Origin of the sequence: Sphingomonas sp. CFBP9019 (assembly GCF_034045155.1) — a bacterium.
GTDB classification, from domain to species: Bacteria; Pseudomonadota; Alphaproteobacteria; order Sphingomonadales; family Sphingomonadaceae; genus Sphingomonas; species Sphingomonas aerolata.
The window spans coordinates 57,672-112,229 of sequence record NZ_JAXCWK010000004.1; the positions used below are offsets into that span (position 1 = coordinate 57,672).

The 54,558-nt window shown below is 67.0% G+C and carries 64 protein-coding genes and 1 tRNA gene (2 of these 65 running past the window's edge); 39 read left to right on the top strand and 26 right to left on the bottom strand.

What is annotated here, in order from left to right; translation table 11 throughout:
• Both SOM18_RS11825 and SOM18_RS11830 read right to left on the bottom strand, forming a co-directional pair.
• A protein-coding gene (locus SOM18_RS11825; protein ID WP_031441542.1) for an undecaprenyl-diphosphate phosphatase crosses the window boundary here: on the bottom strand, positions 1 to 387 show its 5' portion. Its footprint begins 423 nt before the window's first position; only the first 387 of its 810 coding nucleotides appear in the window; the start codon lies at positions 385 to 387; its stop codon lies beyond the left edge, outside the window.
• A 72-nt stretch (positions 388 to 459) separates the two neighbouring features.
• Positions 460 to 1,437, bottom strand: coding sequence for a complex I NDUFA9 subunit family protein (locus tag SOM18_RS11830; RefSeq protein WP_042467568.1), 978 nt, complete (start codon positions 1,435 to 1,437; stop codon positions 460 to 462).
• Between the two features lie 102 nt (positions 1,438 to 1,539).
• On the opposite strand from SOM18_RS11830, the gene SOM18_RS11835 reads away from it, so the two are divergent.
• Positions 1,540 to 1,626, top strand: a tRNA-Leu gene (locus SOM18_RS11835).
• A gap of 585 nt (positions 1,627 to 2,211) precedes the next feature.
• The gene (locus tag SOM18_RS11840) at positions 2,212 to 2,703 is read left to right on the top strand and encodes a MucR family transcriptional regulator (protein ID WP_031394198.1); all 492 of its coding nucleotides are present in this window, start codon (positions 2,212 to 2,214) and stop codon (positions 2,701 to 2,703) included.
• A gap of 137 nt (positions 2,704 to 2,840) precedes the next feature.
• On the opposite strand, the gene SOM18_RS11845 is transcribed toward SOM18_RS11840, so the two are convergent.
• From SOM18_RS11845 to SOM18_RS11905, 13 genes are all read right to left on the bottom strand, one after another.
• Positions 2,841 to 3,743: a flagellar motor protein MotB gene (locus SOM18_RS11845; protein WP_031441540.1), complete on the bottom strand. Its 903-nt coding sequence runs from the start codon at positions 3,741 to 3,743 to the stop codon at positions 2,841 to 2,843.
• Between the two features lies 1 nt (position 3,744).
• A complete protein-coding gene (gene motA / locus SOM18_RS11850; RefSeq protein ID WP_031441539.1) occupies positions 3,745 to 4,608 on the bottom strand; it encodes a flagellar motor stator protein MotA in 864 nt (287 codons plus the stop codon).
• Positions 4,609 to 4,719: 111 nt separating this feature from the next.
• Positions 4,720 to 5,613 (bottom strand): flagellin, encoded by an 894-nt coding sequence (locus tag SOM18_RS11855; RefSeq protein WP_031441538.1) that lies wholly within the window; start codon positions 5,611 to 5,613, stop codon positions 4,720 to 4,722.
• 5 nt (positions 5,614 to 5,618) lie between these two features.
• The gene (gene flgK / locus SOM18_RS11860) at positions 5,619 to 6,968 is read right to left on the bottom strand and encodes a flagellar hook-associated protein FlgK (RefSeq protein WP_320481754.1); all 1,350 of its coding nucleotides are present in this window, start codon (positions 6,966 to 6,968) and stop codon (positions 5,619 to 5,621) included.
• Positions 6,965 to 7,294: a rod-binding protein gene (locus tag SOM18_RS11865; RefSeq protein WP_031440261.1), complete on the bottom strand. Its 330-nt coding sequence runs from the start codon at positions 7,292 to 7,294 to the stop codon at positions 6,965 to 6,967. Before SOM18_RS11865 ends, flgK begins: the two co-directional genes overlap by 4 nt.
• Positions 7,291 to 8,382 (bottom strand): flagellar basal body P-ring protein FlgI, encoded by a 1,092-nt coding sequence (locus SOM18_RS11870; protein WP_031440260.1) that lies wholly within the window; start codon positions 8,380 to 8,382, stop codon positions 7,291 to 7,293. The genes SOM18_RS11865 and SOM18_RS11870 overlap by 4 nt, the downstream gene beginning before the upstream one ends.
• Positions 8,383 to 8,392: 10 nt before the next feature.
• Positions 8,393 to 9,088: a flagellar basal body L-ring protein FlgH gene (locus tag SOM18_RS11875; protein WP_320481755.1), complete on the bottom strand. Its 696-nt coding sequence runs from the start codon at positions 9,086 to 9,088 to the stop codon at positions 8,393 to 8,395.
• A 14-nt stretch (positions 9,089 to 9,102) separates the two neighbouring features.
• Positions 9,103 to 9,891 (bottom strand): flagellar basal-body rod protein FlgG, encoded by a 789-nt coding sequence (gene flgG, locus SOM18_RS11880; RefSeq protein ID WP_031440258.1) that lies wholly within the window; start codon positions 9,889 to 9,891, stop codon positions 9,103 to 9,105.
• Positions 9,892 to 9,905: 14 nt separating this feature from the next.
• On the bottom strand, positions 9,906 to 10,658 hold the full coding sequence (locus SOM18_RS11885; protein WP_031394683.1) for a flagellar basal body rod protein FlgF: 753 nt from the start codon (positions 10,656 to 10,658) through the stop codon (positions 9,906 to 9,908).
• A 26-nt stretch (positions 10,659 to 10,684) separates the two neighbouring features.
• Entirely contained in the window at positions 10,685 to 11,956 is a 1,272-nt protein-coding gene (locus tag SOM18_RS11890; RefSeq protein ID WP_031440257.1) for a flagellar hook protein FlgE, read from the bottom strand.
• 36 nt (positions 11,957 to 11,992) lie between these two features.
• Entirely contained in the window at positions 11,993 to 12,673 is a 681-nt protein-coding gene (locus tag SOM18_RS11895) for a flagellar hook assembly protein FlgD (RefSeq protein WP_031394681.1), read from the bottom strand.
• A gap of 2 nt (positions 12,674 to 12,675) precedes the next feature.
• Entirely contained in the window at positions 12,676 to 13,086 is a 411-nt protein-coding gene (gene flgC, locus SOM18_RS11900; protein WP_031394680.1) for a flagellar basal body rod protein FlgC, read from the bottom strand.
• Between the two features lie 3 nt (positions 13,087 to 13,089).
• Positions 13,090 to 13,434, bottom strand: coding sequence for a flagellar basal body rod protein FlgB (locus SOM18_RS11905; RefSeq protein WP_031440256.1), 345 nt, complete (start codon positions 13,432 to 13,434; stop codon positions 13,090 to 13,092).
• 272 nt (positions 13,435 to 13,706) lie between these two features.
• Here SOM18_RS11905 and SOM18_RS11910 point away from each other — a divergent pair, with 272 nt between their 5' ends.
• From SOM18_RS11910 to SOM18_RS11945, 8 genes are all read left to right on the top strand, one after another.
• Positions 13,707 to 14,357, top strand: a complete 651-nt coding sequence (locus SOM18_RS11910; RefSeq protein WP_031440255.1) for a motility protein A — start codon at positions 13,707 to 13,709, stop codon at positions 14,355 to 14,357.
• On the top strand, positions 14,354 to 14,950 hold the full coding sequence (locus tag SOM18_RS11915) for a flagellar motor protein MotB (RefSeq protein ID WP_192007773.1): 597 nt from the start codon (positions 14,354 to 14,356) through the stop codon (positions 14,948 to 14,950). The genes SOM18_RS11910 and SOM18_RS11915 overlap by 4 nt, the downstream gene beginning before the upstream one ends.
• Positions 14,947 to 15,468 (top strand): flagella basal body P-ring formation protein FlgA, encoded by a 522-nt coding sequence (locus tag SOM18_RS11920; protein ID WP_320481756.1) that lies wholly within the window; start codon positions 14,947 to 14,949, stop codon positions 15,466 to 15,468. The genes SOM18_RS11915 and SOM18_RS11920 overlap by 4 nt, the downstream gene beginning before the upstream one ends.
• Before the next feature lie 66 nt (positions 15,469 to 15,534).
• Positions 15,535 to 15,849: a flagellar biosynthesis anti-sigma factor FlgM gene (flgM, locus tag SOM18_RS11925; RefSeq protein WP_031439844.1), complete on the top strand. Its 315-nt coding sequence runs from the start codon at positions 15,535 to 15,537 to the stop codon at positions 15,847 to 15,849.
• The gene (locus SOM18_RS11930) at positions 15,836 to 16,153 is read left to right on the top strand and encodes a hypothetical protein (protein ID WP_031394268.1); all 318 of its coding nucleotides are present in this window, start codon (positions 15,836 to 15,838) and stop codon (positions 16,151 to 16,153) included. Before flgM ends, SOM18_RS11930 begins: the two co-directional genes overlap by 14 nt.
• 72 nt (positions 16,154 to 16,225) lie before the next feature.
• A complete protein-coding gene (locus SOM18_RS11935; protein ID WP_031439845.1) occupies positions 16,226 to 17,092 on the top strand; it encodes a hypothetical protein in 867 nt (288 codons plus the stop codon).
• 4 nt (positions 17,093 to 17,096) lie between these two features.
• A complete protein-coding gene (gene flhA / locus SOM18_RS11940) occupies positions 17,097 to 19,157 on the top strand; it encodes a flagellar biosynthesis protein FlhA (protein WP_031439846.1) in 2,061 nt (686 codons plus the stop codon).
• Positions 19,154 to 19,933 carry a FliA/WhiG family RNA polymerase sigma factor gene (locus tag SOM18_RS11945; protein WP_031439847.1) on the top strand — a complete coding sequence of 260 codons (780 nt, stop codon included), beginning with the start codon at positions 19,154 to 19,156 and terminating at the stop codon, positions 19,931 to 19,933. The genes flhA and SOM18_RS11945 overlap by 4 nt, the downstream gene beginning before the upstream one ends.
• A gap of 388 nt (positions 19,934 to 20,321) precedes the next feature.
• On the opposite strand, the gene SOM18_RS11950 is transcribed toward SOM18_RS11945, so the two are convergent.
• Positions 20,322 to 21,131 carry a flagellin gene (locus tag SOM18_RS11950; protein ID WP_037530810.1) on the bottom strand — a complete coding sequence of 270 codons (810 nt, stop codon included), beginning with the start codon at positions 21,129 to 21,131 and terminating at the stop codon, positions 20,322 to 20,324.
• Positions 21,132 to 21,374: 243 nt separating this feature from the next.
• On the opposite strand from SOM18_RS11950, the gene SOM18_RS11955 reads away from it, so the two are divergent.
• From SOM18_RS11955 to SOM18_RS12040, 18 genes are all read left to right on the top strand, one after another.
• Positions 21,375 to 22,691 carry a sigma-54 interaction domain-containing protein gene (locus SOM18_RS11955; protein WP_037530808.1) on the top strand — a complete coding sequence of 439 codons (1,317 nt, stop codon included), beginning with the start codon at positions 21,375 to 21,377 and terminating at the stop codon, positions 22,689 to 22,691.
• Entirely contained in the window at positions 22,688 to 23,050 is a 363-nt protein-coding gene (fliE, locus tag SOM18_RS11960) for a flagellar hook-basal body complex protein FliE (protein ID WP_031440345.1), read from the top strand. Before SOM18_RS11955 ends, fliE begins: the two co-directional genes overlap by 4 nt.
• Before the next feature lie 4 nt (positions 23,051 to 23,054).
• Positions 23,055 to 24,746 carry a flagellar basal-body MS-ring/collar protein FliF gene (fliF, locus tag SOM18_RS11965; protein WP_031440344.1) on the top strand — a complete coding sequence of 564 codons (1,692 nt, stop codon included), beginning with the start codon at positions 23,055 to 23,057 and terminating at the stop codon, positions 24,744 to 24,746.
• Positions 24,746 to 25,750: a flagellar motor switch protein FliG gene (gene fliG, locus SOM18_RS11970; RefSeq protein WP_192141005.1), complete on the top strand. Its 1,005-nt coding sequence runs from the start codon at positions 24,746 to 24,748 to the stop codon at positions 25,748 to 25,750. Before fliF ends, fliG begins: the two co-directional genes overlap by 1 nt.
• Positions 25,743 to 26,531, top strand: a complete 789-nt coding sequence (locus SOM18_RS11975; protein WP_320481757.1) for a FliH/SctL family protein — start codon at positions 25,743 to 25,745, stop codon at positions 26,529 to 26,531. Before fliG ends, SOM18_RS11975 begins: the two co-directional genes overlap by 8 nt.
• Entirely contained in the window at positions 26,532 to 27,857 is a 1,326-nt protein-coding gene (locus tag SOM18_RS11980) for a FliI/YscN family ATPase (RefSeq protein ID WP_056409652.1), read from the top strand.
• On the top strand, positions 27,850 to 28,275 hold the full coding sequence (locus SOM18_RS11985) for a hypothetical protein (RefSeq protein WP_031440712.1): 426 nt from the start codon (positions 27,850 to 27,852) through the stop codon (positions 28,273 to 28,275). Before SOM18_RS11980 ends, SOM18_RS11985 begins: the two co-directional genes overlap by 8 nt.
• 34 nt (positions 28,276 to 28,309) lie before the next feature.
• A complete protein-coding gene (locus SOM18_RS11990; RefSeq protein ID WP_320481758.1) occupies positions 28,310 to 30,070 on the top strand; it encodes a flagellar hook-length control protein FliK in 1,761 nt (586 codons plus the stop codon).
• Positions 30,071 to 30,087: 17 nt separating this feature from the next.
• Positions 30,088 to 30,714 (top strand): flagellar basal body-associated FliL family protein, encoded by a 627-nt coding sequence (locus SOM18_RS11995; RefSeq protein WP_031441298.1) that lies wholly within the window; start codon positions 30,088 to 30,090, stop codon positions 30,712 to 30,714.
• 3 nt (positions 30,715 to 30,717) lie between these two features.
• Complete coding sequence (locus SOM18_RS12000) at positions 30,718 to 31,668, top strand: flagellar motor switch protein FliM (RefSeq protein WP_031441299.1); 951 nt, start codon at positions 30,718 to 30,720, stop codon at positions 31,666 to 31,668.
• Positions 31,665 to 31,967, top strand: a complete 303-nt coding sequence (gene fliN / locus SOM18_RS12005; protein ID WP_031394024.1) for a flagellar motor switch protein FliN — start codon at positions 31,665 to 31,667, stop codon at positions 31,965 to 31,967. Before SOM18_RS12000 ends, fliN begins: the two co-directional genes overlap by 4 nt.
• Positions 31,968 to 31,971: 4 nt before the next feature.
• Positions 31,972 to 32,226, top strand: a complete 255-nt coding sequence (locus SOM18_RS12010) for a flagellar biosynthetic protein FliO (RefSeq protein ID WP_031394023.1) — start codon at positions 31,972 to 31,974, stop codon at positions 32,224 to 32,226.
• On the top strand, positions 32,223 to 33,098 hold the full coding sequence (gene fliP / locus SOM18_RS12015) for a flagellar type III secretion system pore protein FliP (protein WP_320481759.1): 876 nt from the start codon (positions 32,223 to 32,225) through the stop codon (positions 33,096 to 33,098). The genes SOM18_RS12010 and fliP overlap by 4 nt, the downstream gene beginning before the upstream one ends.
• A gap of 136 nt (positions 33,099 to 33,234) precedes the next feature.
• The gene (fliQ, locus tag SOM18_RS12020; protein WP_031395965.1) at positions 33,235 to 33,504 is read left to right on the top strand and encodes a flagellar biosynthesis protein FliQ; all 270 of its coding nucleotides are present in this window, start codon (positions 33,235 to 33,237) and stop codon (positions 33,502 to 33,504) included.
• Between the two features lie 4 nt (positions 33,505 to 33,508).
• Positions 33,509 to 34,282: a flagellar biosynthetic protein FliR gene (gene fliR, locus SOM18_RS12025; protein WP_031441300.1), complete on the top strand. Its 774-nt coding sequence runs from the start codon at positions 33,509 to 33,511 to the stop codon at positions 34,280 to 34,282.
• On the top strand, positions 34,282 to 35,421 hold the full coding sequence (locus SOM18_RS12030; protein WP_320481760.1) for a flagellar type III secretion system protein FlhB: 1,140 nt from the start codon (positions 34,282 to 34,284) through the stop codon (positions 35,419 to 35,421). Before fliR ends, SOM18_RS12030 begins: the two co-directional genes overlap by 1 nt.
• A 51-nt stretch (positions 35,422 to 35,472) precedes the next feature.
• Entirely contained in the window at positions 35,473 to 36,987 is a 1,515-nt protein-coding gene (gene fliD, locus SOM18_RS12035; protein ID WP_031441303.1) for a flagellar filament capping protein FliD, read from the top strand.
• Positions 36,987 to 37,379: a flagellar protein FliS gene (locus SOM18_RS12040; RefSeq protein ID WP_037528697.1), complete on the top strand. Its 393-nt coding sequence runs from the start codon at positions 36,987 to 36,989 to the stop codon at positions 37,377 to 37,379. The genes fliD and SOM18_RS12040 overlap by 1 nt, the downstream gene beginning before the upstream one ends.
• A 4-nt stretch (positions 37,380 to 37,383) precedes the next feature.
• Here the strand turns inward: SOM18_RS12040 and SOM18_RS12045 are convergent, their stop codons facing one another.
• The 5 genes from SOM18_RS12045 to argH are packed head-to-tail and all read right to left on the bottom strand — an operon-like array spanning position 37,384 to position 41,991.
• A complete protein-coding gene (locus tag SOM18_RS12045) occupies positions 37,384 to 38,337 on the bottom strand; it encodes a zinc transporter ZntB (RefSeq protein WP_107931217.1) in 954 nt (317 codons plus the stop codon).
• Entirely contained in the window at positions 38,334 to 39,104 is a 771-nt protein-coding gene (locus tag SOM18_RS12050; RefSeq protein ID WP_192007781.1) for an NAD(P)-dependent oxidoreductase, read from the bottom strand. The genes SOM18_RS12045 and SOM18_RS12050 overlap by 4 nt, the downstream gene beginning before the upstream one ends.
• Positions 39,101 to 40,363, bottom strand: a complete 1,263-nt coding sequence (gene lysA / locus SOM18_RS12055; protein ID WP_031439737.1) for a diaminopimelate decarboxylase — start codon at positions 40,361 to 40,363, stop codon at positions 39,101 to 39,103. The genes SOM18_RS12050 and lysA overlap by 4 nt, the downstream gene beginning before the upstream one ends.
• A 12-nt stretch (positions 40,364 to 40,375) precedes the next feature.
• Positions 40,376 to 40,627: a hypothetical protein gene (locus tag SOM18_RS12060; RefSeq protein WP_031394336.1), complete on the bottom strand. Its 252-nt coding sequence runs from the start codon at positions 40,625 to 40,627 to the stop codon at positions 40,376 to 40,378.
• Positions 40,624 to 41,991, bottom strand: a complete 1,368-nt coding sequence (argH, locus tag SOM18_RS12065) for an argininosuccinate lyase (protein WP_031439736.1) — start codon at positions 41,989 to 41,991, stop codon at positions 40,624 to 40,626. The genes SOM18_RS12060 and argH overlap by 4 nt, the downstream gene beginning before the upstream one ends.
• Positions 41,992 to 42,130: 139 nt before the next feature.
• Between argH and SOM18_RS12070 the strand changes: the two genes are divergently transcribed.
• Complete coding sequence (locus SOM18_RS12070) at positions 42,131 to 42,643, top strand: TlpA disulfide reductase family protein (protein WP_320481761.1); 513 nt, start codon at positions 42,131 to 42,133, stop codon at positions 42,641 to 42,643.
• An 81-nt stretch (positions 42,644 to 42,724) separates the two neighbouring features.
• Here the strand turns inward: SOM18_RS12070 and SOM18_RS12075 are convergent, their stop codons facing one another.
• The gene (locus SOM18_RS12075) at positions 42,725 to 43,150 is read right to left on the bottom strand and encodes a hypothetical protein (protein ID WP_320481914.1); all 426 of its coding nucleotides are present in this window, start codon (positions 43,148 to 43,150) and stop codon (positions 42,725 to 42,727) included.
• Between SOM18_RS12075 and SOM18_RS12080 the strand changes: the two genes are divergently transcribed.
• Positions 43,132 to 43,299 (top strand): hypothetical protein, encoded by a 168-nt coding sequence (locus SOM18_RS12080; protein WP_235188296.1) that lies wholly within the window; start codon positions 43,132 to 43,134, stop codon positions 43,297 to 43,299. The two genes, SOM18_RS12075 and SOM18_RS12080, sit on opposite strands and share 19 nt — an antisense overlap.
• Before the next feature lie 23 nt (positions 43,300 to 43,322).
• Here the strand turns inward: SOM18_RS12080 and hisN are convergent, their stop codons facing one another.
• The 4 genes from hisN to SOM18_RS12100 all read right to left on the bottom strand — a co-directional run bounded on the left by hisN (position 43,323) and on the right by SOM18_RS12100 (position 46,687).
• Positions 43,323 to 44,099 carry a histidinol-phosphatase gene (hisN, locus tag SOM18_RS12085; RefSeq protein ID WP_320481762.1) on the bottom strand — a complete coding sequence of 259 codons (777 nt, stop codon included), beginning with the start codon at positions 44,097 to 44,099 and terminating at the stop codon, positions 43,323 to 43,325.
• Positions 44,096 to 45,238 (bottom strand): MFS transporter, encoded by a 1,143-nt coding sequence (locus tag SOM18_RS12090; RefSeq protein WP_042466620.1) that lies wholly within the window; start codon positions 45,236 to 45,238, stop codon positions 44,096 to 44,098. Before SOM18_RS12090 ends, hisN begins: the two co-directional genes overlap by 4 nt.
• 16 nt (positions 45,239 to 45,254) lie before the next feature.
• Positions 45,255 to 46,046 (bottom strand): DeoR/GlpR family DNA-binding transcription regulator, encoded by a 792-nt coding sequence (locus tag SOM18_RS12095; protein WP_320481763.1) that lies wholly within the window; start codon positions 46,044 to 46,046, stop codon positions 45,255 to 45,257.
• Positions 46,047 to 46,252: 206 nt separating this feature from the next.
• Positions 46,253 to 46,687, bottom strand: coding sequence for a VOC family protein (locus SOM18_RS12100; protein ID WP_031439730.1), 435 nt, complete (start codon positions 46,685 to 46,687; stop codon positions 46,253 to 46,255).
• Positions 46,688 to 46,928: 241 nt separating this feature from the next.
• Between SOM18_RS12100 and SOM18_RS12105 the strand changes: the two genes are divergently transcribed.
• The 9 genes from SOM18_RS12105 to SOM18_RS12140 all read left to right on the top strand — a co-directional run.
• Positions 46,929 to 47,399 carry a GFA family protein gene (locus SOM18_RS12105; RefSeq protein ID WP_081874163.1) on the top strand — a complete coding sequence of 157 codons (471 nt, stop codon included), beginning with the start codon at positions 46,929 to 46,931 and terminating at the stop codon, positions 47,397 to 47,399.
• 548 nt (positions 47,400 to 47,947) lie between these two features.
• Entirely contained in the window at positions 47,948 to 48,355 is a 408-nt protein-coding gene (locus SOM18_RS12110; protein WP_320481764.1) for a hypothetical protein, read from the top strand.
• A complete protein-coding gene (locus SOM18_RS12115) occupies positions 48,352 to 51,414 on the top strand; it encodes a phage/plasmid primase, P4 family (protein WP_320481765.1) in 3,063 nt (1,020 codons plus the stop codon). Before SOM18_RS12110 ends, SOM18_RS12115 begins: the two co-directional genes overlap by 4 nt.
• A gap of 209 nt (positions 51,415 to 51,623) precedes the next feature.
• A complete protein-coding gene (locus SOM18_RS12120; protein ID WP_320481766.1) occupies positions 51,624 to 51,974 on the top strand; it encodes a hypothetical protein in 351 nt (116 codons plus the stop codon).
• Between the two features lie 307 nt (positions 51,975 to 52,281).
• A complete protein-coding gene (locus tag SOM18_RS12125; RefSeq protein ID WP_320481767.1) occupies positions 52,282 to 52,581 on the top strand; it encodes a hypothetical protein in 300 nt (99 codons plus the stop codon).
• A gap of 68 nt (positions 52,582 to 52,649) precedes the next feature.
• The gene (locus tag SOM18_RS12130; protein WP_320481768.1) at positions 52,650 to 53,069 is read left to right on the top strand and encodes a hypothetical protein; all 420 of its coding nucleotides are present in this window, start codon (positions 52,650 to 52,652) and stop codon (positions 53,067 to 53,069) included.
• An 81-nt stretch (positions 53,070 to 53,150) separates the two neighbouring features.
• Complete coding sequence (locus tag SOM18_RS12135) at positions 53,151 to 53,843, top strand: hypothetical protein (RefSeq protein ID WP_320481769.1); 693 nt, start codon at positions 53,151 to 53,153, stop codon at positions 53,841 to 53,843.
• Positions 53,840 to 54,361, top strand: coding sequence for an HK97 family phage prohead protease (locus SOM18_RS19425; protein WP_414712116.1), 522 nt, complete (start codon positions 53,840 to 53,842; stop codon positions 54,359 to 54,361). Before SOM18_RS12135 ends, SOM18_RS19425 begins: the two co-directional genes overlap by 4 nt.
• Positions 54,358 to 54,558 carry the 5' end (the start) of a S49 family peptidase gene (locus SOM18_RS12140; RefSeq protein ID WP_320481770.1) on the top strand. 678 nt of this gene lie beyond the right edge of the window, so 201 of the gene's 879 nt are visible here — the first part of the coding sequence; it begins with the start codon at positions 54,358 to 54,360; its stop codon lies beyond the right edge, outside the window. Before SOM18_RS19425 ends, SOM18_RS12140 begins: the two co-directional genes overlap by 4 nt.

Here is a 54,558-nt window from a genome sequence, read left to right on the forward strand (position 1 = left end):
CTCGACCGCTAGAATGGCGAAGCCGCCAACGACCAGCGCGATCGCGACCACCTCGGCATTGCCGAGCAGCGCCTCGATATAATGGTGCAGCGCCAGCCCGATCACCGCGGCAGGGATGAAGGCGACCACCAGATTGCGCAGAAACAGCCAGGATTTCGGCTCGCGGCGAATGAGGCCCATGCCCACCGCCCAGAAGGTCCGCCAGTACAGGACCACGATCGCAAGGATCGCGCCGAGCTGGATGACGACGTTGAACACCTCCCAGCGCCCCGCATCATAGCCGAGCAGCCGCGTCGCGAGGATGAGATGGCCTGTCGACGAGACCGGCAGGAATTCGGTGATCCCCTCGACGATGCCGAGAAGGATGACGGTAAGAAGTTCGGACACGCAAAAGCTCCCGCAGCGCGGTGAATCAGGACTGGTCGATCAGTGTCGATGGCGGCTGGACCCGCATCGGGATCAGACCACGTGGGTCGCCGAATGCGTGTCCACCTGGGTGTCGGCCCGAGTTGCGGCACGGCGACCGAACCGCCCAGCCTTGCGGAAACGGACGAGCCAGCCCGGCGCGACCGTCGACATCGGCGTCGCCTCGATCCCCATCGCCTTCAGCCCGTCGACCCCGGTGACGATATTGTCGCTCTGCAGCATCCGCCACTGATCCTGGGTGATCGGCGCGCCTGGAAGGAACCCGGCCTTGGCGATCAGTGCCCCGGCAAAATCGGGCAATTCGACGATCGACGGTTCGCGGCCGATTGCGGCGGCGATCCAGCGGATCAGGTTGCCCATGGTGATGACGTCCGGCCCGCCAATCTCCAGCGTCTTGCCGCCGAACGTCTCGGGAGCCGAGGCCGCGGCGACGATCGCGTCCGCGACGTTGCCGACGAACACGGGCTGGAACTTGGCTCCAGCGCGCAGCACGGGCACGACCGGCGCCTTGGCGATCATTCCGGCGAAGCGGTTCACGAACTGATCCTCCTGCCCGAAGATGATCGACGGCCGCAGGATCGTCGCGTTGGGGAAGGCCGCGCGGACCGCCGCCTCGCCCTCGCCCTTCGACTTGCCATAGGCCGAGTCCGATGCGGCGTCCGCACCGATCGCCGAGACATGGACCAGCGCGCCGACCCCCGCCTTGGCGGCTGCCTCCGCCACGGTCCGCGCGCCGAGCGCCTGGACGCCGTGGAAATCACCCGCCAGCACCCCGACCAGGTTCACGACGATGTCCGCACCCTGCACCGCCTGCGCGATCGTCGCGGGCTTGGTCACGTCGGCGCCGACAAATTGCGTCTGCCCGAGCCCGCCAAGTGGCTTGAGAAAAAACGCCTGCCGCGGATCGCGCTGTGCGATCCGGACCCGCGCACCCGACGCCAGCAGCGCCTGCGCGACATAGCGGCCGACGAAACCTCCGCCCCCGATCAGCGTCACCAGTCTGTCGTTCATCGCCCGTCCGTCCAATTCTTTATGCCTGCCCGCCCTTTGCCCCAGCAAGAGGGTTGTTGACAAGCATCGCAACCCTCCACTAGAGGCGCCCTCCTACCCCGTGCCCGGATGGCGGAATTGGTAGACGCACCAGCTTCAGGTGCTGGCGATCGCAAGGTCGTGGAGGTTCGAGTCCTCTTCCGGGCACCATTCTCACCAGGTGGGTGAGACGACGGTCAGCGCCTAAGGCGATCCGTCGGGCGGCCGATCGGCAATGCCCCAAGCAATCAGATCTTAGCTCACACACTACCGACCACCTCGGCAACCGAAGCCCGGTCCGCCCCCGTCAGATCAGCGCTCCAGCGCTAGGCCTGCTGCCCGGGTTCGATGCACTGCGGCACACGCGTCCGGCTTCAGCCGGCCGACCTCAGCCACACGCCGCCCCAGACTTCGGAAGGACCGTCAAAGACAGTGACGGGTTCGGGTCGACCGTCCTTCCTCCGCAGTAGCATTCAGGTCCATGGTATCGGTCCCATATTCATTCCACGGATCAATCAGGCCTGATCTGCATCATAGTTAATGAAGATATCGGACATTATCCCCTATAGTAAGTGTCTGCCCAGACCACTTCCCGATCTTCCTCGAGACTGCATCCAAGCCGGGAAAATTGCGTCTTGATACCGTGCGGCACGGCTTTTGGAAGAAAATGCATAGCAAATGGCATAATAGGTTCAAATCGGATGTTGATTATAGGGTGCTATAGGCGTAGGCGTCGATCAAAGACTGGAGCATATCATGTCCGAAGACATTATTGAGCTGAACGCTGTTGAATTGGCGACCGAACTGACGATCGCGTGGCTGACAAACCCCAATACGCGCACGTCCGCCGAAGAGGTTCCGTCGTTCCTCGGCAAGATGCACGACACCGTGTCTGCATTGCTGGGCACGTCGACGGAGGAGCCCGTGGTCGAGCCCGTCGCCGAATACACCCCGGCAGTCTCGGTCCGGAAATCGCTGGCATCGAAAGATCACATCATCTCGATGATCGACGGCAAGCCGTACAAGACACTGCGCCGTCACCTGGCGACGCACGGCATGACGCCGATCGAATATCGCGAACGCTACGGGCTGAAGCCGGACTATCCAATGGTCGCCGAGACCTATTCGGAAAGCCGCCGTGCCATGGCCAAGAAGATCGGTCTCGGTCGCAAGCCCGGCGCCCGCAAGACCGAAGCCCCGGCTGCCGCGCCGCAGCGCAAGCGCAAGGTCGAGGCTGTCGCCGAATAATCGACGCAGGCCGACCGATCTGAGCGCCTGCAGGGGCCGGTGGTTCGCCACCGGCCCCTTTTCGCATTAGGCAGGGCGCACGCGCCGTTGCCGCCCCTCACCACCCCGGCGGACACCGGCCGGGTCGTCACGCCGGGCTAGCTGCCGAAACGACCCCGACGGTAGAGCAGGGTGATCGCGACGCGCCGGTTGCGCGGATCGCTCGGGTTCTTGACGATCAGCGGCTCGCGGTCCGCGACACCCTCGATCCGTTCGAAGCGCGCCTCGGGCGTGCCGCCGGCGAGCAGCCGCCGTCGTGTCGCCTCGGCGCGGCCCGACGAGAGCATCCAGTTGTTCATCGCGCGCGGATCGCCATAGGGCACGCTGTCGGTGTGCCCGCGGATCATGATCGGGTTGGCCGACCCGGCGATCGATCCCGCGATCATCCCGATCAGATCGCCTGCCCTGGCATCGAGCGCCGTCGTGCCCAGCGCGAACATCGAATAATCGGCATCGTCGATCAGGTCGATGCGCATCCCGTCCTGCGTCGGCACGAAGCGGATGTGGCTCGCGAGACGCGACAGGTTCTTCGACTGTTCGATCTGGCGGAGCACCTTGCGGCGCATCGCGTCGAAATTGCGGCGATCCTCCGCATTCAGCGCGTCGAGCCCCTTCTTGTTGCCCTTGGGTCCGGTGCCGGTGTCCGCGCCGCCCGCGCCCGCATTCGGAATGGCGATCTGCGGCAGGCTGGTCTGCCCCGCTTGCGGACCGATCTTGTTCTTCGACAGGATCGATTCGCCACCGAGCAGCGCACCGCCGCCGATCCCCAGCGTGTGCGTGTCGATCAGCGTCGGCGCGAAATAGTCGGCAATGCCCTTGCGCTGTTTCTCGGTCGTCGCGCCGAGGATCCACAGCAGCAGGAAGAACGCCATCATCGCGGTCACGAAATCGGCATAGGCGACCTTCCAGGCACCGCCATGATGGCCGCCATGGCCCTCGATATAGACCTTCTTGACGATGATCTTGGGCGGCTGGTTCGCCCCGTGCGGCGCGCGTGCCATCCTACTTCCCGCGCAGCCCGTCAAAGACTTCGGCGAAGCCCGGCTGGTTGCGATGCGCGATCCCCGAGCGCGCCGCCTCGATCACCAGCGGCTGCGGATGGCCGTGGAGCGAGGCGATGATGATCTGCTTCACCACGCCGTAGATCGAGGCGTCCGCGTCGAGCACCTGCTTCAGCCGGTTCGCGAGCGGCGCGACCATGCCATAGGCCAGCAGCACGCCCATGAACGTGCCGACCAGCGCCGACCCGATCATCGAGCCGAGCACCGACGGCGGCTTGTCGATCGATCCCATCGTCTTCACCACGCCGAGCACCGCCGCGACGATGCCGAGCGCGGGCAGCGCGTCGGCGAGGCTGGTCAGCGTGCCGTGCGCGCTTTCCTCCTCGTGATGATGCGTCTTGATCGACTGGTCCATCACCTCCTCGACCGCGTGCACGTCGAGCGTACCGCTCGACACCACGACGAGGCGCAGCGTGTCGGCGATCAGGTTGATCAGCGCGTGGTTCTTCAGCAGCTTGGGGTATTCGGCGAACACCGCGGAGGAATTGGGATCCTCGACATGCGGCTCGAGCGCGATCGGCCCGTCGACGCGCAACATCTTCATCAGCTTGCTGACGAGGAAGATGACGTCGAGATAATCCTGCTTCTTGTATTTCGGGCCCTTGAACACCTTCATCAGCCCGCCGCCGAGACCTTTGAGCTCCTTGCCCGAATTGCCGATGATCAGAGCGCCGGCGGCGGCACCGCCGATGATGAGCATCTCGTGCGGGATCGCCTCAAGCACGGGGCCGAGCGCCCCGCCGGTGAACGCAAAGCCGCCGAACACCATGACGAGCAAAACGACGATGCCGATAATCGGAAACATGGTGCTGGAAATTCCCCCAAAGCCCGGAACGCCGGCCCTGTCACCGGAAGATTAACCGGATTTCGTAGCCATCCGGTTACCGGACCCGCCCGATCCGTCCTATAAATGCGCTCAGCGAAGATAATCGAACAGCGACAGCGCGCTGAGCTTCGAGAAGCTCGCCTGAGTCGCCGACAGGATCGTCATCGTCTTCTGCAATTCGGTGATCGCCGTCGTGATGTCGGTGCCCTCGATCGACTGGCGGGTATCCTCGCGGTCGACCGCGACGTCCTTCAGCCGGGCGGTTTCCAGATCGACCCGCGACGCGCGCGCACCGAGCGACGCCTGGATCGACGACACCTGTTCCGACGCCGCCGACAGATCGTCGAGCGCGGTATCGAGCGAGGCGGGATCGTAGCTTTCGGCCTGGAGCGCGGTCGCGATCGCGCTCAATACCGCCAGCGTGTCCTTGCCGTCGGCGCGCAGCACGCGCGACGCCGATTCGTTCGCCTGGACGCTTGCGCCGTCGCCGACCGGGATCGGCGAGACGCTGGTCGCGGCCAGCGCATAGCTGCCATCGGCCTGCTTCACCGCCGCGGGCCCGCCGTCCGCGCCGCCGAAGATCGGCTGGCCACGCAGGTCCTTCACGTTCGCGAGACTCGCGATCGTATCGACGATCCCCGCAATTTCGACGCCGATCGCCTTGCGCGCATCGCCGCTCAGCGTGCCATTGCGCGCCTGCACCGTGAGTTCGGACACGCGCTGCAACTGCGCGGTGATCGCGCTGAGCGTGGTATCCGACTGTTTCAGCACCGATGCGGCGGTCGTCAGGTTCGCGGCATAGGCCTTGTCGTCGACGGCATCCCGCGCGAGCCCCGCCAGCCGCTGATAGGCGGCGCTGTCGGACGAGGGCGCGGTGAATTTCTTGGTGGTCGAGATCTGCGTCTGCAATGCGTCCGCCTGCTTCGACAGCGCATTCATCGCCTTGGCCGAGCGGTCGTAGAACAGGCTGGTCGCGATCTGCATAAGGCCTACCGGATCTCGAGGATGGTCTGGAGGATGTCGCGCGCGGTCTGGATGACGCGGCTCGACGCCTGATAGGCCTGCTGGAAGCGGAGCAGGTCGACCGCCTCGCTGTCGAGGTCGACACCGCTGCCCGAATCGCGTGCGGTCACCGCGCCGTCGCGGATCGCGCCCTGCGCATCGCCGACCAGCCTGCGCTGTTCGAGCGACGCCGCGTTGCTCGTGATCATGTTGGTCAGCCGCTGTTCGCCGCCCGTCGTCGGGTCGCGCGTCGCAAGCAGTGCGGTCAGGTTCGACGCATCGCGCGCGCCGCCGGTCGCGCCCGCCGCGGCAATGCCGCGCGGGTCGGTCAGCGCGACGGTGATGCTGGTCGGCGTGTCGCCGGTCTTGAACAACGGCGCGCCCGCCTTGCCGTCGAGATCGCGCCCCTGCGCCTGGATGGCGTTGACCTGCGTGGTGAAGTCGGTCGCGATGCCGTTCAGCGTGTCGCGCGCCGCGACGATCTTCTGCGCGCCCTCGGCATAGCCGGCCAGGGCGCCGCCCGACGGCGTCACCGCCGATGTCGTGCCCGTCCGCTGCACGACGAACCCGACCGCGCCCTCGTCATTCTTCAGATAGCTGACATTGCCCGCATCGGGGCCCGCCACGAATACCGGGCCGCTCGCCCCGCCCAGCCGCACCGTCGCACGGCCGAGATCGTCGAACTCCGTACTGATATCGGTGATCGTGCTCATCTGCTCGAGCAACTGGTCGCGCTGGTCGCCGAGCTGCGCGGCGTTGGTCGACCCCTTCTGGCTACGCGCGATGCCGTCATTGACCTTGGCGAGCGCGGTACCGAACGAATTGAGCGTCTGCGTCGCCTGGCGCGTCGCGGTGTCGAGGTCGGCCGCCGCGGTGTCGAGCGCCTTGCCCGTCGCGGTGAACGCCGCGGCCGCGCTGGTCGCGGATTCGAGCATCACCGACCGGGCCGGCACCGAGGTCGGGTCCGCCGACAAGGTCTGCGCGGCGGAAAAGAAGCTGGTGAGACGATCGCCGAGCTTGTTGTCGGTCAGCGACGTCTCGATCCGCCCGAGCCAGGCCGCCGCGGTCTCCGTCCTGGCAAGATCCGACCCGGCGTTGCGGACCGCGAGCGAACGGAACGTGTCGGCCGAGCGCGAGATGCCGGTGACGGTGACGCCGTTGCTGCCCGTCGCGACGCTCGCATTGATCCCGCTGCCGATCGAGGTCACCTGGCCGAGATTCGTCGTACGCCGGGTATAACCCGCGGTGCCGGTGTTCGCGATGTTCTCGGACACGGTGTTCAGCGCGGTCTGGTACGCCCGCACGCCCGACGCGCCGATCGACAGGAGGTCGCTCATGGCGACGGCTCTGCCGCGCCCGGGTTAAGATCGGATTGCGATTTGGCGAGGAAATCGGTCATCGCCTTGCCGATGCCGAGCGGCGTGTGCTCGGCCATGGTCTGCGCGACGCGGGCGTCCTGCATCTCGGTAAAGGTGTCGAGCGCCTTGGATTCGAACAGCGAATCGCTCAATTTCGCCTGGCGCATGCTCTTCAGCATCATGCCGGTGAAGACCGCCTCGAACTTCTTGCCCGCCTTGTCGAGATTGTCGTTCGACTTCAGCCGGCTCGTATCGGTCGAGATGCCGCCCGCATCGATCGGGCCGGGGGCTGCGATCGGGCTCACAGGACGATCAACTCGGCCTTGAGCGCGCCGGCTTCCTTCAGCGCCTCGAGGATTGCGACCAGATCGGCGGGCGACGCGCCGATCGCGTTCACCGCCTTGACGATGTCGGCGAGCCTGGGGCCGGGGTTCAGCAGGAACATCGGGCGACGTTCCTCCTCGACCGCGACCGCGCTGTTCGGCGTGACGACGGTCTGGCCCTGGCTGAACGGCGCGGGCTGGCTCACCTGTGGCTTCTCGTCGATCCGCACCGTCAGCTTCCCATGCGTCACTGCGGCAGGCCCCACGCGCACCGCGGAGTTTATAACGACCGTACCGGTGCGCGCATTTACGATTACTTTTGCCGAGGGCTCGGCGGAGACCACGTCGAGATTCTCGATCGTCGACATCAGGGTCGCACGAACGTCCGCACCGACCGGCGCGCGGACCGCGACCGAAACCGCGTCGATCGCCTGCGCGCTGCCGAAGCCGAGCTTCGAATTGATCGCGCCCGCGACGTTCTGCGCGGTCGTGAAATCGGCACGCGCAAGGTTGAAGGTCAGCATCGGCGCGCTGTCGAACCCGGTCGCAACCGCCCGTTCGACCGTTGCGCCCTCGGGGATGCGCCCGGTCGAGGGGATGTTGACGACGATCTTCGACCCATCCGCACCTTCCGCGCCGAGCCCGCCGACCGCGAGATTGCCCTGCGCCATCGCATAGATCTGGTTATCCGCGCCGAGCAGCGGCGTCATGATCAGGCTGCCGCCGCGCAAGCTCTTGGCCTTGCCCATCGACGCGACGGTGATGTCGAGCCGCTGGCCGGGCTTGGCGAAGGGCGGCAGTTCGGCGGTGATCATCACCACCGCGGCGTTCTTCATCCCCGGATTGGCGTTGGGCGGCAGCTGCAGCCCGAAGCGCGACGCGACGGCTTTCAGCGACTGGACGGTATATTCCAGATTGTCGTCGCCCGTGCCGGGCAGCCCGACGACGATGCCGTAGCCGGTCAGCTGGTTCGACCGAATCCCCTGGAACCCGCCCAGGTCCTTGATCCGGTCTGCAGACGCCGGTGCTGCGATCAGGAGCGAGGCGAGGAGGGTGAGCAGGAAGCGCATGGTCACGGCCTCAGAAAGGGCTGACGACGGAGAAGAAGCGGCTGAGCCACCCCTGGCGGCCGGCGCGGGCGACGTCGCCCTTGCCGGTGTAAGAGATCTGCGCATCGGCGACCCGCGTCGACAGCACGCGGTTGTCGCGGTCGACATCGGCGGTGCGCACCAGCCCCTTGATCTTGAGGAACTCGTCGCCGCGGTTGAGCGTCACGCGCTTCTGCCCCTGCACGAGCATCGTGCCGTTGGGATAGACTTCGGCGACCGTCACGCTGACCTCGCCCGACAGCGAGTTCGCCTGGTCGGCGGCGCCCGCGCCGTTGAAGTTGCGCCCGCCGCTGATCGTCGCATCGGCGCGGTTGAACAGGTTGAGCGCGCCCGTCGTCGGCGGGGTGATGCTGGCCGAGCCGCTGCTGTCGAGCTTCGAGCCCGAGGATTTCGACGCGGCGGTGCGCTCGACCAGCACGATCGTCAGCGGATCGCCGACTTTCCGCGCACGCCAGCCCTCGTACAGCGCGGCATAGCCGTCCTGCGCCTGGAAGATCGATCCGGTCGCGGGCGACGCCAACGGCACGGGCAGCGGCCGTGCGACGGTGAAGTCCTCGGGCGGCGCCTTCTTGCCGAACAGCCTGGCCTGCGCCGACAGCGGCGCGAGCGTGCCGGCGGCAATCGCGAGGAGCGCGATCGGCGCGCGCGTGGGGATCGGAAATGCCATGATGCGCCCTGCGATCAGATGTTCTGGTTGACGTATTTCAGCATGTCGTCGGTCGCCGAGATCATCTTTGAATTGACCTCATACGCACGCTGCGTCTCGATCATGTCGACCAGCTCCTCGACGACGTTGACGTTCGACGCTTCGAGCATCCCCTGCCGCACGCGACCGCGGCCATCCTGCCCGGCAACGCCCAGATTGGCGGCGCCCGACGCGGCGGTCTCGACCAGGTAATTGTCGCCCGTCGCCTGGAGCCCGGCACCATTGGCGAAGCTCGCGACCTGGATCTGGCCGATCTGCTGCGCTTCCGACTGGCCGGGGATCGTCGCCGAGACGGTACCGTCCTGGCCGATCGTGATGTTGGTCGTTCCCTCGGGCACGGTGATGCCGGGCATCACCTGATAACCCTCGCTGGTCACCATCAGCCCCTCGGGGCTGCGCGAGAAATTGCCCGCGCGCGTATAGCCGAGCGTGCCGCCGGGCATCTGCACCTGGAAATAGCCGTCGCCGTCGAGCGCGAGGTCGAGGCTGTTGCCCGTCGTCTGCATCGACCCCTGCGTATCGATCCGCGCGGTGCCCTGGATCCGGACGCCGGTGCCGAGGTTGAGCCCGGTCGCGTATTTGGTCTCCGCCGTCGACTGCGCGCCCGGCGCGGTCACGACCTGGTACGCCAGCGTCTCGAACGCGGCGCGATCCTTCTTGAACCCCGTCGTGTTGACGTTGGCGAGGTTGTTCGAAATGACCCGCATGCGCGTATCCTGGGCGTCGAGCCCGGTACGCGCGATATGCATGGCGGAACTGCTCATGGCCTAATCCTTCCTTAGCTCGGCAGGCGCATCAGTGATGCACCGCTTTCATCCATGTCCTTGGCGGACTTCAGCATGTTGGCCTGGACCTCGTAGCTGCGCTGATTCTCGATCATGTCGACCAGCGCCTGCGTCATGTTGACGTTCGATCCCTCGATCGCCCCGCCCTGCACCTTCGCATCGAGATCCTCGGGCAGCACGCCGCCACCGCGCACGCGCAGCAGATTGTCGAGCCCCTTGACCGTGTCCGACCCCTTGGTGTCGGCCAGCTTCAGCTTGTCGATCACCTGCGGCGCATTCGCATCGCCACCCTGCGGCACGATCGAAATCGTCCCGTCGCCCGCGATCGAGAGCGTGTCATAGGGCGGGATCGTGATCGGACCGCCCGATCCCATCACCGGAAAACCGTCGCCGGTCTGGAGCACGCCCGACGGAGCGATCTCCAGGTCGCCGCGCCGCGTATAGGCTTCGGAGCCGTCCGACGCCTGCACCGCGAGCCATGCGGTCGCGCCGGTGACCGCGACGTCGAGCGGCCGCCCCGTGGTCTGGATCGCCCCCGGCGCGCGGTCGGCGTCGGTCACTTCCTCCGACGTCGGCGCGCGCGCCTCGAACTGCTGGCCGCCACCCTTCAGGTCGATCCGGTCGAACACCACGCGGTCGGCACGGAATCCGGTGGTCGACGCGTTCGCCATGTTGTTGGCGATCGCCGACTGCGCCGCCATGTGCGCGCGCAGTCCCGTCGCCGCGGTGTAGACCAGCTTGTCCATTCAGGGTTCTCCGTCCGCGCCCTGGATCAGCTGCGGATGTTGAAGATGGTCTGCGAGATCTGGCTCGCGGTATCCAAGGCCTTCGAGTTCGCCTGGAAGTTGCGCTGTGCCGCGATCAGCGAGACGAGCTCTTCGGTGATGTCGACGTTCGAGCGCTCGATCGTTCCCGACATCAGCTTGCCGAAGCCGTTGACGTCGGCGATGCCGAGCTTGGCCTCGCCCGAAATGCCGGTCGCCGACCAGTAGCTGCTGCCGAGCTGGCGCAGACCCTCGGGGTTCGAGAAGTTGGCGAGCATCACCTGACCGAGCGCCTGGGTGTCGCCGTTCGAGAAGCTCGCCTTGACGATGCCGGACTCGTCGATCGTCACGCCCTGGATCTGGCCGACCGCCTTGCCGTCCTGCGCGCGCGCGGCGACGTTGAACGCCGATGCCAATTGCGTGGTGTCGAGCCCGAAGGTGAAGCCGAACTGCTGCGTCGTGCTGCTGCCTGCAGTGGTGAACGGGTCGAACGCGACCGCAGTCGTCGGCGCGGTCAGCTTGCCGGTGGTGTCGAAGTCCAGCTCGACGCTTGCCGCACCGTTGGTGGTCATCGGCTTGTCACCGACATAGCTGAACACTTCCCAGCTGCTCGTATTGCCGTTGGCGGCATCGGGCGTCGTCGTGCGCTTGAAATAATTGGTCAGCGTCTGCGCATTGCCGCTCGCATCATAGATCGTCGTCTGCGCCGACTGGTTGTAGCTGGTCGGGTCGAACCGGTCGAACGTCGTCGTCGATGGGATCGCGGCATTGGCGCTGAGGTTCAGCGACATCGACACGTTCGCGGTCGGGACGGCCTTGCCGCTGGTCGCGGGAAGCTGAAGACTGACCGCGGAATCGAGCCCCGATGCGACGACCTTGCCCGAGCCGTCGACCGGATAGACCTGCAAATGGCTGCCGTTCGAATCGACCACATAGCGATCGGCATCGACCAGAAAGCCGCCATTGCGCGTATAGTTGACGTTGAGCGACGTCGTGCTCGGCTTCACCACGAAGAAGCCGTCGCCCGACACGGCGAGATCGAGCGCGTTGGCCGACTGGATGAGGTTGCCCTGGCTGAACTGCTGCCGATTGCCCTGCACCACGGTGCCCGAGCCGATCTGCTGCGCGGGGTTCAGCGACACGCTAGACGCGATCACGTCGGCGAATTCGGTGCGGCTCTTCTTGAACCCGTTGGTCGAGACGTTCGCGAGGTTGTGCGAGATCGTCGACATTTCGGTCTGCGAGGCCTGGAGGCCGGAAAGCGAGGTATAGAAGGACATCGGGTTACTCCTGGAATTCTGGCAATCAGCGGGCGATCAGCCGATCTGGCGAACCGCGGTGACGGGGACCTCACCAAGGCCCGGTAGCGTGAGGATGGCGGCACCGGTCGTCGTCGAAACCGACTGGACCGGCGCCCAGACAAGGTTCTGTGATGCAACGGTCGTGCCATTATTCTGGGCGTTGACGATGACCTTGAACGGTCCCGTCCCGGCATCCTCGCCGGTCGCGGTCTTGCCGTCCCAGTCGTAGTTCACGGTGCCCTTGTCGGCGCTGCCGAGCGACATGGTCTTCAGCACGCCGCCATTGGCATCGGTGATCGTGACGTTGACGTTGCTCGCCGCGGCGCCAAGCTCGATCCCGCCGGCCAGCCCGCCGCTGGTCCGCCCATAGGCCGTGTCACCCGCGGTCAGCACGGTCTTGCCGACATAGGCCATCGCATCGCTGGCGCTGGTCACGTTCAGCTTGTCGGCGATCGACTTCATCGTCGTGCTCATCTCGGAAATACCGGCGAGGCTCGAGAACTGCGCCATCTGTGCGACCATCTGGGTGTTGTCGACCGGGTTGAACGGGTCCTGGTTCTGCATCTGCGCGGTCATCAGCTTCAGGAAATCCGACTGGTTGAGCGTCGTCGAATTGGATGCCGTGGTCGTCGTCGCGGCGGTCGTCGCGCGCGTGATGCCGAGGTTCGAAAGCGTCGAGTCGAAGGAACTTGCCATGATCAGCGGCCTAGCTTGAGGGTATCGATGATCAGCGACTTCGCAGTCTGCATCACCTCGACATTGTTCTGGTAGCTGCGCGCGGTCTCCATCATGTCGACCAGCTCGCGGGTTTCATCGACCGCCGCCTCGAAGATGTTGCCATCCTTGTCGGCCATCGGATTGTTCGGATCGTAGCGCTTGGCGGGTGCCTCGCCGGCGGTGACGACCTTCTCGACATCGACCGTCGACATCCCGCTGGCGGCGTCGAAGCTGGTGCGGAACACCGGCTTCATCGTCTTGTACGCAGCCTCCGCGGAGCCGGCGACGCCGCCCGCATTGGCGAGGTTCGACGCGGTGGTGTTCATCCGCAACAGCTGCGCGGACATCGCGCGGCCAGCGACCTGGAAAATCGTCATCGGCGCATTGGCCATCGCTTAGTCCCCCTTCAGCGCGCGGGTGACCTGGCTGATCCGCCCGTTCAGGAAGGACAGCGTGGTCTGGTACTGCACCGCATTCTCGGCGAACGCGGTCTGCTCCTGGTTCAGCTCGACGGTGTTGCCGTCCATCGAGGTCTGCGTCGGCACGCGATACTTGGTCGCCGCGTCGATCCCGCCCGCGCCATCCGTCTCGAGCGACGCGAGCGCCGACTTGAAGTCGATGTCGCGCGCCTTGAAGCCGGGGGTCGAGGCATTGGCGATGTTCGACGCGAGCACCCCCATGCGCTGCGATCGCACCTCGAGGGCCGCACCATGAACGCCAAACAGCGAGTCACCTGACACTGGACCGAACTCCCGCGCTGGATTGCGCAAGCCTTCCAAAGCAATGCCCGTGCCAGTTGACGCTCACTGACCGGATGACGCCGCTTTGCCGCCCGTCGGCAAGCGCGCGGCAACCCGGCCGGCAACGCCTTGCCGCCCCGGCAGACGTGGCGGCAATCGCACCGGCAGGCGTGGTGCCGACCCGTCGCGCAGCGTGCAAACCGCCGGCCCGCGCGAGTCCCGCTCACCGGGGGATCGCGAACTGGCCCGGCCCTTGCAAAGACTTACGGGACATGATTACGCTCGCCCATCTGCTCGACCCCGCCGCGCTCGCCATCGTCGGCGGCGGCACGGTCCTCGGCGTCGCCTTGCGGACACCGCTGCGCGATCTGGTCCGCGCGATCGCGGCGCTGAAGACGCTCGGCCGCGCCCGGCTCGACGGCGATGCACTGCTCCAGCAGATCGTCGCGCTCGGCCGTATCGCCCAGCGCCACGGTGCGATGGCGCTCGACCGTACGGTCATCGCCGATCCCGACATCGCCGCCGGTATCGCGGCGATCGTCGACGGCGCGACCGCCAGCGACGTGGCACTGCTGATCCGGCATCGCCGCCATGCGCGGATTGAACGCCACGTCGCCGCCGCCGAGGTCTGGGCAGGCGCCGCCGAACTCGCGCCCGCGATGGGCATGGTCGGCACGCTGATCGGGCTCGCCCAAATGTTCGCGACGATGAGCGATCCGACCGCGATCGGCGGCGCGATGGCTATCGCGCTGCTCGCGACGCTCTATGGCGCGCTGCTCGCCAACCTCGTCTTCATGCCGGTCGCCAACCGCCTGCGCGCACAGGGCCGCAACGAGGCGTTCGAACGTGCCCGGATCGAGGCGCCACTCGTCGCGCTCGCCGCGCGCGAGGCCCCGCGCGCACCGTTGATGAGCGTCGCATGACGGTCGGTGATTATCCCGAGCCGCAGCCCGGGCGTCCGCTCTGGCTGATTACGCTCGCCGATCTCGCCTTGCTGCTCGTCGGCTTCTTCGTACTCCTGCAGGCTACGCAGACCGCCAGCGACCGTCCCCTCGCGCCCCGGGCGCTGGCAGCCGGATTGCGCGAGGGCTTCGGTTCACCCGCGACGGCACCGGCCGACACCGCACGGTCGAGATCGCTCGCCGCTTCCGCGCCACGTGCAGTGGCCAAGCCCACGGCCTTGCCCGTTGCCGCTGCCGGGATGCTCGACTTCGCGGTCGGTTCGGCTGTGCTGCCTACGTCACCCGATACGCTGGCGGCCTGGGCGCGTGACGCGGTGCAGGACCCGCGCGTCCAGATCACCGTCACCGGATCGGTCGACGGCTCGCGCGGCGATGTCGACCCTGTCACGCGCAGCGCGGCGATCCTCGCCTCGGACCGTGCGCGCGCGGTCGCGGCCGCGATCGCCCATGTCGCCCGCGGCCGCGTGACGCTCGCGACGTCGCCGACCACCGGCCGCCGCGCCGCCATCGTCACCCAAGCCTTTGTCGGCGAACCGCCAAGGACCCCCTCATGATGCTCGCCCTGTTGATGATCGCTGCCGGTGCGCCGTCCGCCGGCTTCCAGGATATCGCCGCGCTCGATCGCGCGGTCTCGGCATTCACCGGCCGGCCGATCGGCGCCGAGGGTGGCGCGCGGACGACGGTCGATTCGCGGTTGCGGCTCGCGACGTGCCCGACCGTCGCGATGTCGTGGCGGACCGAAGCGCATGACGCGGTGGTCGTCGCCTGTGCCGGCCCCGCCTGGCGCATTTTCGTCCCCGTCATACGCCCGGCCTCGGCCCCCGGCGCGACGCCCGCCACGACCCGTGCGGCCTATGCCCCGGTCGTGAAGGCCGCCCCCGTCATCCGCCGCGGCGATCCGATCGTGATCGAGGCTGGCACCGACGGCTTTTCGATCAGTCGCGAGGGCGTCGCGCTGGCCGATGCCGCCCCCGGCGCACGCTTCATGGTCAAGGTCGACGACACCCGCACCCCGGTCCAGGCGATCGCGGTCGCCAGCGGCCGCGCGACCCTGCCCGGCTGGACGAATTAATTTTGTTAAAGCTTTTCGCACGCCGGCCGTTTCTCCCTCTGTCAGCAAGAACCAGAGGGTGCAGACATGGTGGAATCGATCGGCTCGAAGCCGTTGACGGGAGGCGAGCGCAGCGTCGCGCGCATCGCCGCGACGACGCCCGCCCAGCCGGTCGCCCAGCCCCTGGCGCAGACGCCCGACCGTGCGGTCGAGGCCGAACCCTCGGCAACCTCGTCGATCGCGCTCGCGCGGACGATGGCCGCCGCAGCCCCGATCAACGAAGCGCGCGTGGCCGCGGTCAAGAAGGCGGTCGCCAACGGCACCTTCCCGATCCTGCCCGCGACGATCGCCGACCGGCTCCTCGCCTTCAAACTGGAATGGGCACCGAATGACCCGGCGTGACGCCCTAGTGCGCGTGATCGACGCGCTGCATGCCGAGATCGCGGCGCTGAAATCCAACGACGTGGCCGGGCTGGAACGCGCGACGACGCAAAAGCTCGACGGCATCAATGCGGTCGCAACGCTTGGTACCGGCCCTGCCGGTCCCGAATTGCGCGAGCTGGCGGACGAGGCGAACCGCCTCAACGAAACCTGCCGCATCTATACCAACCTGATGGCGGCAAATGTCCGCCGCCGCCTGCAAACCTTGACCGGCGAGGGCGGCATTGCCGGCTATCGCCCGCGCATGGGTGCGGCCTACGCCTGATCCGCGCGGCCGGGCAAGATCTGGCACGCCCCTTGCTGTGTAGTGTCCTGAAACAGGGACATTACTCGCGGGATGACCGTCAATCCTATCACTACCGGCCGGATCCAGTCCGCGATCGCGCTTGCGAGCAGCAAGACGGGCGTGGATTTCGACTATCTGCTCGGCCAGGCGAAGCTCGAAAGCGGGCTTAACGCTAATGCCAAGGCGGGCACGTCAAGCGCGTCGGGTCTGTACCAGTTCATCGAACAGAGCTGGCTCGCGGTCGTCAAGAAGCACGGCGCTGAGCACGGGCTCGGCTGGGCAGCCGACAGCATCGGCCAGTCGTCGGGCGGGCATCTGGGCGTCGCGGATGCGGGCACGCGTCAGGCGATCCTCGCGCTGCGCAACGATCCCGCCGCCGCCTCGATGATGGCGGCCGAACATGCGTCGGACAACAAGGACGCGCTCGAGGGCAAGCTTGGCCGCACCGCGACCGGCACCGATCTGTATATGGCGCATTTCCTGGGGCTCGGCGGCGCGTCGAAGTTCCTGACGACGATGCAGGCCAATCCCGACGCGAGCGGTGCCGCGCTGTTCCCCTCCGCCGCGCGCGCCAATCGCGGCGTCTTCTACGAGTCCAACGGTACGCCGCGCTCGCTGTCGGCAATCTACGAGCGATTCTCGACAAAGCTCGGCGCCGCCGCCGCGGGCGCGACCGGCTCGGCCACGACCGGCTCGGTCCAGTTCGCCGCGCAGGCGCTCGACATGGACGGCAGCACGGTCGTCACCGGCAACAATGAAAGCGCCGAGGACGCGCTCGCCTGGGCGACGTCGACGATGGGCCGGTTCGGCACCCGGAACGCCGGTTTCAATGGGGGCCAGACCTCGGCAAGCCTGTTGCGGCCGACGCCCGACACCGCGCGGCTCGCCTATCTGATGCTCGCGAAGATGGGTGGCTGAACCCATGAACCGCCTGCTCTCCAACGCCCGTGCATCGGTCCTGCCGCTCGCGATCCTGATGCTCGTGCTCGTCATGGTCGTGCCGATCCCGGCATTCATGCTCGACATCTTCTTCGTCGCGAACATCGCGATCAGCCTTGCCGTGCTGATGGTCGCCCTGAACGCGCAGAAGCCGCTCGATTTCTCCGCCTTCCCGACCGTGCTGCTGTTCGCCACGCTGTTCCGCCTCGGCCTCAACGTCGCCTCGACGCGGATCGTGCTCGTTCACGGCCATGAGGGCGAGAGCGCGGCGGGTCACGTCATCGAGGCGTTCGGCACGTTCCTGATCGGCGGCGACTACGTCGTCGGCATCTTCGTCTTCGCGATCCTGATGATCATCAACATGATCGTCGTCACCAAGGGTGCGGGCCGCGTCTCCGAAGTCAGCGCGCGCTTCACGCTCGACGCGCTGCCCGGCAAGCAGATGGCGATCGACGCCGACCTGAACGCCGGGCTCATCACCCCCGACGAGGCGAAGGCGCGCCGCATCGAGGTGTCCACCGAGGCCGATTTCTACGGCTCGATGGATGGCTCGTCGAAGTTCGTGAAGGGCGATGCGGTCGCCGCGATGCTGATCCTCGCCGCAAACATCATCGGCGGGCTGATCCTGGGGCCCGTCAGCCACGGCATGTCGATCGCCGACGCCGCGCACAACTACATCCTGCTCGCGATCGGCGACGCGCTCGTCGCACAGCTTCCCTCGCTGATGCTGTCGATCGCCGCAGCGTCGATCGTCACGCGCGTCACCTCGGACAAGGATCTCGCCGGCCAGATCGGCGGCCAGTTCGGATCCCCGCGCACCTGGACGCCGGTCGCGGTCATCCTCGCGCTGCTCGGCGTCCTGCCCGGTATGCCGCACATGGTCATCCTGCCCGCCGCCGCGATCGCCGGGTTCGCGGCCTGGAAGCTGCGCCAGATCGAGCGTCGCCCCGCCCCCGTCGTCATCGCCCCCGTCGAGGCGATCGACCAGTCGAAGATCGGCTGGGACGAGGTCACCGACGGCATGCAGGTCAATCTCGACATCGGCTACGGCCTGGTCCCGCTGGTCGACGACCGCCGCGGATCGCCGTTGATGGGCCGCATTACCGGCGTCCGTCGCCAGCTGTCGAAGGAACTGGGCTTCGTCGTGCCGCAGGTCCGCGTCCGCGACGACATCAACCTTGCCCCCTATGTCTACCGCATCATCGTCAACGGCGTCGTCGTCGGGGAGGACACCGTGTCGCCCGACGACATGCTCGCGCTCGACACCGGCCAGGCGTTCGGCTCGCTGATCGGTAAGACCACCAAGGATCCGACTTTCGGGCTCGACGCGACCTGGATCTCGACCGCGGACGCGGATGCGGCGACCGGCGCGGGCTATCTCGTCGTCGATCCCGGCACCGTGGTCGCGACTCATCTCAATCACCTGCTCGGCCAGACTGCGTCCGAGCTGCTCGGCCCCGACGAGGTCCAGGCGCTGCTCGACGGGCTGAAGGAGCGCGCGGCGCAACTCGTCACCGCGCTCGCGCCGATCCCGATCACCACGTTGACCCAGGTCCTCAAGGGCCTGCTCGCCGAGAACATCCCGCTGAAGGAATTCCGCAGCATCGCCGCCGCGATCGCGGTCGCCGCCCAGCGCAGCCAGGATGCCGAGGAGATCATCGAACTGATCCGCCCGCGTCTCGGCGCGCTGATCATCCAGAAGCTGTGCGGGATGCGGGAGCCGCTCCGCGTGATGACGCTCGAGGGGCATCTCGAAGGGCTGCTCGGCCAGGCGATGCGCGCCGACCAGTCGCGCCGCCACGTCATCGAACCCGATCTCGGCCGCCGCATCGTCGAAGCGCTGCAAAATGCCGCGCAGCCGCTGATCGCCGAGGCCAAGCCGTTCGCGCTGGTCGTCCAGCCCGCGATCCGCCTCGCAATCCGCAAGCTGGTCCGCACCTGCCTGCCCGACACCCCGGTCATGTCGTTCTTCGAAGTACCCGAGGACAAGGCGGTCGAGGTCGTCGCGGTCATCGGCGCACCACAGCAGGCGCTGGCCGCATGAGCGCCGAACCGATGATGGCGGCGTTCGACAAGGCCCGCCCCGCGCGCGCCGGCGAAATCCCGACGGGGCCCCTCACCTATCGTCCCCAGCAACGCCCCAGCGGCGACCCCGACCAGCTCGTCAAACAGCATCTCGCGATGGTCCGCCGGATCGCTTGGCACGTCCACGGCAGCATGAGCAGCATCGTCGAGGTCGAGGATCTGGTGCAGGTCGGGCTCGTCGCGCTGGTCGAGGCCGCGGCCGGGTTCGAGGAGCGTGGTACGCCGTTCAAGGCCTATGTCGCGACCCGCCTGCGCGGCGCGATGATCGACGAACTGCGGCGCCAGGCGACGACGACGCGCGGTGCGATGCGCCGCCGCCGGCAATATGCCGACGCCATTTCCACGCTCACCGCCCAGACGGGCAAGGCCCCCGGAGACGCCATGATCGCCCAGCATATCGGCGTCAGCATCGACAAGCTGCGCAGCGACTATGTGACCGCGGACGCGATCCGGTTCGATTCGATCGACGAGGTCTATGCCGACGACATGCCGTGGTTCGCCGACGACACCCCCGACGCGTTCGAACAGCTCGCCGACAGCGACCTGCGGGACGCGCTGATCGCCGCGATCACCGCGCTGCCGGAACGCGAGGCGCAGGTGATCCAGCTTTATTATGTCGAGGAGATGAACCTCGAGGAGATCGGCGCGGTCTTCGACATCGGCGCCGCCCGCGTCTGCCAGATCAAGGCATCCGCGCACGCGAAACTGAAACGCGCGCTCGCCCGCAAGGTCTGACGTACCCCTCATCCTCCCCCGCCAAGGGGGAGGTGGCAGGCGCAGCCTGACGGAGGGGGCGGAAAGGGAAAACCGCTGTTGCGTGTCCTCCCCGCTCCGTCGCCTTTGGCGCCACCTTCCTCTGGCGGGGGAGGATAGAGCGTATGAACATTGCCGATGATGTGTTGCCCGCGAATCATCCCGCCGCCGCGCGGATGCGCGCCGCCTCTCCGATCGCCATTGCGAAAATAGCGCAAGGCAACCCTCGCTCAGCCGACCCGCTGCCATCCCAATGCACAAAACCCCGGCGGCCTTGAGGCCACCGGGGTTCGCTGCGCCCCGTTTACCGGGAGGCGATCCGACTGGCGCCGGCACCCGATCGGGGGCCGGTGCCGGCGCCGGGATCGGATTACTGAAGCAGCTTCAGCACGCCCTGCTGGCTCTGGTTCGCCTGGGCGAGCATCGCGGTCGACGCCTGGCTCAGGATCTGCGCCTTGGCGAGCGCCTGCGTCTCGGCCGAAAAATCGGCATCCTCGATGCGGCTCTTGGCGTCCGACAGGTTCGTCGAGTTTGACGTCAGGTTGTTGACGACCGACTCGAGGCGGCTCTGGCCTGCACCAAGCGATGCACGGGTTGTCGACACCGCGCCGAGTGCCGTGTCGATGAGGCCGATGGCTGCAGTGGCACCAGCGGCAGTGGAAATGTCTGCGTCTGTTGCAGTGCTGAGGTCAAGTCCAGTGATCGTCAGGGCAACTTGATCGGTGCTTCCCGCTCCGGTCTGGATATTGATTACCGTGTCCCCGGTACCAAACAATGCGACCTTATTAAACTTCGTATTGTCAGTGATGCTGGTGATCTGCGCCGAAAGCTCGGCAACTTCAGCCTGAAGATTTGCGCGATCGGTGTTGTCATAGGTCCCCGACGCCGACTGAACCGACAGCTCACGCATGCGCTGCAGCATGTTCGTGACCTCGCCGAGGGCGCCGTCAGCAGTCTGCGCAAGTGCAATGCCATCGTTCGAGTTGCGGACAGCCTGATTCATCCCCTTGATCTGCGCCGTCATCGACGATGCGATGGCGAGGCCTGCAGCATCGTCCTTGGCCGAGTTGATTCGCTTGCCGGTGGACAGACGCTCCATGGCCGTCGACAGCGCAGCGTTTGCGGTGGTCGATGCGCTAGCTGCGCGCAGCGACGAGATGTTGGTCCCGATAACAGTCATGATTAAGCTCCTTCATGCCGGCTACCCCGCCGCCCCCGTGGCGAAGGACCGAGCCGTCAGGATGGGTAACGGCCGCGCTTCTCCGGGCTTTAGGAAAAAAAATCCGCCCCTCGCGCACCGGCGTGGCGCGCTCCCGTACACGCGCGCGCGAACGCGCCCGGAAATAGTTTGCCGCGACGCGGCACGATTTAACCGCGCCTTTACCCTCAAGGCCGCATTCCCGAATCGTCACAGGGGGACTTCATGCGCTCGATCTTTCCATCCGCTGCCGTCACGGCGCGCAAATATGCGCTCGTCTCGTCCCTGCGTGCACAGGGCTTCGGGATCGGATCGCTCGACACCGCACAGCCGGGCGCGAACGACCTGTTCCTCGTCGCCGAGGGCGAGCCCGTCGCCTACCCCGCGCGCACCGTCGTGATCGGCTCCGAAGGCCGCAGCGTCACCCCGTCGCGCAGCGGCGCGCCCGCGCGGATCGGCTTTGCCGCCGAGGATACTGCGGTCGGCAACGGCTTTGCCCGCGCGCTGATCGGCGGGCCCGACATGCCGACCGCCGCCGACCCCGAATCGCTCGCGCTGCTCGCACTCGCCGAGCGCGTCGCCGCCGCCGACATCACCGTGCTGATCAACGGTCCGACCGGCACCGGCAAGGAAGTGCTGGCCCGCGCGATCCACAATGGTTCGCCGCGCAAGACCGGCCCGTTCATCGCAATCAACTGCGCAGCACTCCCCGAATCGATGCTTGAGGCGATGCTGTTCGGCCACCAGAAGGGCGCGTTCACCGGCGCGTCATCGGGCGGTGAGGGCTTTTTCCGCGCCGCCAACGGCGGCACGATCCTGCTCGACGAGATTGCCGAGATGCCGCTGACGCTTCAAGCCAAGCTGCTCCGCGTGCTCCAGGAGCGCGAGGTCGTCCCGCTCGGCGCGACCGTGCCGCAGCCGATCGACGTCCGCGTCATCGCCTGCGCCAATCGCGACCTGCAGGGCGAGGTCGCCGCCGGCCGGTTCCGCGCCGATCTCTATTACCGGCTCGCGGTGTTCCCGCTGACCACCAAGTCGCTCGCCGAGCGGCCGCAGGATATCCCTGCGCTCGCCGCGACGATGATCCTGCGTCATGCCGGCAACCGCAACGTCATTCCCTGGCCGTCGCGCGCGGCGATCGAGGCGCTGATGCTGCACGACTGGCCGGGCAATGTCCGCGAGCTCGAGAACGTGATCCAGCGCGCGCTGCTGTTCTGCGGCGGCGACACGATCGAGGCGAGTCACATCCTGTTCGATCGCCCGGTGACGATGACCTTCGCCCCGCGCCCCGCGCCGGTCGTCGCGCCCATCGCCGAACCGCTCGTGCCCGTTGCCGCGACGCCCGCCGAACCGCAGACCGATACGTTGGGCACCATTGTCCAGATGAGCGAGTTCGCGGCGATCCGCGAGACGCTGAAGGCATGCGGCGGCAGCCGGATCGAGACCGCGCGCCGGCTGGGCATTTCGGAGCGCACGCTGCGCTATCGCCTCGCCAAGGCACGCGAACAGGGTGAGGACTTCGCCCGGGTGATGTCGGCATGAGCGGCGTCAGCGGAATCGGCGGCGGCGCGATGAGCGTCGACCGCGTCATGGCGCTGCGCTCGCAGATCCTCGAGCGCAACCAGGCGCTCGCTCGCGCCAGCCAGACCGGCCCGACGGTCGCGCCGACCGAGACGAAACCCGTCAGCTTCGGCGACACGATGGAAACCGCGCTGAAGAGCGTGAACGAGGGCCAGACCCAGGCCGCCAAGCTCAGCGAAAGCTATGAGCGCGGCGAGACCGTCGACATCGCCAAAGTGATGCTCGCGCGCCAGCAGGCGTCGGTCGGGTTCGAGGCGACGCTGCAGGTCCGCAACAAACTCCTGTCCGCCTACAAGGACATCATGAGCATGCCGGTGTAATGATATGAGCACTGCCCTCATCCCCGCTTCGTCGGCCAATGGCCTCCCCGAGAAATTCGCCAACCCGCTCAAACAGATAAAGTCCGCCTTCGCGCAGCCCGCGGTACGCCGCTCGCTGCCGATGGTGCTGATGATCGGCCTGATCGCCGCCGCCGCGCTCGCGTGGATGACATTGTCCTCGCCGACGCAGAAGACGCTGTTCACCAACCTGCCCGATGCCGACAAGGCCGCGGTCACCTCCGCGCTGACGACCGCGAACATCAAGAGCCGGATCGACGATTCGACGGGTTCGCTGACGGTTGCCGAGGAGGATTATTCGCGCGCGCGGATGCTGCTCGCCGGCCAGGGCCTGCCCAAGGCGGCACCCGGTGGTTACGCGATCCTCGACCAGCTGCCGATGGGCGTCAGCCGCGCGGTGGAAGGCGAACGCCTGCGCCAGGCGCGCGAATCCGAGCTCGCCCGGTCGATCGAGGAGATCGACGCGGTAGCCGAGGCGCGCGTGCATCTCGCGACGCCCGAAGCCTCGGTGTTCGTCCGCGACAATGCCGCACCCTCTGCCTCGGTGATCCTGAAACTGCAGGGTGGCCGGTCCTTGAGCGACGCACAGGTCGCCTCGATCATCAACCTCGTCGCATCGTCGGTACCCGGCATGAAGCCCGATTCGGTGACGATCGTCGACCAGATGGGCGCGCTGCTGACCAAGCCGGGCGGCGTCGACGGCGTCGGCGCGGCGGGCGACAAGCGGATCGAGATCCAGCGTCGCGTCGAGGACAAGTACCGCACCCAGCTGATTCAGCTGCTGACCCCGCTGGTGGGGGCCGGCAACTTCACCGCCGAGGTCCAGGCCGACGTCAATCTCGACGAGACCCAGGCGACGCGCGAAAGCTATGACAAGCAGGGCGTTCTGCGCGCCGAGACGGGCAACTGGACCGGCAACCAGAAGGACGGCGCGGCGACACCGGGCGGCATCCCCGGCGCGCTCAGCAACACGCCGCCCGCCGCCAGCACGCTCCAGGCACCGCAGCCCGCGACCGGCAATCCCGGCATGCCGCAGCCCGTCGCCGGTGGCCCCGCCCCCGACGCAATGAAGCAGTCCGACCAGTATCAGCGCGCCTATGACCTGGGCCGCGAAGTGTCGGTGACCCGCGCCACCCCGGGCAGCGTCAAGCGCCTGTCGGTCGCGGTACTGCTCCGCGATCCCGACAAGACGCGCCGCACCGCGATGGAGATCAACCAGATCACCGACCTCGTAAAAAGCGCGGTCGGCTTCGACCAGACGCGCAACGACAATGTGACGGTGATCAGCCGCAAGTTCGCCGGCGCCGATGCCGCCGCCGATACCGGTCCCGCCTGGTACGACAATGCGTGGCTGCCGGTGCTGGCGCGCAACGGAACCGCGATCGTCATCGCGCTGCTCGTCCTGCTGCTCGGTGTTCGCCCGATCGCCAAGGCGCTGATGAAGAAGCGCGAGGACGCGACGCCGCGGCCCGCCTTCGGCCAGACGATCGAGGGTGCCGAGGGCGAGGATGCCGAGGCCCTGACCGGTCCGGTCGTCGTCCCCCCGGTCAGCCTCGACCAGCTCGAAAGTTCGCGCGGCTATGACGAGCGGGTCGGCGCGGTCCGCGGCTTCACCCGCGACAATCCGACCCGCGCCGCGCTCGCCGTGCGCGACATGATCAAGGCGGACGCACGCTGATGGAGGGCTTGCGCACCTATACCGGCGTGGAGCGTGCCGCCGTGCTGATGATGCTGGTGGGCGAGGACGAAGCCGCCGCGATCCTGCAGAAGCTCGACCCGGAGGAGGTCCGTCAACTTGGCGCGGCGATGTTCAAGGTCGCCGATGTCTCCGAGCAGGAGGTCGAGACGGTGCTCGACGATTTCGTCGACCGCGCACGCGAGCGTACGACGATCGGCTTCGACCCTCGTCCCAAGATCGAGGCGGTGATGAACCGCGCGCTCGGCCGCGAAAAGGCCGAGAGCGTCCTCGCACGGATCACCCCGGCCGAGGCGGCATGCGAACTCGAACTGCTCGACTGGCTCGATGCGAGCGAGATCGCCGCGATGATCGAGAAGGAGCATCCGCAGATCGCCGCGGTGCTGATCGCCAATCTCGACGCGTCGGTCGGCGGCCAAGTGCTCGAACTGATGCCCGATGCGGTCCAGCCCGATATCCTCCACCGCATCGCCCGGCTCGGGCCGATCACGCCCGAGGCAGTCGACACGCTGCGCACGTTGCTCGCCAATCGCACCGGCGCCGGATCGACCGGCCAGGGCGTGACGCTGGGCGGCACGCGCGAGGCAGCCAAGATCCTGTCCGGCGCGCGCAAGGCGACCGAGCAGCGCGTCATGCCCAAATTGTTCAAGATCGACCGCGACGTCGCCAAGGCGATCGAGGAGGCGATGTTCGTGTTCGACAACCTGCTTGAGCTCGACGACAAGAATCTGGGCACGCTGATCCGCAACGTCGATGGCGAGATCCTCACCAAGGCGCTCAAGGGCGTCGACGAGGCGGTGCGCAACCGCTTCCTCGGCTGCATGTCGGCGCGCGCCGCCGACGGCATTCGCGACGAGATGGAGTCGCGCGGACCGATGCGGCTCGCCGAGGTGCTCGAGGCGCAGAAGGCGATGATCGCGACCGCGCGCGGGCTCGCCAAGGATGGCACGATCATGATGGGCGGAGGCGAGGACGACTATGTCTAAGTTTGTCGGGGCATCCGGTTTCGTCGCGGGTTTCGCCGCGCGCCACGACACCGCGGCGCAGCTGCTCGCGCACGCCTTCGCGCCGCCGATGGGCTTTGCCGCTGCCGATATCCGCGATCGTGTCTCCGCCGCGCCGCGCCGGGCGACCGGGTTCGCGCCGCAGGGCGCCACCCCCACGCCGCCCCCGAGCGCGCCGACTCCGGGGCCGAAGCATTTCAGTCCCGCCGACAAGGACAGCAATCCGACCGAGGGCTGGGATCCGCTCGATCCCGCCAGCGAGACCGAGAGTTTTCTCGATCCGCTCGCCGCCGCGCATGCCGCCGGCTATGCCGAGGGCCTCGCCGCCGCAGCCGCGGTGGCACAGGGGAATGCCGCGCGCGACCAGGCGCTGCTCGCCTCGCTCGCCGCCGCGCTCGCCACCGACCGGCTCGACCGCGACCGGGTCGCGACGCAGCTTCGTCAGACCGTCCTGCTGCTGGTCGGCAAGCTGGTCGGCGAGATCGGCATCTCGCCAGACCTGCTCGCCGGACGGATCGAATCCGCGACCGAACTGCTCGCCGATTCCGCCGAGGCCGCGTTGCTGCGCCTGCATCCCGACGACGTCGCGCTGATCGAAGGCACGCTGCCCAAGTCGATCTTTGCCGCCGGCGACCCCAATGTCGCCCGCGGCAGCTTCGTGCTCGAAAGCGCGTCGACGATCGTCGAGGACGGCCCCGCCATGTGGCTCGACCAGCTCGCCAGCGCGATCGACCGCGTCGCGGTGCCCGCGAAAGCCGCCTGAGTGCTGAACCGCTTCACCGCCGACTATCTCGAAACGCTCGGCAACGCCGATTTCGTCGCGGCCCCCAGGGTGTCGGGCCGGCTCGCCTCGTTCGACGGGCTGCTGATGGAAGCGGTCGGGCTGACCCTGCCCGTCGGCACCGTGTGCAAGGTCGGCGAGGGCAGCGCGAGCGTCGAGGCGGAGGTGATCGGCTTTCGTAACGGGCGTACGCTGATGATGAATCTCGGTGGTCCCGCCGCGCTCCTGCCGCGCGCGCCGGTCAAACCGATCGGCCCTCCGGGCGAGGCCGAGGTCGGCGCAGCGCTGCTCGGTCGCGTCGTCGACGGCGCGGGCAAGCCGATCGACGGCCTCGGTCCGATCCGCGGGGCCGGCCGCTGGCCGCTCGCGGGCAAGCTCCAGTCGCCGCTCGACCGTGGCCGCGTGCTTCAGCCGATGGACGTGGGCGTGCGCGCGATCAACGGCCTGCTGACGATCGGCCAGGGTCAGCGCGTCGGCATCATGGCGGGGTCGGGCGTCGGCAAGTCGGTGCTGCTCGGCATGATCGTCCGCGCCGCGCAGGCCGACGTGATCGTCATCGGGCTGATCGGCGAGCGCAGCCGCGAGGTCGCCGACTTTCTTGAGACCAAGGTCGCCGGCGCCGCCCGCGCACGCTCGGTCGTCGTCGCGGTGCCCGCCAATCACTCGCCCGTGCTCCGCATCCGCGGCGCGCTGCGCGCCACCGCGATCGCCGAAGGGTTTCGCGACGAGGGCAAGAAGGTCCTGCTGATCATGGATTCGCTGACCCGCGTCGCGCATGCCGGCCGCGAGATCGGCCTCGCGCTCGGCGAACCCGCCTCCGCACGGGGCTATCCGCCGTCCGCCATCGCGATGCTGCCGAACCTGATCGAGCGCGCGGGCGTCGACGTCCATACCGGCGGGTCGATCACCGCGATCTATACCGTGCTGGCGGACGGCGATGACGGCAACGACCCGGTCGTCGATTCGGCGCGCTCGATCCTCGACGGGCATATCGTGCTGAGCCGCCAGCTGGCCGAGCGCGGCGTCTATCCGGCGATCGACATCGGCCCCTCGGTCAGCCGCGTGATGACCGACATCGCCGACGCGCCGCATGTCAGGGCTGCGCGCGTACTGCGCCGCAATCTGGCGACCTATGAGGAGAATCGCGACCTCGTGCTGATGGGCGCCTATCGTGCGGGTGCCGACCCGGCGATCGACAATGCGATCGCCTGCCACGGCGCGATCATGGAGTATATCCGCCAGGATTCGGACGAGAAGGTGTCGCTGGCGGATTCGGTTGCCGAGCTGGTCGGTGTCTTTGGTGGCTGACGCCCGCGCCAAGACGCTGGCACGGATCCACCGCGTCCGGACCTTGCAGCTCGGCCTGACCCGCGCCGACGAAGCCCGCGCGCACGATAAGGCCGCGAGCGAACAGGCCTTGTCGACGCGCATCTCCAGCCTTGCCGCCGCCGTCGCGCCCGTGCCCCAGACCGCGGTCGCGGTCTTGCTGGGGGCGTCGGCGCATTACCGCGAACGCCTGCAACAGTCCGCCGACGCCGCGGTCGAGCGCGTCCGGTCGGCGGAATATCAGGTCGCGCGCGCCACCGACGCGACCCGCGCCGCACAGCGCGACCAGAGCGCGGTCGAAAAGCTCATCGCGCGCGCGCAGGCCGATGCGGTCATCCGAGAGCTGCGCGTGCTCGAGGAGGCACCGGCCTTCAGGAAAATCCGGCACGATCCTTGCTGAGTACGGGCTGACACCGCCCTATTCGAGAGATTGCATGATCCTGCCCGCGCTTGCCTCCCCTCCTGGCCTCGCCCTTACGGCCGCGCCACGCGTGGCGGGCGGTGAGTCCGCGGGTGATTTTGGCGGCACGCTGGCTGCGCTGCTCGACACCGGGCTGGTGGCCGACGTCGCACCGGCCGATATCACCACCCGGCAACCGTCCGTCATCGGCGGCAAGCCCTTGCCGGATGCCGCCGCTCCGGCCGAAACGCTGCCGTTCTGGTCGCCGGGTGTCGCCTTTGTCCAAGTGCCGGTCGCAGCAACAGCGGACATTAAAGCCGACGTACCGGCGGCCGTAGCGGCGGCCGCGCTCACGCCCGTCGCATTGGGCACGTCCGCGCTCACGCCGGTGAAATCGCCGCTTGCGTCGTCGCTGGTCGGCGGGGGCGGCGAGGTGCCGATCGAAGGCCCGGACCCGGCACCGGTCGAAAACCGGCTTCCGCCGCCGCCGGAGCGCGTCATCCGGATCGGCCTGCGCGGCACCGAACGTCCGACCACGGCGAAACGTCCGCGCGATTCCGACGCCACCGACGACACACCGACAGAACAGGCGACGATCCCCGGGGCAGATCCGACCGCCGTGCCGGTCGTGACCGATGCCCCCCAAGCCCTGCCGTCCGCCGCACCGCAGGCAACGCTGCCCGAAGCTGGTATCGGCACGGCAACGTTGGCGGGAGACGCGTTCGCCAGGTCGAACAAGCCCGGCGCGCGACAGGCTCCCCCTCTCTCGACGATGCCAGAGCCGCTACCCGCCGCTGCGTTTGCGCGCGACGCCGCAAGGAAGGCTCCTGCCTTTCAGTCCGGGATCGCCACGCCAGCGACGGCGGATACGCCCGCCGTCGATGAGACGCCAAGCAGCAATGCCCCGCCGCCGCCTTCCGGCGCACGCCCGGCATTTGCCGCGGCTTCCGATTTCCAGGTCGCCGCCGCGATCCTGTCGGGCACCCGCCCGGTCGCGCTTCCCGACACCCCCAGCCTGCCAGCAGGGGAAACCTTCCCGCTGCCCGCCGCTTTCAATGGCACGGTCATGCCCTTGCCAGCGCCGGGCACGCCGGCTCATGCTCCGGCACTGTCGCCCGCAGTTGCCGCAGACTCCGCCAGCGCCGACACGCCGCCACCGCAATGGTCGTCACGCGACGGCGCACCACCCGTGACCCTCGTCGTGCAGCAGCCGCCCGCCGCCGCCACACAGCCGCAACCCGGCACCGTCGCCTCCGCCGCGCAGGTCTTCGGCGCCGCGATCCAGGCGGCGGCGCGGCGCCGTGACGAGCCCCGCCTACGGGACGACACGACGCTGCCCGCCCCGCTCACCGCCGCCGGCACCGTTCACGCGCTCGCCCCGACCACGGACGCACAAGCGCCGCTCGACATGCGGCAGGAGCGCTGGCCGAGCGCGATGATCGATCGGATCGACATCCTGCGCGACGCGGCGAATGCGACCGATACGCGGATCCGCCTGATCCCCGATGCGCTCGGCACGATCAACGTCTCGGTCCGCAAGGACGGCGATACGCTGCATGTGCATTTCGCCGCCGAACAGGCCGCCACGCGCAGCCTGTTGCAGGAGGCGCAACCCCGGCTCGCCGAACTCGCCGATGCCCGCGGGTTGAAGCTGTCGCAGAGCAACGTCGATACCGGCGCCGGCCAGCAGCAGCAGCGCGCTGCGACGCCGCACCAGCCTTCGGCGCCTTCGCGCGCCCGCGCCGGAATCGCGACCGCTGCCGATACCGATTCCACCGACACCCGACTCGCCTGACCCGAAGGACTGCGTAGATGAGCGACAAGACCGAAGCCCCCGTGCCCAAGAAGAAGGGGAAGATAGGCAAGATGATCATCGGCGGCGTCGCGCTGCTCGTCCTGGTGGGCGGCGGCGTGGGGGCCGGTGTCTATGCCTCGAGCGCGGGGCTGATCGGCGGCGGCCATGCCGCGGCCGATGACGGCAAGCCCAAGCTCATCCCCAAAAGCGAGCAGAAGTCCGCCGGGGCCGAAGGGGACGGCGAAGGCGGCGGGCATGGCGGCGGCGAGGATGCCGCACCCGAGAATCACGGCATGGCGCCGCCTGCAGGCGAAGGCGGCGACCGCTATGCGTCGACCTATTATGCGCTGGAGAAGGAATTTACCGCCAACCTCCAGGACAGCGCGCATTTCATCCAGGTCGGCGTCGCCGTCTCGACGCCCTATGACAACAGCGTCATCGACCATCTCAAGACCAACGAGATCGCGGTCCGCTCCGCGATCCTGATGGCGCTCGGCGAGGCGACCGAAGACGAGGTGTTTACCGCGCAAGGCAAGCGCAAATTGCAGGGCGAACTGGCCAAGGCCATCAACGCTACGCTCAAGCAGAAGGAAGGTTTCGGGGGGATCGGTAACGTTTACTTTACCAGTTTCGTCGTTCAGTGAGGCATGGTTAACGCCCCCCCAGACACGACGATGCGCGAGCGGCGCGAGCGCGATCGTCCCCAGGCGGCCCATTCGGGCATGCTGGGGTCGGCCAAGCTCAATCCCTTCGGTGACCTCCACACGCTGCAGCATCTGTCCGCCCGGTTCGCGCGGACGCTGCGCGGCGTGTTCGAGCCGATGCTGCGCCAGGAAGTGCGCAGCTGGGCCGAGCCGCTCGTCGTCCAGCGCTTTGCCGATTACCGGGCAGAGCGCGGCGACGGGCTGATCGCCTGGCTGCCGATGGTGATGACGCCGGGCGCCGCGCAGGCGCTATGCGTGATGGACGGGCGGTTCATCCTCGAGCTGCTCGACCTGTTCTTCGGCGGGACGGGCGCGGTGCCACCGGTGCTGCCAGCCGAATTCTCGCCCGCGGGCGAAGCGATGATCGCGCGGATCGGCCAGCTGATCGCGACCCCGCTCAAGACCGCGTGGGAGCCGATGGCACGGTTCGAGTTCCAGCCGACCCGTGTCGAGGTGAACCCGGCGATGATCGCCGAGCTCGACGGCGAGGATGCGATGATCGTCACCCGCTTCGGGCTGGCGACGGGGGCGGGCAAGCCGGTGTTTCTCGACCTCGTCTACCCGGTCACGGCGCTCAAGCCGCACGCCCCGTCGCTCACCACCAAGGTGCTCGGCAAGACCGCCGAGCCCGATCCGGCCTGGCGCAACGAGCTGACCCGCGCGGCGATGAACATCCGCTTCCCGATCCGCTCGGTGCTCGCCGAACCCGTCGTGTCGCTGCAGATGCTGATGGACCTGAAACCCGGCGACGTGATCCCGATCACGATCTCGGGCGACGTTCCCGTGATGGTCGGCAACGACCGGCTCGGCTGCGGCACGGTCGGCACGTCCAACGGCTTCGCCGCCATCCAGCTCACCTCCATTACCCGTATCGACGAAGGATTCGCAGCATGACCGACATGGCCGGTACTTTTCCGGTCGACGCCGCCGTGGCCGCCAATTTCAGGCTGCTCCAGGACGTCGACGTCAAGCTGACCGTCGAGATCGGCTCGACCAGCCTGACGCTGCGCGAACTGCTCGCGCTGAGCGAGAGCAGCGTGATCGAGCTCGATCGCCAGGCCAACGAGCTGCTCGACGTGTTCGTCAACGGCACGCTGATCGGTCGTGGCGAGGTCGTCACCGTAGGGGAGCGGTTCGGGGTGCGGATGACCGAGCTGGTCAGCCCCGACAAGTCGCTCGCGGCGCGCGGCTGATCCGATGCTCTGGTCCTATATCCTGAAACTCGTCATCCTCCTGCCGCTCGTCTGCGGGCTGATGGTCGGCTGTCTGCTGCTGTGGCGCAAGTTCGAGAGCCGCATGCCCGGCAAGCCCACGTCGCGGCTGATCGGCGTCAAGGAAACGATGATGATCTCGCCGGGCCTGCGCCTCGCGGTGATCGATTTCGAGGGCCGGCGGCTGCTCGTCTCGGTCGGTCGCGGCGGCGTGCACCTGATCGACAAGGTCGACGCATGAGCCTGATCGTTACGCGCAAGGGGTCGGGCCCGGCGCTGATTACCGCTGTAGAGGCCAGGACGCAGTCGCGTGGCGCTGCGTGGCTGTGGGTCGGCCTCGCGCTGCTGGTCGCCCTGTTCCTCGCCATGCCCGCCTTCGCGCAGGCCGTCCCCCCCCCCGCCAGCCCCGCGGTCGGCGATGCGGTCGACCGCGCGCTCGGCCAGCTTGGCGGCCAGGCGGCGGGCAATAGCGGGCAGAGCGGCTCGCTGTCGCTGTCGCTGCAGGTCCTCATCATCATGGGGCTGCTCACGGTCCTACCGGGCATCCTGCTGATGATGACCAGCTTCACGCGGATCATCATCGTGCTCGCGATCCTGCGCCAGGCGCTCGGTTTGCAGCAGACGCCGCCCAACCAAGTGCTGCTCGGCCTATCGCTGTTCCTCAGCTTCTTCATCATGGCGCCGACGATCACCCAGATCAACACGACCGCGATCCAGCCCTATGCCGCGGGCCAGCTCGCCGGCACGCAGATGATCACCACCGCGGGCGTCCCGCTCCACGCGTTCATGGTCAAGCAGACGCGGATCAAGGACGTCACGATGTTCGCCGAAATGGCGAAGTCGGGCCCCTATGCGTCACCGCGCGACATCCCCTTCTCGGTGCTCCTCCCGGCGTTCGTCACCAGCGAGCTCAAGACCGCGTTCCAGATCGGCTTCCTGATCTTCCTGCCGTTCATCGTCATCGATCTCGTCGTCGCGACCGTGCTGATGTCGCTCGGCATGGCGATGCTGTCACCGACGATCATCTCGATGCCGTTCAAGCTGCTGCTGTTCGTGCTCGTCGACGGCTGGGCGCTGACGATGGGCAGCCTCGCCAACTCGTTCGCGACCTGACCCGGTGGATGCACCCACACTCCCGTTCGTGCTGAGCGCAGTCGAAGCACATGAGTCCCAGGCCCTTCGACGTCCCCCCGAACGCCTGCCTTGCAGGCAGTCGATGGGCTCAGGGCGAACGGAAGCATTATAAGCCATGGACGCGCAATATTTCCTGACCATCGCCAACCAGACGATGTGGGTGCTGGCGCTCGCCAGCGCGCCGATCCTGATCCCGGCGCTGCTGGCGGGGCTGATCCTCGGCATGATCCAGGCGGCGACGTCGATCAACGAACAGACGCTGTCGTTCGTGCCGAAGCTGCTCGTCGTCGCGGTATCGATCATGATCTTCGGCAGCCTGATCCTCGGGCTGCTGAGCGACTTCACCGTCAGCATCTTCGAACGCATCCCCGATCTGGTGAAATAGGCGGATGCTCGGCTTCGGCCTCTCGATTGAGCCGCAGCTCTGGGCGCTGATCTTCGTCATGGTGCGGATCGGCGCGACGTTCATCGCCGCGCCGGTGTTCGGCAACGTGTCGGTGCCCGTCACGGTCCGCGTCACGCTGTCGGGCGCGATCGGCTTCCTCGTGCTCGCCGCGCACCCGGTCCAGCCGCCCGCGCAGATCTTCGCGACGGCGACCGTGCTCGCGGTCGCCGCTGAGGCGCTGGTCGGGCTCGCGCTCGGCTTCGTGCTGCAAATCGCGTTCGCCGCGCCGGTGATCGCCGCCGAAATCATCGGCGGGTCGATGGGCCTCGGTTTCGCCTCGTCGGTCGATCCGCAGAACGGCCGGTCGAGCCCTGCGCTCGGCCAGTTCTTCTCGATCATGCTGACGCTGCTGTTCCTGTCGATGGACGGCCACCTCGTGCTCGTCGAGATGCTCGTCAAAAGCTATGACGTGATGCCGCCCGGCGCCGCGTGGCTCGGCGTCGACCGGTTGCGCGGCATCGCGTTCTTCGGCGGCTATGCGTTTCTCGCCGGGCTGCTGCTCGCGCTGCCGGTCGGCTTCCTGCTGCTGTGCCTCAACATCGTCGTCGGCATGATCAGCCGCGCCGCACCCGCGCTCAACCTGTTCTCGGTCGGCCTGCCCACGAGCCTCGCGGTCGGTGTCGTCGCGCTCGCGGTCGGCTTCCCGGCGATGGGCGACTATATGGTCGTGATCATCCGCGAAGGCCTCGAAGCCACGCAAAGCCTGGTGCTCGGCTGATGGCGGACGAATTCGGCGAAAAGACAGAAGCCCCGACCGACAAGCGCAAGAAGGATGCGGTCGAGAAGGGCGACATCCTCCGCTCGCGCGACTTCGCGACCGCGCTCAGCATGCTCGCGGGCGTCGCCTGGCTGATCTATGCCGGCCCCTCGCTGATCGCCGCGTGCAAGGCGGTGATGGCGTCGAGCTTCCAGTTTGGCCGCGCCGATGTCGAGGATTTCTCGCCCTGGCGCCCGCTCCAGGAAGCGGGGTGGAAGCTTGCGCCGTCGCTGGTCACCCTGTTCGTCGTCAGCCTGGTCGCCGCGGTGCTCAGCCAGGCGGGGCTCGGTTCGCTCGGCTTCAACGGCAAGCTGCTCGCGCCCAAGTTCACGCGCATCAACCCCGCCTCGGGTCTCAAGCGGATCTTCGGCCCGACCGGCTGGATCGAGCTCGGCAAGTCGCTGCTCAAGGTCGCATTGCTCGGCACGATCGGCGGCTGGATGCTGTGGCAGGCGTCGCACACGACGATGGGTCTCGCGTCGTCCGCCGATCTCAACCAGGCGCTGACGACGCTTGGCGGGACCTTCTCGTCGATCCTGATCGCGATGGCGTTCGGGCTCGTCGCGATCGCCGGGATCGACGTGCCGATCCAGATCATCCGCCGCCTCGGCAAGATGCGCATGTCGAAACAGGAGGTGAAGGACGAGCACAAGGACAATGAGGGCAATGCCGAGGCCAAGGGCCAGCAGCGCGCCAAGATGCGCGCGATGGCCAGCGGCAACATGCGCAAGTCGGTCGGTGAGGCGCACGTCATCCTGACCAACCCGACGCATTTCGCGGTCGCGCTGCGCTACGACCGCGGCAAGGACCAGGTGCCCGTCGTCGTCGCCAAGGGCCGCGGCGCGACCGCGCTGGCGATCCGCGAACTCGCCGCGGAGACCCGCGTACCCGTGCTCGAATATCCGCTGCTCGCGCGTGCGGTCTATTACACGAGCAAGGAGAACCAGGAGGTTCGCGACGACCTGTACATGGCGATCGCGACCGTCCTCGCCTTCGTGTTCGGGCTGAACGCGGCGGCGGGTGGCACGCCGATGCCGCAGCCCGCGATCACCGTGCCGGTCGATGCGCGGTTCGACGAAAACGGCGTGAAACTTCCCTAAAGATCCGGCGGCCGCGGTCGTTATTCCATTCGAGCGCGCAAGGATTCCGGCATGGCAATTTCGACGACGAGCAGCACCGCGACGCCGACCCCGGCGGCCACGCCGACGCCGACCGCGGCGAGCGTGACGAAGAACGCGGCGCAGTCGCTGCTGACCTCGCTCAATGCCGGCTCGGGGATCGACACCGCAAGCCTGGTGCCCTCGCTGGTCGAGGCGCAGTTCGCGGCCAAGACCGCGCAGCTGACCGCCAAGTCGAAGACGATCACCACGCAGATCTCGGGGCTCGCAACGCTGAAGAGCGCGATCTCGGGCTTCTCGACCGCCTATGCCGCGCTGGTGAAGGGCGGCACGCTGACCAGCCAGCCGACCAGCTCCAACAGCGCCGCGCTCGGCGTCAGCGCGCTGCCGGGCGCGAAGGTCTCGGGGCTGTCGTCGACCATCTCTGTGAACCAGCTCGCCGCCGCGCAGACCATCCGCACCACCGCCGCGGTCGCCGATCGCACCGCGGTGATCGGCTCGGGCAGCTTCACGCTCAACTTCGGCACCGCCACCTATGACGCGGCAGGCACCAAGATGACCGGCTTCACCGCAGGCGGTGGCACCGCGGTGACGATCGACGTTACCGACGCCAGCCTCGACGGGATCGCCGCGGCGATCAACGCGAAGGGCGCAGGCATCACCGCCTCGGTCGTGACCGATTCGAACGGCAGCGCCTATCTGTCGATGAAGGGCGCGACCGGCGCATCGCAGGCGTTCACGATGACGGCGACGACCGATACGAGCGGCAAGCTGGCCGCCTATAATGTCGGTCCCGGCGCGACCAACACCAGCGTCACGGCGGCTGCACAGAATGCCAAGCTGACCGTCGACGGGATCGCGGTCGAGCGCGCGAGCAACACGATCAACAACCTGGTGACGGGCGTCAAACTGCAGCTCAACGCCGTGTCGACCGGCCCCGTCACGCTAGGCAGCACGACGCCGACCAGCGCGCTGTCGCAGGCGGTATCCGACGTCGTCGAGACCTATAACCAGGTCATGGCGACGCTGACCGAGCAGACCGACCCGGTGACCGGCGTGCTGCGCGCGGACCCGGCGGCGAAGACGCTGTTGTCGTCGCTCAAGGCGCTGACGCTGGCGCCGCTGTCGGGCGACACCGGTGGCGGCAGCCCGACGACGCTCGCGCAGATCGGCGTCGCGACCAATCGTGACGGCACGTTGCGCGTCGATGCCGCCGCGCTGTCGAACGCGATGTTGACCAATTCGACCGCGATCGAGACGATGCTGAACGGCTCGGCGGACGGCAAGGCCGGGCTTGGCGCGGTGCTGAACGCGATCACGACCAGCGCGACCAACACGACGATCGGGCTCGGCGCCTCGCAGACGCGCTACACCGCGGCACAGTCCGCGATCGCCGATGCCGAGGCCAAGATCGCGGATCAATCCGCGGCGATGACCACCCGCCTGACGCAGCAATTCTCGAGCATGAATTCGCGCGTGTCGTCGTACAAGTCGATCCAGAGCTTCCTCACCAACCAGATCGCCGCCTGGAACAAGAGCGACTCGTGATGTACGCAACCACCCTCACACGCGACCCGTTCGCCACCTATCGCCAGATCGACGCGGTCGGCCGCACCACGACCGATGGCCCGGGCCTCGTCCAGCTGCTCTACAAGGAACTCGTCGCGGCGCTGCGTGCCGCCGCCTGGGCCTCCGACAACCGCCAATATGCGACCAAGAGCGACCGCGTGACGCGCGCGACCGCGATCCTGTTCGCGCTCGAAGCGGGGCTCGATTTCGACCGCGGCGGCGCGGTGTCGGAAACGCTCGCGCGGCTCTATGCAGGCGCGCGCCGGACGATCGTCGACGCCTCGGTCGGCCAGGACGGCTCGGTCTTCCGCACCACCGCGGACACGCTCGACGAGATCGCGCAGGCCTGGCGCACCGCCAGCGCGGCCTGAGCCGCTACCGTTCGAACCAGTGCCGCTGGACGAAGTAGATCACGATACCCAGCGCGATCACCAGGCAGCCGCCCGCGATCGCATCGAACGCCCAGGGCTCTTCGGCAAAGGGCAGCCCCTTCACGTTCATCCCATACAGCCCGGTCAGGAACGTCAGCGGCAGGAACACCATCGCCGCGACCGAGATGATCAGCGAGCGATTGTCGATCTGTTCCGCGCGCAGGTCGGTCAGCGCCTCGTGCGTCAGCGCGGATCGCTCGCGGATCGATTCGAGCTCCTCGGCCATCCGCGCCGCGCGGTCCGCCGCCGCCGCCAGGTGCAGCCGGTCGTCGTCGCGCAGCCAGTCGCCGGGCAACGCAGCCAATTTCTCGAGCGCGGCACGCTGCGGATTGAGAAACCGGCGATAGCTGATCGCCGCCACGCGGACCTCACTGACGGTGCGGCGCAGGGCGAAGACATGCTTGGCGTCGAGCCGCTCCTCGCAATCGTCGAGCTCGTCGCCCAGCGCCGCCACCTCGGGGTCGAGATCGGTGGTGATGGCGGTCGCGAACGCGGTGATCAGGTCGCCGGGATCGCGCACCCGCCCCGCCTCAACCTCTTTTTCAACCAGCGGGATCGCGACCAGCGGCTTGCGCGTCAGCGAATAGACGCGTCCCTTGACCACCCAGATGCGCAGCGACGCGAGCAGGTCGGACGAATCCATCTCCTCGTTCGTCCGCCCGCGCAGGTTGAGGAACGCCCCCTCGCCGACCGCCTCGCAACGCGGCCGCGTCTCGGTCGCGGTCAGTGCGTCGATCACATAGGATTCGAGCCCGGCCTCGTTGCGAAGCCAGGCCTGCGCCTCGTCCTCGGTGGTCGACAGATGGACCCAGACCAGGTCACCGCTCGCGGCGGGCGCCGCCTCGACCGCGAGCCGCGACGCGACTCCGTCAGCGACCTTGAACCCGAACCCGCTCACGCGCGCATCGCCACATCGACGACCAGCCCCGAACCCTGCGCATCAGGCGGCGCATCGCACGGGATCCGGGCGGCATCCGCGCGCGCGCGATCGAGGATCGCCGGCGGCACGTCGCTGCGGTGATAGACGCGGTCCGCGCTGGCGAGCGCCCGCGCCTGTCGCAATGTCAGATCATCGGGATCACGCGATGCGAGTGTCATCCGGACGATCGTCCCGTCCTGTACCGATCCCCCTGCCAGCCAGCCGGCCACGTCGCGCGACGATCCGAGCGGATCGAGCACGCCCCCCGGCGCGAGCGCATCGGCCAGCGCACGCCGTCTGGCGCCGCTATTGGGGAAGCGCGTGCGCATCGCCCCGCGTGCGCGCTGCAGTGCGCTTGCCAGCCCGCCCAGATCCGCCGGCACCAGCGCCTCGAGCCGCTGCCGCAGTGCCGCCGCCAGCCCGGCCGACGCGCCGCCGGTCCCGATCGCGATCAGCACCGGCTCGCGGTCGACGATCGCGGGCAGCGTGAAGTCGCAATGCTCGGACCGGTCGACCGCGTTGACGAGCACACCGCGCGCCTTCAGCCGCGCGACCGCCGCGAGCGCCTCCGCCTCGTCGTCGATCGCGACGATCGCCAGCGCGGCCATGGCGGCCTCATCGGTGACGACGTGAGCGCCGGCGCGGTCGAGCAGCCGGCGTTTCGCGTCCGCCGCCTCGCCCTCGCCCAGCAGGATGACCGGGCGGCCCGCCAGCCGCACGAACAGCGGCAGGCTGTGCAGGCTCACCGCTTGAGCCATTCGGGCACGCGCTCGGCCGCCAGAATCGTCTCGGGCTCGATCCGGTCGGCGACCACCGCGAACCGGTCGCCATCGACCAGCACCTCGGGCACTAGGGCGCGGCTGTTATAGGTCGACGCCATCGTCGCGCCGTACGCGCCTGCGGTGCGGAACACGCCCAGATCGCCCGACTTCACGACGTCGATGTCGCGCCCCATCGCGAAGGTGTCGCCGGTCTCGCAGACCGGCCCGGCGATGTTCGCGGTCATCCGCTCGCCGCCCGGCTCCACCGCGACGAAGTCGTGATAGGCGTCGTACATCGCGACACGCGCGAGGTCGTTCATCGCCGCATCGACGATCACATAGGGGTTGGTCACGCCGGGCTTCACCCAGATGACCTTGGTCAGCAGAACGCCGGCGTTCCCTGCGATCACGCGCCCCGGCTCGAACATCAGCTCGACGTCCCAGCCCGCGGTCGCACGCGCGACCATCGCGCCATAGTCGGCCGGGCTCGGCAGCACGTCGTCGGGCTTGTACGGTACGCCGAGACCGCCGCCCAGATCGACCCGGCTGATGACGTGCCCCGCCGCGCGTAGTTCGGCGACGAGTTCGCCGATCCGCGCATAGGCCGCCTCGAGCGGGGCGAGATCCGCGAGCTGGCTGCCGATATGGATCGCCACCCCGCGCAGATCGAGCCCCTCATGCTCCGACAACCGGTCGAACATCGCCGGCGCCTGGTCGATCGGCACGCCGAACTTGTTCTCCTTACGCCCGGTCGAAATCTTGGCGTGTGTGCCGGCATCGACATCGGGGTTCACGCGCAGCACCGCCGGTGCACGAATGCCGCGATCGCGGGCGAGTGCGGCGAGCACCTCGCCCTCCTCCTCGAGCTCGAGGTTGAACTGGCCGATCCCGGCATCAAGCGCGCGGGCGAGCTCGTCGCGGGTCTTGCCGACGCCCGAAAACACGATGTCCGACGCGGGGATACCCGCCGCCAGCGCGCGCGCCATCTCGCCCGCCGACACCACGTCCGCGCCGTAGCCCTCATCGGCCAGGACGCGCAGCACCGCGACGTTCGGATTGGCCTTGATCGCATAGGCCAGATGCACACGCCCCGCGCCTTTCAGCGCGTCGCGGAACACCTGCGCGTGACGGCGGAACGTCGCGGTCGAATAGACATAGACGGGCGTCCCGACCGCCTCGGCGATCGCGGAAAGCGCGACGTCCTCGACATGAAGGACGCCGTCGCGATAGTGGAAATGGTCCATGCTGGCCTGTGATCAGTTGGAAGGCGGCAGGTTGAATTCGTCGCTCCGCCGCTCGCGCGAGCTGGTGAGCAATTCATCACTGCGTTCGGGGCGCTGCTGCGGCGTCGGCGTCAGCAGCGCGGTCGGCGTCGGTGTCGTCTTCGCCCCGTAAGGCGCGACCGGCAGCGATTTGCCGGGCGCGGGTTCGAGCCCGTCAGCCGCCCCGCAGGCGGTCAGCGACAGACCCGACAGGGTCAGCCCGGCGAGAAGGATCAGGCGTGTCATTCGCTCGTCTCCCGTGCGGCGCGGATCGCGGCGCGAACATTGTCGGGCGCGGTGCCGCCGAAGCTGGTCCGGCTGGCGACCGACGCATCGACCGACAAGACGCCGTACACCCGGTCGTCGATCCGCGCATCGATCGCTTTCAGATCCCCGATCGACAAAGCGTCGAGCGTGATGCCCAGATCCTCCGCGCGTTTCACCGCACGCCCGGTCACGTGATGCGCCTCGCGGAACGGCAGCCCCGCCTCGCGCACCAGCCAGTCGGCAAGGTCCGTCGCGGTCGCAAAGCCCGCCTCGGCCACCGCGCGCATCCGCTCGGTCCGGAACGTCGCGCTCTCGACCATCCCGGTCATCGCCGCGATCGACAGCGCGAGCAGGTCATGCGCCTCGAACACGGGCGGCTTGTCGTCCTGCATGTCCTTCGAATAGGCGAGCGGCAGGCCCTTCATCGTCACCATCAGCGCGGTCATGCAGCCCATGATCCGCCCCGAATGCCCGCGCACGAGCTCGGCGGCATCGGGATTGCGCTTCTGCGGCATGATCGAGCTGCCCGTCGACCACTGGTCACTGAGCGCGACGAAGCCGAAGGGCTGCGACGCCCAGAGCACGAACTCCTCCGCCAGCCGCGACAGATGCAACGCGCACTGCGTGGCCGCGACGAGGTAATCGAGCGCGAAGTCGCGGTCGCTGACCCCGTCGAGCGAGTTGGTCATCGGCCCGTCGAAGCCGAGCGCATGCGCGGTCATTTCGCGGTCGATCGGGAACCCCGTCCCCGCCAGCGCCGCCGAGCCAAGCGGCGAGCGGTTCATCCGCACGCGTGCATCGGCGAACCGGCTGACGTCGCGCGCGATCATCGCGTGATACGCCATCAGGTGATGGCCGAGCGTCACCGGCTGCGCGGATTGCAGATGCGTGAACCCCGGCATGACGCTCGCGGCATGCTCCTCGGCCCGCACGAGCAGCGCCGCCTGGAATCCGCCGAGCGCCGCCAGCACCTGGTCGATCGCATCGCGGACCCAGAGCCGGAAATCGGTCGCGACCTGGTCGTTGCGCGACCGCGCGGTGTGCAGACGCCCCGCGACCGGACCGATCGCCTCGGCCAGCCGCGCCTCGGTCTGCATATGGATATCCTCGAGGACGAGGTCCTCGGCGACGCCATTGGCGGCATAGTGCGCCGCAACCCGGTCGAGACCCGCGGCGATCGTCGCGGCGTCGTCGGGCGAGACGATACCCTGCGCGCCGAGCATCGCGACATGCGCCTTGGAGCCGGCGATGTCCTGCTTCCACAGTCGCTTGTCGAAGGGGATCGAGGCGTTTATCTCCCGCATGACCGCGGCCGGACCCTCGGCGAAGCGTCCACCCCACATCGCATTGGAGCCGTCCATGTCCTCCCCTTCTCTGCTCTCAAGGGCGTCGATCGTCTGTCTCCTGGGTAGCGCAATGCTGATTGCGGGCTGCGATAGGAAATCGCCGGCTCCGGAGCAAGCAAACGCGGCAGGCGCCGCGATGGGCAATGGCGCCGCATCGGACGAAGTCGCGGCCTCGCCCGACGAAGCGACCGGCACCCCCGTCGCCCCGGTCGACAAGATCGACCGCAGCCACAAGGGCGAGACGGGGCCGACGTCAAGCTTCACCGCCCCCGATGGAAAGTCCGTCACGCTCGCCAGCTTCGAGGGCAAGCCGCTGCTGCTCAACCTGTGGGCGACCTGGTGCGCGCCCTGCGTCGCCGAGATGCCAACGCTCGATGCGGTCGCGGGCAGCCTGAAGGACAAGGTCCAGGTCATCGCGGTCAGCCAGGACCTTCAGGGTGCCGAGAAGGTCACGCCGTTCTTCGCGCAAAAGGCGTTCACGACGCTGAAACCCTATCTCGACTCCAAGGCCTCGCTCAGCATCGCCTATCAGGCGAACCTGCCGACCACGATCCTCTACGATTCGGACGGGCGCGAAGTCTGGCGAATGCTGGGCGGCTATGAATGGAACACCCCCGCCGCCGCAAAGCTGATCGCCGAAGCCCGCTGAACGCCCCGCACGACGACGCACCGCTTTGCCGCGAAAGCTGGACGGGCGCGTCGTCGGCATGCAGGGCAAGCGTACCCCGTATCACGCGTGTACCTTGTTCTGCATCTCGTCCGTGCGCCTCATCTCGCCATCGGGATCTTGCTGAACATCCGACGCCAGATACAAAACTCCTGCTGGCTGCTTGCTGACTAGCCCGAGTATCGCGCGGATGCGATCGGCCATATCGGGATCGACCGGGTTGTAGACGATCTTCCCCAGGTCCGGACGACCATCGACCGCAAAGCCCGAATATTCTAACTCCATCGCGCCCAGAACGGGGTGGTGCAGCCGCTTGGTGCCCTCGCCGTGGAAGCGCACGTCATTGTCCGCCCATAAAGCCGCGAATTCGGGACTGGTCGCGCACAGCTCGGTGACGAACTGGCCGACCTCGAACAGCGATTCCCTACCGCGCGATCGCCGAGACGATCGGCGAAACCTTCGGCCTACCCGTGACGTCGGTAAGCGCAGACGAAGCCGGCGCGCATTTCGGCTGGCTCGCTGCCTTCGTGTCGAAGGACATGTCGGCGTCGAGCGCGCTGACCCGCGAGCGGCTGGGCTGGAACCCCGACGGGCCGACGCTGCACGCCGACATCCGCGCGATGACGGCAAAGCCCTGAAACCATGGGCGGCGAGGAAGCGGTCATCCCAGGATCCGCAACGCTTCGGCATGGAGTGCCGGAGTCGCGGCGACCAGCACCGCGCCGCCTTCCTCCGCCCGCCCTCCGTCGAGCCGCGTGACGACACCGCCCGCGCGCTCGATGATCGGGATCAGCGCGACGATTTCATAGGGCTGGAGCGAGGGCTCGATCGCGAGGTCGATCCGGCCTGCCGCGATCATCGCCATCGCATAGCATTCGCCACCATAACGGATCATCCGCACAGCCGCCTTCAACCGTGCGAAACCGGGCGCGAGGTCGTCGCCGAAATGCTCGGGCGAGGTGGTGTGCAGGATCGCGCGATCGAGGCTGCCGACGTCGCGCGTCGCCAGCGGTCGGCGCACACCGTCCCGCTCGGTCCACGCGCCGTCGCGATCCGCCCAGAAGCGTTCGCGGGTGAAGGGCTGGCTCATCATCCCCAGCTCGGCCCGGCCGTCGACCGTCAGCCCGATCAACGTCCCCCAGACGGGCAGGCCACAGATGAACGGGCGGGTGCCGTCGACCGGATCGAGCACCCATCGAACACGCCCGCTGCCCGTCAGCCCGAATTCCTCGCCGAGGATGGCATGGTCGGGGAAATGCGCACCGATCTCGGCGCGGATCGCGACTTCCGCCTCCCGGTCCGCCTCGGTCACGGGGTCGAAGCTGTACCCCTCCTTCACCTTGGCATCGACCGCGATGTCGGTACGGTAGCGGGGCATCGTCTCGGCATCAGCAAGGTCGGCAAGGCGATGCAGGAAGGCAGTGTCGGGAAGGATCATGATCGACGCCCGTTGGCGGTGGCGGCCTTCGCGCACAGCGGCACGAGACACAGAAGCGCGGTGAGCAGCCAGAAGGCGGCGGGCAGGCCGATGCCGTGCGCGACAAAGCCGATCACGGCGGGACCGGCGAGGATGCCCGCGTAACCGATCGTCGTGACCGCGGCGATCGCGAGGCCCGCGGGCATGACGGTCTGCTTGCCAGCCTGGCGGAACAGGATGGGCACGACGTTCGACGAACCGAGACCGATCAGCAGGAACCCCAGGAGCGCGACCGGTGCGACCGGCGCGAGCAGCATGACGCCATAGCCGAGCAGCGAGAGCAGCCCGCCCCACAGCATCGTCCGCCGATCCCCGAGCCTGGCGACGATCGCGTCGCCGGTCAGCCGGCCGGCGGTCATCGCCACCGCAAAGACGCTGTAGCCGAGCCCTGCCTGCGTGACCGGCAACAGGCCCTTGCCGCTCAACAGCAACGCCCCCCAGTCGAGCATCGCGCCTTCGGTCAGGAAGGTGATCGCCGCGAGCGCCGCGAGCAGCACCACGATCCCGCGCGGGATCACGACCAGCGGGGCCTCCTCGGTCCTGGGGGTCGGGATGAGCCGGGGCGCGGCCAATGCGAGCGTCGCGATCATCAGGACCGATGCTGCGACGACCCCGGCGACCGGACTGATCTTCAACGACAGGACGGCGGTCAGCAGCGCCGATCCGACGAAGCCGCCGACGCTGAACAACCCGTGAAACCCGGACATCAGCGGCGTGCCGGCCTGCTTCTCCACTTCGACCGCGTGCACGTTCATGCCGACTTCGATTACGCCGAGGAATGCGCCGAACAGCAGCAGCGCGACCGCCATGGTCGGCACCGTGGGCGCAAAGGCGAGGAAGGGCAGCAGGATCGCCTGCCCGATGCCGCCGACAAGGATCGCCGGTCGCGCGCCGAGCTTCGATGTCAGCGGCCCCGCAAGCTGCATCGCGCCCACCGAGCCGAGACCGAGACACAGCAGCAGCAGCCCGAGCGATCCGTCCCCGATCGCCAGCCTCTGCTTGGCAAGTGGAACGAGCGGCGCCCAACAGGCGAGCCCGAAGCCGGACACGAGGAAGGCCAGGCGCGTCGCAAGGCGCGCCCTGGAATTTTGAATCGTCACTGCGGATATCCTTGGATCAGCGCTGGCCGCGCGGGTCTTGCGGGTCGGCACGCGCGATGGTGGCGCCCGCTTTCGTCAGATCGCGCACAAGGTGGGCATCAGCGTCGTGCTCGACGACGATCTGCGTAAGGGCATCGACGCCGAGGACCCTGTGCGGGGCGTGCTGGCCGAGCTTGTCGTTCGTCGCGAGGACGATCGTGCTGCGACTGCGCGCGGTCAGCGCACGCTTGAAACTGGCGTCGGCCGGGTCATAGGCACTGACGCCCCCCTTGGCGGAAACCGCGCACGCGCCGAGGACACACAGGTCGATATTGAGCCGCGCGATCGCCTCGAGCGCCGTACCATCGACGGCACCACCGACCATCCGGTCGATCATGCCCCCCACCACCAGCAGATCGATGTCGTCGCGATGCTGGAGCGCCGCGGCGATCGTCACCGAACTCGTTGCGATGGTCAGATTGCGATAGGACGGCAGCGTCTGGACAAGGGCGAGATTGGAACTGCCATTGTCCATGAAAACAAGGCTGCTCGGTTCGATGACCCGAACGGCGGCGTCAGCCAGCGCCCGCTTGCTGTGCACATCCTCGCCGACACGCTCGGCCATCGGCCTCGCCCCTTCGACGACGGGCAAGGCGCCGCCATAGACGCGGCGACACAGGCCCTCCGCGGCAAGACCCCGCAGATCCCGCCGGATCGCATCCTCGGAAACGCCGAACTCCTTGGCAAGCGCACCAGCATGAACCGGTTCGCCCAGGGATAGACGGGCAAGGATCGTATCGCGACGGCTGGACGGGATGTCATTGGGCATCCGCTGTTCCTAGCCCTCACACCGTGCATAAACAAGATAGTTATCGATCAATCATGCATGATCGGGCATCGTGTTCACATCGGTGAGACTGACGACTGCCCATGTCCCATCTCGCGGATGGCAGATCGGGAAGCGTACAAGCCTGCCGGCTCTCGGGCGAAGCCGCTGTCCTGTTAGGGGCTTCCGATCGGGACGGGGTAAGCGCCTCAGGTCACCCCTCTCGACTCCCGGTACACAGCCTCAATATTGTTTCCGTCGGGATCATACATGAAGGCTGCATAGTAACCCTCGGGATAGCCATCCGAACGCAGACCGGGTGCGCCGTTATCCACCCCTCCCGCAGCCAGCCCATGGCTGTAAAAGTCTTCGACAGCTTCGCGCGATGTAGCGCGGAACGCCGTGTGTTGCCTCGCGCCGGTTGGATGGAAAACATCGAGCCAGAACGCGGGATATTCGGTACCGAAAGCGACGCCTGCCAGGTCGGCGTCCCCATCGTTGGCCAGCCCCATAGTCGCGTTGATCCGCATGACGATTTTAGCCCCGAGGGGGCGAAGTGCTGCTTCGTAGAACCGCGCAGATCGAACGATGTCAGTGACACCGATGCCGGTATGATCAAGGAGCCAATTGGAAGCGTCTGCCATCGGATCTCTCCACCAGATTGCTGCTCGTTGTCTTATCAGATCATGCCCGGCAAAATCGTCGCTCCGCAAGCTTGACTGGGTTCGTCGCGCTTCCCAAAGTGCCTTGATCGTCGGCAAGGACGCCGCATTCGGTGTGACTAGCTACGCCCCCTCAGATGCTGCCGTTCCGCTTGCCGCACCGCCTCGAATATTCCGCGTCGTCCCCATTGCGAATGGTCGGCCGATATGAAATTCTCGAGCGATGATGACCAGCACTGGGGGATGTCAGTGTGGCGCGGTGCGGTTCCGGATTGACGCCGATCTGGAAGACGCCTCCATCTGCCATTGTCGAATGTGCCAGAAGGCAACGGGCGGACTGTTCGGGCCTTATGTCGGCGCGCCCTTGTCTGCCGTGACCTGGACCCGCGGTCAGCCGGGTCATTTTCAGAGTTCGAACAAGGCTCGTCGTGGGTTTTGCCGGGATTGTGGCACGCCGCTCACCTTCGAATATGGTGAGGGAAGCATCAGTTTCACGCTTGGTGCCATGGACGAACCGCGCCTGGTCCATCTGACTGAACAGCTCGCGTCGTCCGAGCGCATCGCCGACTTTCAGGCATTGGCGAATCTCCCCGAACACCCGCTAGATGAGCCACGAGCGGCGGCGCATCTGGCAGGAATTGTGTCTCTCCAGCATCCTGACCATGATACCGTTGCGTGGCCACCGAAGACATAGACCGCAGTCCGCTTTCTTGCGGCTCCGATCCGTCGCTTGACGCAGCAGCGCATGCGCCTGCAATCTGCCGACACTTCCCGAGACGTAAGGACACGACGATGGTTCTCATGTTGGCGCTCTTGCTCGCATCACCGCAAGGATGCATCGATACACGCCGCGAATGCCGCGCTTGCACGACGACCGATGGGAAGCAGCGTTGCTCGAACCCGGGCATAGCGTGCCAGCCTCTGACCCGCCTGTGCCGCCCGAACACCGACAAAGCCGCCACGGAACGCCCCAAGACTGCAAAGCCAGACCACCGCTGAGTCCGCAGCGATGGTCCAAACCCACAAATGGGGCATCAGCAACTATGCGGCAGAACTGCACCCGGCCGATCCCAAACGACGGCACGCCGTCGCATACCTCTGTCATAGAGGTTCGGTCTCGGCGTCGAAGGGTGAAGCGCTGGATGCCCCGTGAGGGCTGGCTCTCGCGAGCAAAATCAATACGTTACGGTGTCAAACCGGCATAAATCGGCACTCGAGTTCCCGAGGAGGCTCCGGCATGACGTGGCTAACCTTTCCGGGGTGTCTGACGCCAACTATCGTGGGATCAGTGCCGAGCCGGTGGCACTTGAGGCACGCATATTTCGGGCGTTGAACCGCCAAAGTCGGAACTGGCCGGTAGGTCCGGAGAAGATGCGTGGTGCTGGTTGGTACACGCCGTGCCGCACGGTCCAACTGATCCGGCGACGTCCCGGAGAGTGCGGTCCGCGTTTTACGATCTGGACGTTCTTCCCCCAGCGTCGGGTTGACCTGCGCTATCCGCCGTTCGGCTGCGATCACATCGTCGTCGCCCAGCGTATGGCAATGCGCCGGCTCGAGCAGGTGGCAGGCGAGCGCATCCTGGTGAGCCGCCGGGGCGGTATCGACTTGGCGCGCGCTGGCGACGTCCTCGGTTTGGACGATCTCGCATGATCTCCACCGCAACCATGCTGGACGCCGCGCTGGCCTACGCCGCCCGTGATTGGCCGGTATTTCCGTGCGATCCCCGCACCAAGCGACCGTTGCTGCCTCGGGACAAGGACGCCGAAGGCCTACCGATCAAGAATTCGGGTGGTGTGAAGAAGGCGTCCTCGGATCCGAAACAGATCCGCGAATGGTGGAGGAGGTGGCCGAACGCCATGATCGGGGTTGCGGTCGGTGATGCCGGCTTCCTGGTCGTCGACTTCGATCCGCGCAGCGACGACATCGTGGACGACGCCACCGGCGAGATCATCGGTCAGGACGTCTGGACACTGGACCGGCTGAAAGCCGCGCTGGCGGTCGAGATGGGCGAGGATCTACCGGGTACGCTCGTCGGCATTACGCGATCGGGCGGCGAGCATCACTGGTTCAAGATGCCGGCCGACGCGTCGATCGGCAACGTTGGCAGCTTGCCGAAACACATCGATGTCCGCGGAGCGGGCGGGTACGTCATAGTGGCCCCGAGCCACTTTGCGGGCAACGAGGACGATGCCGCCGGGGACTATCGGTGGCAGTCGGACGATGACGCTTCACGCATCGTGGACTTGCCGGCATCATTGACTGCGCTGCTGCGCGCCCAACCCGCAGCGTCCAAATCCTCGCCGCCGCGGCCGTCTCATACGTCCAGTACCTTCGCCGTCGACGTCGATGAAGCACATCGCCGCTACGCGATGAACGCGCTCGATCGCGAAATTGCCGAGCTTGAGGCGACGCCTAAGGGCGGCGGGAAGCACAACGGCCGAAATCAGGGCGCGTATCACGCCGCATTCAATCTAGGGCAGTTCGTCGGCGCTGGCGCACTCACCGAGACGATCGTCAGAATGTCTTTACTCGAAGTGATCAGCAGCTTCGATCCTTCAGCCTATCAGGCCCACGCCGCCGCAATCGAAAACGGTATCGAGAACGGGCGTACCAAGCCGCGCGATCTTTCTTCGATCGGTCAGTCGTCCCGGCGGTCACCGCAAGCGTCGATGCGGCCGATCGGTCATGACCGGCCGTTCGCGCCAGTCGAGGGCAACTCAGTCCAGGAGAGCGCGGCAGCGGCCCCGACGTCACCGCGTGGAACCGCTGGCACGCTATCCTCCCGTGATGGGAAGGTGAGCGTTGCGTCTGCCCTCGGGGCGGTGGAGCGGGGGCGGGTCATCGCGATCACCGAGTCATGGTTCGATCGGCAGCTCGGGCAACTGGACGGCACGATAGCCGCCGTGACGACCCTCGCCTTCGGCGCTGGCCGCCGTTGTGTTGCTGGGCTTCTCGATCTTCCGTCCGTGTCGGACAAGCTGACCACTGCCGCCGCAGCGCTTCCCGACGCTGCGGGCGAAATTGAACGGTCGATTGCAGCGGGTCACGATCGCGGGTTCGATATCGCACCGATCCTCCTGTCGCTGGCCTGCTCGACTTACCCCATGACCGACTTCGGCATCGCGGAACGATTCCGTGACCGGTACGGCGCCGACTACCGGTTCACGACCGCGAAGGGCTGGCTGGGATGGGACGGCCGGCGGTGGAAGGTCCTGGACCAGGACGAGAAGACGCCACCGGCCGAAGTGATCGCCTCCGTCTTCGAGACCATCCGACTGATCCAGGCGGAAGCGCGGGCCGTCGCAGGCACCGGGGTGCGGCACGACCTCGACGACGATCGCAAAAACGTCCTGCCGGACATCGCCAACGCGCACGGCCTCGATCGCTGGAACCCGAAGGGCAAGTCGTTCGAGCTGTTCTCCGACGCCATGCGCGCCTTCGGTCGTCGTTCCGAGACGTCGGGGAAGCCCGAGAGCATCGCGAAGCTCGCCCGTCGGTGGATGACGGTGCCGATCGAGAACTTCGATGTCGATCCGCTTGCGATCGGTGTTCTGAACGGCACGCTTCGGTTCACCCGGGGGAAGAACGCCGATGGCACCCGCTGGGCGGGCGTCGAGCTCTCGGACCATTGTCGCTCGGACTACAACACCAAGCTCGCGCCGATCGAGTACGATCCCAACGCGTCCGCACCGCTGTACGATGCGATGCTGGAATGGGCGCAGCCGGACGGTGCTGTACGGCGCTACCTCCATCAGGTCGCCGGCTACGGTGCGACCGGTCTGACTGGCGAGCACAAGCTCTGGTACAACTACGGTCGAGGCCGGAACGGCAAGTCGACCGCGATCGACGCTTGGTGCCACGCGCTGGGCGATTATGCCGCGACGACGCTGATCGAAACGTTCCTGGACCAGGGGATCAAGAAACGAGGTGATCAGGCCTCGCCCGATCTGGCCCGCCTCGGCGGTGTCCGCATGCTGCGTGCATCGGAACCTGATCGGGATGCCAAGCTCAATGCCGCGCTGATCAAGTTCGTGACGGGCGGCGAGCCCGTCCCGACCCGCGCGTTGCATCGCGGCTTCTTTGAACTGCTGCCACGCTTCAAGCTGATCATGAGCGGGAACAGCAAACCCGCCATCCCCGATACCGACGAGGGCATTTGGGGGCGAATGAAGCTCGTGTCCTGGCTGAAGAACATCGACCTCGAATTCCACGAGGACGGGACGCCTAAGAAGGACCCCGAGCTTCTGGACAAGATCAAGGGGCGGGAGGCGGCGGGCGTGTTCAGGCGGCTTGTCGACGGCCTGCTCGACTATCTCAGGAACGGATTCGTGGAGCCTGCCACGGTCACGGCCGACACGCTCGCATATCGGGACGCGAGCGATCCTCTTGCCCGGTTCCTGCGCGAATGCGTGGCGCCCGATGATCGCAGCAACATTCAGTCATCGATCCTCCACGGCGTCTTCGTCGCATGGGCCAAGGCCGCCGGTGAACGTGAGTGGAGCAACAAGGGCTTCTCCAACGCGATGACCGACAAGGGGTACGTCAAGCACAAGTCGAACGGGATGCACTGGCTGAAGCTACGCCTGATCCGCAGCGCGTCCGACTTCGTCGACGATGACGGCCGCGTCCGGGTTCTGGACGAAGTTGCAGCTGCTCGCGGCCAGCCCCCTCCACCCCCGCCGGAATGGGATGACCCCCCGCCTCTGTGATCCTCCCGCGCTGGGATGGTGTTGGGAACGTTTTGGGAAGCAGAAACGGCAGTTTTCTGCGGGTTTGGGAGGATAGGAAGGTTACGCGTCGTATTCCGTACATCATGCGCATGCACACATGCGCAGGTACATAAACAAAACATACGATTACCCTTCCTATCCTTCCTATCCTCCCAAAAGGAATAACTAAGCTATTGGAATATAGTGATATGTCTGTTTTTGAAGCTGGGAAGATGGGGTCGAATGCTGGGAGCATAGCCGATAAGCTCGGTGTCTATCTTCCCAAGCGCCGCTTGACCCCGATCGTGATCATCTACGGACCTGTGGCAACGGGGAAGACGTTCCACGCCATCCGTTTCGCGTCGTACTATGGCTGTACCCGAGTGATGGACGACTTCGTGTTCTCGGACGCGTTGCTACCTCAATCCGGAACGCTGGTCCTGACGACGGAGCATGCGACGCTGAAGGCTCGTTGGCCCTTGGCTCGGTTCATCCACGTCAACGTGGCCCGTATGGCAATCGGGCTGTCGTGCGCTCCCGCTGGCGGCTTCCGGGCATGAGCGGCGCGGGAACCGCCTGCCACCCCCCCGGGGGGGGTCTAAACCTCACAGGGGCGTCCGCCCCTAGACCGCTAACGTTCTCACGCAGGGATTTTTTCTACGTCGGGCAGTTTTTCAGGATCGGTCATGCCGCGAGATCGGCGTCACACGCTGCAAGCCCCTCGGACGCTTCACAGGCCTCCACCAGCCGGATCGCGTCCCTACGGCCGGCTACGGCGGACCTCGGCCATGATGCTGATCGAGGGTACTGCGGGCCTCTGAAGCCCTTCGCTGCTACCATTAATTTCCTCTGCGTCGGGAGCCGTCGATGAACGTCGGGACGCTGGTCGATCTCGGTCGGATCGATGGCATGCCGAGCGTCCCGTCGATCGCGCGGTTCATTGCGGCGCGCGGCGACTTCCCGGTGATTCAGCACGGCCGATACGGCAAGCCGTTCGTCCTTGACCTCGACGCAGCTGCAGCCTTCATCCGCGAGCATTGGCGCGACGGCCGGAACGAGCGCACGGTTCGCCGGCTTGCCGCGATACATGAGGCCGCCGCGGCGGATCCCCAGCAGCCCTTACCGGGGCTTTTCGATCACGGTGCTCAAGACGCATCTGCGAAATGAGCGATGTCACCTGCCTCGACGCACCTGCCGCGCGACCAAATCTCGGAGACCTACGCCGGGCACGCGACATGCTGCTGCTCGCTGGCGATATGTCGGCGCAGAGCGTAGCGCGGGCGCTGGACGCGATTCTCGACGGCGCCGACGCCCGTCAAGCGCTTGGGTTGAAGGGCCGTGCGGGCCAACGCTCAGCCTTTACGGCTGACCGGCTGATGCAGCGCGATATGCTGATCCGCACAATCGCCGACTGCCATTTTTCGCGACAGTCCGTCAGCGATCAAGCCAGAAATATCGCCAGCGTCGCCGCGGCGTACTGGAGGAGGGCGGCGCGCCTGGACCTTGACCTCGATGCGATGCCGGAAAGCTATGCCGCCACTCCCCGCGAGCAGCTCTTTCGCCTTGCTCGCCTCCCGGCGGAGATACCGCGGGAGCGGACGATACGGGCCATTCTGTCGGCGTATCGCGATCAAGCCGGGGTTCACGCGGATTGACAACGAACCGGTACTTTTCCCCGCCAGCGTAACCCATCAATCACGATGGTGATGCGAGGGCATCAACCAATGGAGACAGCGATGCTGAGCCTGAACCTGACCAAAGAACAGCTGTTGGATACGCCACAGCGGATGCTGGACCGACAAGACCAGGATGAGCTGGCTCTCAGCCGTCGCGAGCATCGGCAGGAAAGCGACGGTCGTCGTCATACTCAGGCACGAGATGAAGCGCGGGAGCGCTATGCCATCGAGATCATACCGCTCGCCCAACACGACGACTATGCGAAGTTGGCCGCAAAACATCTAGATATCGGCACGAGGAGGGCAAAGCTCGATCGCGAACAGACCGATACCGTCACGGCGATCGCGCGCGGCATGGCCTCGTTCAATAAGAACAGGATCGAGCATCAGGCTCAGTCGATCATCGACGGCTCCGTCGAGGCATTCCAAGGCTTCGAGGAAATGAAATCGCGATCGGCGAGACTGGAATCGGAGGTGAAGGCCCATTCTCAGGCTCTCCGGATGCTGCGCGATCAGATGGACAGCATCAAATCGGATCGCTCGATCGACGTAGCTGAAGCTGTACGTCCCGCGCATGCCCTTGCCGTGGCCGACATATCGGAGGCGTGCGCGATGCTACTGAAAGCGATTCGGGACGAAGCATTGATCCGCGAGATCGTGACGAACGCTGGGTACGACAGCCGCCTGCCTACTTTCCAGGGGATCAAGGACATCGCTGAACTCGAAAGCCGCGCACGGGACTATGCCCGGTGAGCTGGCGGGCGGGCATCCACGGCTATGCAGCACGCTGGGGCGTTGTGACGGCTCCGCTCAGCCGTCCTCACGCGCCTCACCTGTCCCGTCCGGCGCGGTTCGAACGCGGTTGCTTCAGCTTCGATGCGTCATCTGTGGAAATGTGGTTCATGCATCGCGACGCGCAGTCGTTCGGACGAGGCGACGCTTTGGGATTGCAGATCTGGGAAGATAGCTACGGTCTGGCGTTCGCCTTTACTCCGCCATCATCCGCCTACAGCATGGTGTGCGGTGTGGCAGATGGACGATACGCGCAATGCTCCGTCGGGATCGCGATCGACAGTAGTAGTATCGAACCTTACGGTTCTGGTGTCGAGGCTATATCGAGTGCCCGCCTCAACGAAATCAGCATCTGTCCCCGCGGCGCGTGCCCTGGGACGGCCTGCTGGCACGCCGCAAATGTACCGTACGGGTTGCCAGCGCACGCTCAAGCAGTGCTGCCGATATGGATGGATGGATGGACGGGGGTTGCGGCATGATCGACGTATCTGGAATCGCGACGCAGTGGGCAATGCATCCCGCCTTTTTGGACGCATTGCTAAAACGGGATGCCTTTGAGACCATGCTACCTGACGGCCTACGCAGGCTCGCTTCCGGGTTCGCGGGGGGAAATCTAGCGGCCAAAATTGCAGACCCGGTCCGAGAAGGAGGGTTGTTCATTCTGCCGATCACGGGT

Excerpts from the sequence above, each read along its gene's own strand:
- SOM18_RS11830 (WP_042467568.1), bottom strand. The coding sequence starts at position 1,437 with ATGAACGACAGACTGGTGACGCTGATCGGGGGCGGAGGTTTCGTCGGC.
- SOM18_RS11840 (WP_031394198.1), top strand. The coding sequence starts at position 2,212 with ATGTCCGAAGACATTATTGAGCTGAACGCTGTTGAATTGGCGACCGAA.
- SOM18_RS11845 (WP_031441540.1), bottom strand. The coding sequence starts at position 3,743 with ATGGCACGCGCGCCGCACGGGGCGAACCAGCCGCCCAAGATCATCGTC.
- motA (WP_031441539.1), bottom strand. The coding sequence starts at position 4,608 with ATGTTTCCGATTATCGGCATCGTCGTTTTGCTCGTCATGGTGTTCGGC.
- SOM18_RS11855 (WP_031441538.1), bottom strand. The coding sequence starts at position 5,613 with ATGCAGATCGCGACCAGCCTGTTCTACGACCGCTCGGCCAAGGCGATG.
- flgK (WP_320481754.1), bottom strand. The coding sequence starts at position 6,968 with ATGAGCGACCTCCTGTCGATCGGCGCGTCGGGCGTGCGGGCGTACCAG.
- SOM18_RS11870 (WP_031440260.1), bottom strand. The coding sequence starts at position 8,382 with ATGCGCTTCCTGCTCACCCTCCTCGCCTCGCTCCTGATCGCAGCACCG.
- SOM18_RS11875 (WP_320481755.1), bottom strand. The coding sequence starts at position 9,088 with ATGGCATTTCCGATCCCCACGCGCGCGCCGATCGCGCTCCTCGCGATT.
- flgG (WP_031440258.1), bottom strand. The coding sequence starts at position 9,891 with ATGAGCAGTTCCGCCATGCATATCGCGCGTACCGGGCTCGACGCCCAG.
- SOM18_RS11885 (WP_031394683.1), bottom strand. The coding sequence starts at position 10,658 with ATGGACAAGCTGGTCTACACCGCGGCGACGGGACTGCGCGCGCACATG.
- SOM18_RS11890 (WP_031440257.1), bottom strand. The coding sequence starts at position 11,956 with ATGTCCTTCTATACCTCGCTTTCCGGCCTCCAGGCCTCGCAGACCGAA.
- SOM18_RS11895 (WP_031394681.1), bottom strand. The coding sequence starts at position 12,673 with ATGGCAAGTTCCTTCGACTCGACGCTTTCGAACCTCGGCATCACGCGC.
- flgC (WP_031394680.1), bottom strand. The coding sequence starts at position 13,086 with ATGGCCAATGCGCCGATGACGATTTTCCAGGTCGCTGGCCGCGCGATG.
- SOM18_RS11910 (WP_031440255.1), top strand. The coding sequence starts at position 13,707 with ATGATTACGCTCGCCCATCTGCTCGACCCCGCCGCGCTCGCCATCGTC.
- SOM18_RS11915 (WP_192007773.1), top strand. The coding sequence starts at position 14,354 with ATGACGGTCGGTGATTATCCCGAGCCGCAGCCCGGGCGTCCGCTCTGG.
- SOM18_RS11920 (WP_320481756.1), top strand. The coding sequence starts at position 14,947 with ATGATGCTCGCCCTGTTGATGATCGCTGCCGGTGCGCCGTCCGCCGGC.
- flgM (WP_031439844.1), top strand. The coding sequence starts at position 15,535 with ATGGTGGAATCGATCGGCTCGAAGCCGTTGACGGGAGGCGAGCGCAGC.
- SOM18_RS11930 (WP_031394268.1), top strand. The coding sequence starts at position 15,836 with ATGACCCGGCGTGACGCCCTAGTGCGCGTGATCGACGCGCTGCATGCC.
- SOM18_RS11935 (WP_031439845.1), top strand. The coding sequence starts at position 16,226 with ATGACCGTCAATCCTATCACTACCGGCCGGATCCAGTCCGCGATCGCG.
- flhA (WP_031439846.1), top strand. The coding sequence starts at position 17,097 with ATGAACCGCCTGCTCTCCAACGCCCGTGCATCGGTCCTGCCGCTCGCG.
- SOM18_RS11945 (WP_031439847.1), top strand. The coding sequence starts at position 19,154 with ATGAGCGCCGAACCGATGATGGCGGCGTTCGACAAGGCCCGCCCCGCG.
- SOM18_RS11950 (WP_037530810.1), bottom strand. The coding sequence starts at position 21,131 with ATGACTGTTATCGGGACCAACATCTCGTCGCTGCGCGCAGCTAGCGCA.
- SOM18_RS11955 (WP_037530808.1), top strand. The coding sequence starts at position 21,375 with ATGCGCTCGATCTTTCCATCCGCTGCCGTCACGGCGCGCAAATATGCG.
- fliE (WP_031440345.1), top strand. The coding sequence starts at position 22,688 with ATGAGCGGCGTCAGCGGAATCGGCGGCGGCGCGATGAGCGTCGACCGC.
- fliF (WP_031440344.1), top strand. The coding sequence starts at position 23,055 with ATGAGCACTGCCCTCATCCCCGCTTCGTCGGCCAATGGCCTCCCCGAG.
- fliG (WP_192141005.1), top strand. The coding sequence starts at position 24,746 with ATGGAGGGCTTGCGCACCTATACCGGCGTGGAGCGTGCCGCCGTGCTG.
- SOM18_RS11975 (WP_320481757.1), top strand. The coding sequence starts at position 25,743 with ATGTCTAAGTTTGTCGGGGCATCCGGTTTCGTCGCGGGTTTCGCCGCG.
- SOM18_RS11990 (WP_320481758.1), top strand. The coding sequence starts at position 28,310 with ATGATCCTGCCCGCGCTTGCCTCCCCTCCTGGCCTCGCCCTTACGGCC.
- SOM18_RS11995 (WP_031441298.1), top strand. The coding sequence starts at position 30,088 with ATGAGCGACAAGACCGAAGCCCCCGTGCCCAAGAAGAAGGGGAAGATA.
- SOM18_RS12000 (WP_031441299.1), top strand. The coding sequence starts at position 30,718 with ATGGTTAACGCCCCCCCAGACACGACGATGCGCGAGCGGCGCGAGCGC.
- fliN (WP_031394024.1), top strand. The coding sequence starts at position 31,665 with ATGACCGACATGGCCGGTACTTTTCCGGTCGACGCCGCCGTGGCCGCC.
- SOM18_RS12010 (WP_031394023.1), top strand. The coding sequence starts at position 31,972 with ATGCTCTGGTCCTATATCCTGAAACTCGTCATCCTCCTGCCGCTCGTC.
- fliP (WP_320481759.1), top strand. The coding sequence starts at position 32,223 with ATGAGCCTGATCGTTACGCGCAAGGGGTCGGGCCCGGCGCTGATTACC.
- fliQ (WP_031395965.1), top strand. The coding sequence starts at position 33,235 with ATGGACGCGCAATATTTCCTGACCATCGCCAACCAGACGATGTGGGTG.
- fliR (WP_031441300.1), top strand. The coding sequence starts at position 33,509 with ATGCTCGGCTTCGGCCTCTCGATTGAGCCGCAGCTCTGGGCGCTGATC.
- SOM18_RS12030 (WP_320481760.1), top strand. The coding sequence starts at position 34,282 with ATGGCGGACGAATTCGGCGAAAAGACAGAAGCCCCGACCGACAAGCGC.
- fliD (WP_031441303.1), top strand. The coding sequence starts at position 35,473 with ATGGCAATTTCGACGACGAGCAGCACCGCGACGCCGACCCCGGCGGCC.
- SOM18_RS12040 (WP_037528697.1), top strand. The coding sequence starts at position 36,987 with ATGTACGCAACCACCCTCACACGCGACCCGTTCGCCACCTATCGCCAG.
- lysA (WP_031439737.1), bottom strand. The coding sequence starts at position 40,363 with ATGGACCATTTCCACTATCGCGACGGCGTCCTTCATGTCGAGGACGTC.
- SOM18_RS12060 (WP_031394336.1), bottom strand. The coding sequence starts at position 40,627 with ATGACACGCCTGATCCTTCTCGCCGGGCTGACCCTGTCGGGTCTGTCG.
- argH (WP_031439736.1), bottom strand. The coding sequence starts at position 41,991 with ATGTGGGGTGGACGCTTCGCCGAGGGTCCGGCCGCGGTCATGCGGGAG.
- SOM18_RS12070 (WP_320481761.1), top strand. The coding sequence starts at position 42,131 with ATGGGCAATGGCGCCGCATCGGACGAAGTCGCGGCCTCGCCCGACGAA.
- hisN (WP_320481762.1), bottom strand. The coding sequence starts at position 44,099 with ATGATCCTTCCCGACACTGCCTTCCTGCATCGCCTTGCCGACCTTGCT.
- SOM18_RS12095 (WP_320481763.1), bottom strand. The coding sequence starts at position 46,046 with ATGCCCAATGACATCCCGTCCAGCCGTCGCGATACGATCCTTGCCCGT.
- SOM18_RS12100 (WP_031439730.1), bottom strand. The coding sequence starts at position 46,687 with ATGGCAGACGCTTCCAATTGGCTCCTTGATCATACCGGCATCGGTGTC.
- SOM18_RS12105 (WP_081874163.1), top strand. The coding sequence starts at position 46,929 with ATGATGACCAGCACTGGGGGATGTCAGTGTGGCGCGGTGCGGTTCCGG.
- SOM18_RS12115 (WP_320481765.1), top strand. The coding sequence starts at position 48,352 with ATGATCTCCACCGCAACCATGCTGGACGCCGCGCTGGCCTACGCCGCC.
- SOM18_RS12120 (WP_320481766.1), top strand. The coding sequence starts at position 51,624 with ATGTCTGTTTTTGAAGCTGGGAAGATGGGGTCGAATGCTGGGAGCATA.
- SOM18_RS12125 (WP_320481767.1), top strand. The coding sequence starts at position 52,282 with ATGAACGTCGGGACGCTGGTCGATCTCGGTCGGATCGATGGCATGCCG.
- SOM18_RS12130 (WP_320481768.1), top strand. The coding sequence starts at position 52,650 with ATGCTGCTGCTCGCTGGCGATATGTCGGCGCAGAGCGTAGCGCGGGCG.
- SOM18_RS12135 (WP_320481769.1), top strand. The coding sequence starts at position 53,151 with ATGCTGAGCCTGAACCTGACCAAAGAACAGCTGTTGGATACGCCACAG.